This window comes from Photorhabdus sp. S10-54 (assembly GCF_963878145.1).
GTDB lineage: Bacteria > Pseudomonadota > Gammaproteobacteria > Enterobacterales > Enterobacteriaceae > Photorhabdus > Photorhabdus kayaii.
The window spans coordinates 57672-113028 of the sequence record NZ_CAWNXG010000013.1 but is presented as its reverse complement, the minus strand read 5'-3'; the positions used below and the strand labels follow the sequence as shown (position 1 = coordinate 113028).

Below are 55357 nucleotides of genomic sequence, written 5' to 3'. Positions count from 1 at the left end.
TTAACGCCGGGAAATACAGATGATCGCCATCCGGTTAAGGAATGGGTAAAAGGATTAACAGGACATCTGTATGGCGACAAAGGGTATTTATCACAAGCTTTAAGTGATGAACTGGAGGCAGAAGGGATAACACTTATCACAAGTGTTCGTCGCAATATGAAAGCCAAGTTTTTATCGCTTTGGGATAAGATTATGTTAAGAAAGCGTTTTTTGATAGAGACCGTGAATGACCAATTGAAAAATATTTCTCAGATAGAATATTCACGACATCGGAGTATAGTCGGCTTTTTGTTGGAGGTAGTATCGGGCTTAATTGCATATACATTCCAACCGAAAAAACCGAGCTTAAATTTACGTGATTCTGAAATCGCTATCCTTAAGCAAAGCTGAGGTTAGTTAAAGTCCTTCTGAACTAAGTGTCTAGAGGATATGTACGAATGGATCTTAGCTAATATTTTGATTGTGAAAATTTTCTTCTTAAGAAAAGCTCGGTTTGAAGGATAGGATACCTAAAACGATAAGGTGGGAACACTACGTCTGATTCAGGTTATACTATACGTAAGGATTACTTAGTAAATAGGAGCTATATGTGGGAAGATAGTAAAAGTAATCCCACCTTATGCTCGATCTGAAATTTCTTTCTCCTTTACTATTTTCATTCCTGTTTTCGTATAGTATTGCTATCCATAAATTTTGCAGAACATATATTTGCTAATTAAATGATTTACATGGATGCTTCTTAACCTCTTGTAGGAGTATGTATGATAGGTATTTTTAATAGCTGTTGAATGAATGCTTGCTGATCATTCTTTTGTAGCCATATGGCATATAATGGGCGTTCAATTAGTTCAGTATTTGGATAGGAGACCAGCTCTGGATATTCATTTTGCCAGTGTATTGGTAAGAAGGCGGCTCCTCTTACGCTATTGAGTAGTTGGCGGGCTATATGTGCTGAAGTGGTTGTGATGGTAGGTAACTGCTCACTTTTTAAAATCCGTTGTTCTTGATGATGGAAATCAGCTCCCCATTCTAGCTTGATGTAATTTTTAATTTGGTATTTCAGATTTTCTTCTGTTGTTAATAACTTTAAGCAAATATTTCCTAATAATAGGCTTTGGAACTCATCCATTTTGGGTGGTTCGGTAGTGATCAACAGATCTAACTCACGTGAATGAAGCTGTTTAACAAGGGATTGCCGTGTAGAAACCCGGGATTCCAATCTTAATTCCTGATGTTTTTTATAGAAGCCTTGTAACCAGGAAGTTAAATATGCTTCCCATAGTGATGCAGTGGCACCAATTGTTAATTCAATATGTTGAGAAGCATGCATTATCTCTTTTTTAGCCAATAGCCAGGTGCTCATCAGTGATTCTGCATAGGGAATAAGGCGCTCTCCTGCTGCTGTAAGACGGATGTTATTACGGTGGCGAGTGAAAAGATGAGTACCTAATTGATTTTCTAGTTGGCGTATGCGAAAGCTAACTGCTGATTGCGTCAGGTACAGTGATTCGGCTGCCCTCCCAAAGTGACGAGTTTTACTGACTTCCAAGAAGGTTTTCAGTAATTCAGTGTCCACATATATCTCCAATAATATTTATCGTTAAGATTTAAATTTTTTGTTTTACAGAACGCCAGGCCTATCTAATACTCCGCGCCATAATTGGCATGATAGTAACAGTACTAGAATTAGGAGTGTGTCAGATGGCCGAAAGCTTCATCACGACTAATCGTTTTTTTGATAACAAAAATTATCCTCGCGGGTTCTCCCGCCATGGCGATTTCACCATTAAAGAGGCGCAATTGCTAGAGCGCCATGGTTATGCGTTCAATGAGTTAGATCTTGGTAAACGCGAGCCTCAAACAGAAGTAGAAGAGCTGTTTGTTGCTGTTTGCCGGGGTGAACGGCAGCCTGTGACAATAGAAGAAAAAGTATGGACCAAATATCTTGCAAAGATTAGTCGTCCAAAGCGTTTTCATACTCTTTCAGGCGGTAAGCCCCAGATCGATGCTTCTGATGACTATACCGACACCGATGATTAATATTATCACAAGTTATGAATATTAGGGGCTTTGCCCCTTTTTCATTGCTAACCTGATTGTTTTTGTAATTGTATTAATAATCTGTCCATACTGCGATAGCTTAAGGCTTCCATGATATGTGGTTTTTCTATCTCTTTTTTTTCTTCTAAGTCGGCAAGTGTCCGGGATGTTTTCAGAATTCGGTGCCATGCTCGGATTGAAAGCCCTAGTTTTATTAGAGTTTGTTCTAGAAATACAGCATCGTCAGGTTTGAGCTTACAAAATGTCTCTGTCTCTTTACTATTCAGATGAGCATTAATTTTTCCACAACGTTTTAGTTGTATTTCTCGTGCTGCTAGTACTCTTAATCTTACATCTTTGCTGCTTTCGCTTGGTCTAACAGGGCTACTCAATGTTCCAATGGGTAACAGGGGAACTTCAATTGAGAGATCAAAACGATCCAAGAAAGGACCAGAAAGTTTCGCTAGGTATCGAAGTATTTGCTGAGGACTACTTCGATTTTTAATGCCCTGATGATAGCCTGTAGGGCTAGGATTCATTGCTGCTATCAATTGAACTTGGGCAGGAAAACAAACTTTTGCTCTGGCTCGGGAGATAATTATTTCCCCTGATTCCAGCGGTTCTCTGAGAGCATCAAGGACTCTGCGTTCAAATTCAGGTAGTTCATCTAGAAATAGCACGCCGTTGTGAGCAAGTGAAATTTCACCAGGTTTTGGAAGTCCTCCGCCGCCGACTAGAGCTGCCATTGAAGAACTGTGATGAGGCGCTCTAAATGGGCGTGTATGCCATTGTTCAGGTGGAAGGTAGGTATCCATCAAGCTATTGATAGCGGCAATCTCAAGGGCCTCTTTGTTTGTTAATGGTGGTAATAGACTACATAGCCGGCTTGCCAACATTGTTTTTCCTGTCCCTGGTGGGCCAAGTAGCAAAAGATTATGTCCGCCTGCGGCTGTGATTTCTAGGGCGCGTTTTGCTTGTTCTTGGCCAATAATATCCTGCAGATCCGGTTGTGATGGTTCTGTTAAGGATTCATGTTGGATTGGTGCTGTCAGCAGTTGTTGTTCTCCCTGAAGAAAGTGACAGATATGCAAGAGATGTTCTGTCATTAACGTTTCATTCTGAGATAAAATTGCCAGCTCCATTGCGTTTTCTGTTGGTAGAATAAGTTGTCTTCCTGCTTCTCCTGCGCTGAGTGCGGCTGGAATTGCGCCGTTAACTTTCCGTAAACCCCCGGATAGAGCGAGTTCACCAAGAAATTCGTAATGACTTAGTTTATTGGTAGGTATTTGTTCTGAAGCGGCTAAAATAGCGATAGCGATTGGCAAATCATAACGGCCACCTTCTTTGGGAAGATCTGCGGGTGCAAGATTGACGGTGATTCTTTTAGGCGGATAGGTAAACCCGCTGTTGATCAACGCGCTTCTGACACGATCTCTTGCTTCTTTTACGGCTGTTTCAGGCAAACCAACTAGGGTTAATCCAGGTAAACCATTACTAATATGCGCTTCAACGGTAACAATAGGGGCGTGAATACCTATAGTCGCTCGGGTATAAATAACAGCGAGGGCCATCCTATTCTCCTTAGTAAGAAAGCGTATATGATGGACTGAAATTAGATAATAAATAGTTTTCTATTATTTTTTTGCGAAGCGGCTCTAATAAATATTTTTCGAAGCAACTATAAAAATTTTATTTTGGAATTCAAATCAAATGATTTTTATTTTATTGATTTAAATGGTTTAATTTTTATTATTTTAATGTTTAAATCATTTTATCTATTATTTTTATATTCTTATTTTGAGGTTTTTTTATTATTTTAGTTATGTTTTAAGATTGATTTTTCATTGGTTGAATTTAATTTAAATTCAAATTTATATATATTTTTACAGTGGATGAATTTAGTATGTTATATCATCATGCTTTATTTTTAATGAGAAGTTTTTGTTACTCAAGTGATTAATAACAAGCTCTTTATTTTTGATTATAGTCGGATGATTTGTTTTTTATGTTATCTATTAATGTGTTGTTTTGTTTATATCTAATCAGTTAGTTTTTATCACTTAAATCGGTCTATTTACTGGATAAATAATCCATATAACAAGTATTTAATTGAAAATAAATAGTATTTTTTTATATCGAGTAATAAAACAAAATAAATGTTGTCAAGCTATGAAGAACGTGATAACTCTTAAATATAGATTAAACAAACGAATTAAACGACCAAGATTATGAACACATTTGTCCTAGTGATTAGCCTAATTATTGTCAGCGTGGTGGTGATTATTATCCCACCGTGCGGGGCTGCACTTGGACGAAGAAAGGCTTAGAATAACAGCCAGATCTCTCGAAGACCCCCGCACCGAAAGGCGCGGGGGTTTTTTTTCGACAAGCAAAATCCGGTAGAGACGGAAACATACAACAGAACAAAATCTTGTCTCACAGGGTAAACACAGGGGATATGAAAAATGAACGGGGCGCAGTGGGTTGTAAAGGCATTACGAACGCAAGGGGTTGATAAGGTTTTTGGCTACCCTGGTGGTACGATCATGCCGGTTTATGATGCTTTGTACGATGGTGGGGTGGAGCATTTGCTTTGTCGGCATGAACAGGGGGCAGCTATGGCTGCAATTGGTTATGCGAGAGCTAGTGGTAAGCCGGGAGTTTGTATCGCTACATCGGGACCGGGAGCAACAAACTTAATCACTGGATTAGCCGATGCATTGTTAGATTCTGTTCCTATTGTTGCTATCACTGGTCAGGTTGGTTCTGAATTGATTGGAACTGATGCCTTCCAAGAAGTCGATGTTTTAGGCCTCTCCCTTGCTTGTACTAAACACAGTTTCTTAGTGGACTCACTGGAAGATTTACCTCAAATTATGGCGGAAGCCTTTTCTATTGCCACTAGTGGTCGACCTGGCCCAGTTTTGATTGATATTCCTAAAGATATTCAGTTGAAAGAGGGGAATTTGGTACCACATTTGGTACCCGTTGAGCAAAAGGAGCCCTGCTCGGAAAGTGAATTAGAACAAGCTCGGAAAATGATTGCGGCTGCGGCAAAGCCAGTGTTGTATGTCGGTGGTGGAGTAGGGATGTCTCAAGCAGTTTCTATTCTGCGAGATTTTGTTGTGGAAACAGGTATGCCGGTTGCTTCTACGTTGAAAGGCTTGGGGGCTGCCGATTCAGAACATCCATGTTATCTGGGAATGCTTGGGATGCATGGTTCGAAAGCGGCCAATCTTGCCGTTCAGTCATGTGATTTGTTGATTGCTGTAGGTGCTCGTTTTGATGATCGTGTGACTGGCAAACTCAATACTTTTGCTCCGTGTGCAAAAATCATTCATCTGGATATCGATCCGGCAGAGTTGGGTAAATTACGTCAGGCTCATGTGTCGTTACTGGGGGATGTGAAGGTATTATTGCCCCGTTTGCAACAGCCGTTGTCAATTATGCCCTGGCAACAGGAAGTTAAGTATCTGAAAGCTGAATATCCTTGGTGTTATGACCATCAGGGAGAGAGTATCTATGCGCCTTGGTTATTGAAGCAGGTTTCAGATCGTAAAACATTTAATACGGTTATTACTACCGATGTTGGACAGCATCAAATGTGGACAGCTCAGCATATGACTTTTGATGGGCCTGAAAATTTCATTACATCTAGTGGATTGGGCTCAATGGGATTTGGTATCCCTGCTGCAATTGGTGCTCAGATTGCTCGACCGGAAGATATGGTGATTTGTGTATCTGGAGATGGCTCTTTCATGATGAATGTTCAAGAATTGGGGACAATTAAACGCAAGCAATTACCAGTAAAAATTTTATTGTTGGATAACCAGCGATTGGGAATGGTGCGGCAATGGCAGGAGCTGTTTTTTGATAAGCGATATAGTGAAACGACATTAACAGATAACCCCGATTTTGTCACATTAGCGAAAGCTTTTGGTATTCCTGGGCAACATATCACAGATAAATCACAGATTGATGAAGCGCTGAATGCATTATTCAGCAGTAAGGGTCCTTATTTATTACAGGTATCTATTGAGGAATTAGAGAACGTTTGGCCGTTAGTTCCTCCCGGTGCAAGCAATGAAACTATGTTGGAGAAATCATTATGATGCAGCATCAACTTGCAATCCATGCTCGTTTCCGTCCTGAAATATTAGAGCGTATCTTACGGGTAACGCGTCATCGTGGATTTCAGATATGTTCCATGAATATGGATCAAACAATGGATGGCGATAATGTTAATATCGAATTAATTGTTGCCAGCCAAAAACCGGTTAATTTGTTGTCTTCACAACTGACTAAATTAGTGGATGTCGCTGGCGTCAAGATCCTGCAACAAAAATCACAACTCATACGTGCATAACGTAGAAATAAAGGAATAAGAGAATGACGAAGCAATCCGATTACATTTGGTTCAATGGTGAGATGGTTCCTTGGGCAGATGCTAAAGTTCACGTGATGTCCCATGCTTTACATTACGGTACATCTGTTTTTGAGGGAATTCGCTGCTATGACTCTCATAAAGGGCCAGTGGTTTTCCGCCATCGTGAGCATATGCAGCGTTTACATGACTCTGCAAAGATTTATCGTATGCCGTTGAACCAGAGTGTCGATGAATTAATGGAGGCGTGTCGGGCAACTCTTCGTAAAAATAATTTAGTCAGTGCTTATATACGTCCATTGGTCTTTATCGGTGATGTTGGCATGGGGGTTAATCCACCTGCCGGTTATAAAACTGATGTCATTATTGCCGCCTTTCCGTGGGGAGCTTATTTGGGAGAAGGCGCATTAGATCAAGGAATTGATGCGATGGTTTCTTCATGGAATCGTGCGGCACCAAACACAATGCCAACTGCGGCTAAAGCCGGTGGTAACTACCTGTCTTCGCTTTTAGTGGGTAGTGAAGCTCGTCGTCGTGGGTATCAGGAAGGTATTGCACTGGATGTTTCTGGTTATATCTCTGAGGGTGCGGGTGAAAATCTATTTGAAGTAAAAGATGGCATATTATTTACCCCACCATTTACCTCCGCTGCATTACCAGGAATTACTCGCGATGCCATTATCAAACTGGCGAAAGATTTAGGGCTGGAAGTGCGTGAGCAGGTATTGTCGCGCGAGTCACTGTACCTGGCTGATGAAGTTTTTATGTCTGGCACAGCGGCTGAAATCACACCCGTTCGCAGTGTTGATGATATTCAGGTTGGTATCGGTAGATGTGGACCTATTACCAAAAAAATTCAACAAGCTTTCTTTGGCTTGTTTGATGGTACGACAGATGATAAATGGGGTTGGTTAGATACAGTCAATCCTTAATAGAACTATAAATAATTTAACGGGCGGTTCGTTCCCCGCCTGTTTTGATAACACGGGAGTGAAGATAATGCCTAAGTACCGTTCTGCCACTACGACTCATGGCCGCAATATGGCAGGAGCTCGCGCTTTATGGCGCGCGACAGGGATGACCGATGCAGATTTCGGTAAACCGATTATTGCAGTAGTTAACTCATTTACTCAGTTTGTTCCAGGGCATGTTCATTTGCGGGACTTAGGTAAACTGGTTGCGGAACAGATTGAAGCATCAGGCGGTGTTGCAAAAGAGTTCAATACTATAGCGGTGGATGACGGTATCGCAATGGGGCATGGTGGTATGCTCTATTCTCTGCCGTCACGTGAATTGATCGCTGATTCTGTTGAATATATGGTGAATGCACATTGTGCGGACGCTATGGTGTGTATTTCCAATTGTGACAAAATTACACCAGGAATGCTGATGGCAGCACTACGTCTGAACATTCCGGCGATTTTTGTTTCTGGTGGCCCTATGGAGGCGGGTAAAACTAAATTGTCAGATCAGATTATTAAATTGGATCTGATCGATGCAATGATCCAAGGCGCGAACCCGAAAGTCAGTGATGAGGATAGCAATCAGATTGAGCGCTCAGCTTGCCCAACTTGCGGTTCCTGCTCAGGTATGTTTACTGCTAACTCTATGAATTGTCTTACAGAAGCACTGGGTTTGTCTCAACCGGGGAATGGCTCATTACTGGCTACTCATGCAGATCGTAAGATGCTGTTTCTGAATGCAGGCAAACGCATTGTTGAGTTGACTAAGCGTTATTATGAACAAAATGATGACAGTGCTCTGCCGCGTAGTATTGCAACGAAAGCCGCATTTGAAAATGCAATGATGTTGGATATTGCAATGGGTGGTTCAACAAATACTGTGCTTCACTTACTGGCTGCGGCGCAGGAAGGGGAGGTTGATTTCACTATGGCGGATATTGATCGTTTGTCTCGTCAGATCCCTCATCTATGTAAAGTTGCACCAAGTACACAAAAATACCATATGGAAGATGTTCATCGTGCTGGTGGTGTGATCGGTATTTTAGGTGAGCTGGATAGAGCGGGTTTGCTGAATCGTCAGGTTAAAAATGTTTTGGGTCTGGATTTGTTACAAACGCTTAATCAGTACGATGTGATGCAGATGGTAGATGAGTCAGTGAAGGAGATGTATTCGGCAGGCCCTGCGGGTATCCGTACTACTCAGGCATTTTCACAAGATTGTCGCTGGCCTTCGTTGGATACTGACCGTGTAGAAGGGTGTATTCGCGACATTGAACATGCCTATAGTCGGGATGGTGGTCTTGCTGTTCTATTTGGTAATTTGGCTATAGATGGTTGTATTGTAAAAACCGCCGGGGTTGATGAGGGCAGTCTGACGTTCCGTGGGCCAGCCAAAGTTTACGAAAGTCAGGAAGATGCGGTTGATGCGATCTTGGGTGGAAAAGTCGTTGCTGGTGATGTAGTGGTCATTCGTTATGAAGGGCCAAAAGGTGGGCCTGGCATGCAGGAAATGTTGTATCCGACGACTTATCTAAAATCTATGGGGCTAGGCAAAAGCTGTGCATTGATTACCGATGGGCGTTTTTCTGGTGGTACCTCGGGTTTGTCGATCGGTCATGTTTCTCCGGAAGCGGCTAATGGGGGGCTAATCGGTTTGGTTCAAGATGGCGATATTATTGATATTGATATTCCACGGCGGAAAATTCGACTTGATGTAGATGAAAGGGTACTTGCTACCCGTAAAGAAGTGGAATTTGCCCGCGGTGATAAATTGTGGACGCCGAAAGCTCGTGAACGTCAGGTATCGTTTGCCCTGAGAGCTTATGCTTCATTGGCGACCAGTGCGGATAAAGGGGCCGTCCGTGATAAATCTAAGTTAGGGGGATAATCTCATGGCTGCATTTCTTCCCTTAACTTCCGCACCAAATGGTGCAGAGTATTTGAAAGCGGCATTAAGTACGCCGGTTTATGAAGTTGCTCAGGTGACGCCCTTGCAGGAAATGGAGAAAATTTCTGCCCGCTTAGGAAATACTATTTTGGTAAAGCGGGAAGATCGGCAACCTGTTCACAGTTTCAAGCTCCGTGGTGCGTATGCCATGATTGCAGGTTTGACTGAGGAACAAAAAAACCGGGGAGTGATTACTGCGTCAGCCGGTAACCATGCTCAGGGGGTTGCACTTTCTGCCAATCGTTTGGGAATAAAATCTCTGATTGTTATGCCGGTTACTACTGCGGATATTAAAGTCGATGCAGTCCGTAGTTTCGGTGGTAAGGCTCTGTTGTATGGTGCTAATTTTGATGAGGCTAAAGCTAAAGCAATAGAAATGGCACAACAGGAGGGCTATACCTTTATTCCTCCGTTTGATCATCCCGCTGTAATCGCAGGTCAGGCAACACTGGCGATGGAACTTTTGCAACAGGATGTGCGCTTGGATCGCATCTTTGTACCTGTTGGTGGTGGTGGCTTGATTGCTGGAGTGGCAGTGTTGATTAAGCAACTGATGCCAGAAATTAAAATCATTGGGGTGGAAGCGGAAGATTCAGCTTGCCTGAAAGCGGCGATGGAAGCTGGACATCCGGTAGATTTACCACGAGTTGGCTTATTTGCTGAGGGTGTTGCTGTTAAGCGTATCGGTGATGAAACATTTCGTTTGTGTCAGCAATATGTGGATGATGTTATCACGGTAGACAGTGATGCTATTTGTGCGGCGGTAAAAGATCTATTTGAAGATGTACGTGCGATTGCTGAGCCATCCGGTGCATTGGCGCTAGCTGGATTGAAAAAGTATGTTCAGCAGCATCAACTTAAAGGTGAACGACTGGCACATATTCTTTCTGGCGCTAACGTGAGCTTCCACGGGTTACGCTATGTTTCTGAGCGTTGTGAATTGGGCGAGCAGCGGGAAGCATTGCTGGCAGTGACTATTCCTGAACAGAAAGGGGGTTTCCTGAGTTTTTGCCAGAAATTGGGCGATCGGGTGGTAACAGAGTTTAATTATCGTTATACGAATGCAGATCCTGATCAGGCTTGTCTTTTCGTTGGTGTTCGCCTGAGCCGTGGTGAGGTAGAACGGCGGGAAATTATCGAGGAATTACGTACCGCAGGATATCAGGTTGCTGATCTTTCAGATGATGAAATGGCGAAATTACATGTTCGTTATATGATCGGCGGTCGTCCATCTAAGCCATTGAAAGAGCGCTTGTTTAGTTTTGAATTTCCTGAATCGCCAGGGGCTTTGCTCAAGTTCCTACAAACTTTGGGAACTCACTGGAATATTACGTTATTCCATTATCGCAATTATGGTACAGATTATGGCCGGGTATTAGCGGCATTTGAATTGTCAGGAGCGGAAGTGCGTTTTAAGCGTCATCTTGATGCATTAGGCTATGCGTATCACGATGAGACGGATACCCCCGCGTTTAAATTCTTTTTAATGTGCCAGGCGTCTGAAGCAGCCGGCGGTTGATCGGTGTCTTGGTAATGAAAAAATATGTTCTATAAAACGACAAAATAGCGCCTGGATAAGGTGCTATTTTGACAAGATTTAATATTCGCCTAGGTTCCACTGGAAAGAGCTCTATAATAAATTCTTTGATTATTGTGCTATTTCTTTTCTCCAACAGTGGGTTTTGCCAACCAGATAAAGATCAGCAAGATCAGAAAAATAAAGCCAAATAGCCAATAAATCTCGTTAGCAGCAATAATCAATCCCTGATTGGTGATTTCACGTGCCAGAGAGTGACTGACTTGGGCGTGTGACATCCCTAGTTGTTCCATTTTTTCATAGGCTTGTTGGGCAATAGGATTATGGGGAGTTATCGATTCAGTTAACTGAACGTGGTGGACAGCTTCGCGACGGGACCACATGGTGGTGGTAATTGAAGTACCTACGGATGTTGCCAGCGTGCGTAAAAAGTTGAACAAGCTACCGGCAGAGGCAATTTTAGCGGGTTCAACGTCAGATAATATAATGGCTGTTAGTGGCATAATTAAACAGGCGATAGCAAAGCCCTGAATAAATTGTGGCCAGGCAGCGGTGGCAAAGTCCATTGATAGCTCAAAGGTATTCGTTCTCCAAAAGAAACAGAGTGCAAAAATGATAAAGCTAAACATAACCAAATAACGCATATCAATTTTTGAACTAAAACGACCAATGAGTGGAACGAGCATTATCGGCACTATTCCTAATGGAGCCATTACCAATCCTGCCCAAGTGGCTGTATAACCAAATACCATTTGCAATAGTTGAGGCTGCAAAACCAGAGTGCCTATATGGAGTAGGAAAGCCAAACTGATACATAAAGTACCGATAGTAAAATTACGTGATTTAAATAGTGATAAATCAATGATCGGATCATCATCGGTGAATTCCCAGATGATCAGGAAAGTTATGGCAATAACTGCGATAATGGCTAATGCAATAATTTCTGTTGAGTTGAACCAATCAAGCTCTTTTCCTCTATCAAGCAATAGCTGAAAACAACCAACACCGATGACCAATAAAATTAGTCCTACGATATCAATTGACCTAGCTGTTGTTTCAGTTTCCCGGTCTTTTAACAGCATCCAGGTGATAGCAATGGCAACAAAGCCAACAGGAACATTGATGAGAAAGATCCATCCCCAATGGTAATTGTCGCTGATCCAACCGCCGAGTATCGGACCACAAACCGGAGCGATAACGATAGTCATTGACCACAGTGCCAATGCCATATTGCGTTTTAGCGGAGGATAGTTGTTGAGTAGTAAACTTTGCGAAAGGGGCATAATTGGCCCGGCTGAGATACCTTGCAGAACACGGGAAATAATCAACATTTCTAGGTTATTGGCAATACCGCACAACCAGGAAGTGATAACAAACAAGATCATTGAAATTAAGAAAACCCGGACTTCCCCGAACCGTTTTGCTAACCAGCCTGTTAATGGGATAGAGATCGCGTTAGCAACAGCAAATGAAGTAATTACCCAAGTACCTTGTGATACTGATGAACCCAGATCTCCAGCAATTGTTGATATTGCAACGTTAGCAATAGTCAGATCCAATATTTGTAAAAAAGCGGCTAATGCTAAAGCCAGGGTTAGCCAGCCAAGTTTGGCTCCTGATAATGGCTCTTTTAGCATGTTAACCTCACTTATTTTGACTGGTATTAACTTGAATGATTTCGTTAATTAGCTGATCAATTTCTCCGGTGTTGTAAGTTAAGACGTTGGTTTCATAAACAATGCCATTACGAGGCGTGTCGGCAAGCACCAGACCATCCCGATTTCGGGTATCAACCGTGGCGTGCATGGATAAACCGATGCGTAAAGGATGATCGATAAGTTGTTGTGCTTCTAGTTCAACACGGACAGGTAAACGTTGAACCACTTTGATCCAGTTACCGGTGGCATTTTGTGCTGGTAATAAAGAAAATGCACTGCCAGTTCCCATATCAAGACCAACGATCTGACCTTTATAAATGACATCATTGCCATAGAAATCGCTAATCAGTGTTACGGGTTGACCAATACGGACATTGGCGAGTTGAACTTCTTTAAAGTTAGCTTCGACCCAAAGTTGGTCAGCGGGTACGATAACCATCAATGGAGCGCCACTTTTTATTTGTGAGCCTACTTGAACACTGCGGCGTGAAACGTATCCTGTTACCGGCGCTACAATCTGGGTGCGCTGTAAGGTTAACCATGCATCGCGGAGTTGGGAAGCGGCCAGTTTAATGGCAGGTTGTTGATTTAATGGGGTGTCTATAACTAGTGCTTTGTTAGCATAATATTGTTGTCGGGCAACATTTAGCTCAGATTTTGCCATTTGCACGCTATTGCGGGAATGAATCAGATTTTCTTTGGCGATAGCACCTGTGAGTCCCAAATGTTCACGTCGTTTTAAATCATCTTGAGCCTGTTGTAATGCCGTTTGTTTGAGCGCAATATTAGCTAATAGTTTTTCATTATCAATAATGGTTTGGTGAGTTTGTCTGACATTATTAGCCAATATATTTTTCGCTCGCTCAAAAGCATGTTCCGCATCAATAGAGTCTAAACGTAGCAAAATATCGCCTTGCTGAACGAAGTCGGTATTATCAGCATAAATAGCGGTTACGCTGCCGGTGATCTGGGCCATTACTTGTACCTGATTACCAACAACGTAAGCATCATCAGTTGCTTGATAATGACGTAATGAAATAAGCCAATAGGCGAAGTAACCTAACCCGGCAAAAATAAATAAGAGAGTTGCGAGGATCAGTGTTAACTTACGTTTTGACTTTTTCTCATTAAGCGGAGGTGATTGTATTTCTCCGTCCATGTGTTCTCTCCCATCACAGTGATTAAAAATAAATTCGTCTTAATTAATGTGCTTATATTTGATTAAACACCTTGGAGTCGACTACAAGGTCAAGCCCTTCTCATCTGATAAAATGAAAATTGCTAATATTTAGCACTTAACGCCAAAAGCATGATTTAATATTAAAATTGTTTATTATCGTTATTAACATTTATCAGAGAGGCTGAATTGTCTATCTGGCAATGATTAACAGTATTTTGTGTCAGTACCCAGAACATTTATCTGGGTACAAATAATCACATAATAAGGATACGAAGCTATTGATGTTAATTATTTAACTGACTCAGGCAGTCATTCCTCCATCAATAACGAATGTTTGCCCGGTGATGTAGCGTCCTCCGGGGCTGAGCAGGAAATTGATTGCCAGAGCAATATCTTCCACTGAACCTAAACGGCCCAATGGAATGGTAGATAACAGTTTTTTCCTGTGTGATGCAGGGATATGATCCAACATTTCAGTATCAATCAAGCCAGGCGCAACGGTATTGACTCGAACATTAAATCGGCCAACTTCAACCGCTAACGAGCGGGTAATACCGATCATAGCGGCTTTGGTTGCAGCGTAGTTAACTTGCCCTGAGTTGGCTTTAAACGCAGTGACTGAGCTTATGTGGATAATGCAGCCTTCTCCCGCAGTAATCATTTCAGGGAGAAAAGCGTGATTGACTAAATAAACAGAAGAAAGATTGGTAGAAATGACATTGTGCCACTCTTCTTCTTTCATATTTATCAGTAATGCATCTTGTGTAATTCCGGCGTTATTGATGATGGCATAGGGAGAGCCATATCGTGAGATAAGCTCTGTTGACAATGTTTTGACTTCTTCGGCGTTTGAGACATCACATTGATAGCCCTCACAGCGATAACCTTGCTGTTCAATTTCCTGACATAATGTTTGAGCTTCATTTGTGCTTGATTTATAGGTAAAAACCACGTGATAGTTCTGAGCAGCCAGCATTTTTACTATGCCTTTGCCGATACCACGTGATCCTCCTGAAATAAAAACCCAAGGGGTGCTGATACTCATTAAGTTATTCCTCTAAATTTTTGCCATCCGTCTGCCAATACCGCATTCATCAAATCTTAGTTGGCAATCTGCTTTCTTTTTGTTGTTCCCATCAGACTCATCTCAACAACTAAAGAGATTTTGCCATTCAGCCAGATCGGGATTTCCAACGTACCGTATAACGAACCATCAACGTCGAATGTATCTTTTGGTAGGATCATATATTCGATCTTTGGCATTTCATCTGGGATTTGGTGATTAAGCAGCGCTGGAGAGAAACTCACAGTGTGCATAACATGCAAAACAATGAGGTCTTTGAGGCATGTTTCATCATGTTCTTGTTTGCCAAAATAGGTTTTAAATTCTGTTGCTAGTGCAGTTTTGGCACTTTGCTGCATAAAAAGATAAAACATCAGAGCATCAAGAAAGATCCAGAATTCATTGACTTCTGGAAAGGTATGTTTAAATTCGATGGATTTTTTTATTGTCTCTTGTATGGGAACTTGGCAACGTGGTTTTTCGGGAAAGCTAGTTTTTTGTGAAAAATCGAAACAACTATAGTGACCAACTAGAGGTTTCAGGTTGGTTGTTTCGTCTTGCAGATTAAAGGTCGTTTTCCCATTTTGGTCAGTGTGCTTAGTTTTGACGCAATAGCAGGCATCCAGAGGTACGGGATTGCGTAAATTAACGTGCCACTGTCTGCCCATTTCCCCATTTGGTTGTGACAGATAATCATATCCGCTTTTGAGCGGGATCATTGCCAGCATGCCGTGTACTGCAATACCACCCAACCCGACTTCTCTAGCGATTTTTTCATCAAAATGGATAGGATTGTAGTCGCCAGAGAATTTAGCCCATTGACTGAGATCTTCTTTACGAAATTGAACGTTCATCTGTCGGCTTTCCTGAAAATAAGTGCACAGTTTGTGCCACCGAATCCGTAGTTAACATTTAAAGCAGTGTCAACAACTTGGTGAGTTCGGTGGGTATTGGGGACATAATCCAGATCGCATAGCGGATCAGGGTTATTCAAGTGCATCGTTGCGGGAATCGTTGCTGTCTCTATCGCTTTGAGACAGAAAATGGATTCAATTGCTCCGGCTCCGGCAATAAGATGGCCTGTATAGGATTTTGTACTGGAAATAGGGATACGATAAGCGTGCTCGCCCAGGCTTATTTTTAGAACATCGGTTTCGTTAATGTCGTTTAATGGGGTTGATGTCCCATGAGCATTAATATAGTGAATATCTGAGGTGGAGAGCTTGGCCTGTTCCAGCGCCATCTGAATCGCCATGACCCGTCCTTTGCAATCTGGTGCCGGGGCTGTCATATCTGACGCATCAGAGTTATTGCCATAGCCAATCACTTCCGCCAGTATTTTGGCTCCCCTGGCAACAGCGCTGTCATAGTCTTCAAGGCATAATATTGCAGCGCCTTCCGACATAACAAAACCACTACGATCTTTACTGAATGGGCAGCAGGCCTTTTCGACAGATTCCTGTTCTTTACTCAATGCTCCAAGAATGTCGATACTCCAGACAATGAATGGATCTCTGATGCTTTCACCGCCCCCTGCTAGCATCATTTTAGTGCGTCCACTGCGGATAAGTTCAAACGCATCACCTATCGCCATACTGCCAGTTGCACAAGCTGCAACCGGGGTATTTTGATATCCCCGTAAATTCCAGTTCATTGAAATTGCCGCTGTCCCTACGCTGTGCATAGACATAATATTGGTCATAGGTGAAGCAATGCCTTGGTCAGCATAGGAATGGCTGTTTTCAACGGTTGCATCTTCTCCACCCCAGCCAGTGCCAAAAATGACGCCGCGTTCAAAAGGAGAATAATTTTCGTCAAGAGCGGCTTTATCGTGACCAAATGCCATCTTGATTGCTTCATCCGCAGCAATCAGCCCAAGTTTGCTGAATTTGGGCAGGTTCTTTAATAACTTTTTGGAAAACCGAGATACATCAGGAGAAAAAGGGATATTGCCGAAAAACTTTGCTACGACAGAAACGTCTGGGTGGTCTTCCTTTTTGTAGCCTACACGATAGTTTAGAATTGCGTCCCAAATTTCTTGGGTATTTTGCCCAAGTGAACAGATAGAACCATAGCCTGTGACGGCAACGCGGTGATAGCCTGTTTGAATATTCATGAAACATTATTTCCAAAATTTATTTCCTGGTGACATGCTTTATTTTTAATACAACCAAATAATAGGATTGGCAGATAAAAGCATCATAAAAATGAATGTTAGCTGCATTGTGATATCGTCATAGACAGCTAACATCCAAGTGCATTGGTGATGATTATTTTGTTAATTCACTGACATAATTGACGAAATCACCGATTGTCGTCGTGTTATCTCGTTGGAACTTATCGAAATTCAGTTGAATTCCCATTTCTCTTTTTAAAGCAACCTGAATAGAAACAAAATCCAGACTCACCAGATGAATATCATCAAGCAGGGTGTCAAGAGTAATATCTTCTGGTTCGATATCAGTTAATTCAGTAATTTGAGATTGAAGTAATTCAAATAGTTTCATATTAATATCCCCTAAAAATTTGAAAAATATTGGCGGAGCTTAGGTGCAGGAATATATACCCGTTATCTTTCAAGTTGCCTCTTTGTTGGCTGCACTTGCTCATCCCGGTCACACAGTTAGCTGTGCTCCCGGGGATTCGCTCCGTTGCCGTCGTGATGCATCTTGAAATCCATAGGGTGTAGGTACCAATTAATAAATGCGTTATTCCTGCCACACCGTTTTTTAAATATCGTTTTGCTATTATTCCTGGGTGATTAAAGATTTCCCTGAAATTTTAAGTAAGTTATATGTTTCTTGTTTGATAGCGCTAGCCAATATCTCAATATCATCTTGGCTTGTGGTATATCCGAAACTGATGCGTACCGCACTATCAATACGATCATCGGGGAGCCTCATAGCAGCCAGAACATGAGAACGTTGTGTTGATTTGTTATTGCTACAGGCTGATCCTAAGGATAAAGAGATGCCGTAACGTAAATCTAGCCTGCTGGCTAGCGATTCAGCACGAATACCAGGGAAACTTAAATTGAGAGTCCAAGGTGCCTGAAACGCTGGATTGGTATTACCATTAATCAGGTAGTTAACATGATATTGATCTAACAGAGATAGCAAGGTTGTTCTGAGCGCTTTGTAAGTATTGAAGCGTCCTTGCAAGCCGTTCAGTGATTCTTTAGCTGCCGCTGCCAGTCCAGCAAGTCCTAAGGTGTTCTCAGTGCCGCTGCGTACTCCTTGTTCTTGCCCTCCACCATGTAGCAAGGGATTTAATTGAATACCTGGTGCATGGTAGAGTCCACCAATACCTTTCGGGCCGTTAAACTTATGGCCGGAGAAAGATACGGTCGTTACGCCGGAAAGTGTGTCACAGCTAAAAGGAAGCTTACCAATAGCCTGTACTGCATCGATATGTAGATAAACACCGGCCTCTTTTGCTAAAGAGGCGACCGCTTCATAGGGCTGGATCACGCCGGTTTCGTTGTTAATCGCCATCAATGTGATCAGACGTGTTTGTGGTCGTAGGTTTTCCTGGATACTTTGTACACTGATCCGTCCTTGATTATCGGGATTGATCAGCGTTAGCTGGAGCCCGTGTTGCTGATACCAGAGTAACGGTGCCAGAACAGACGGATGCTCAATGGAAGAGCTAATAACATGATGAGCAGACAGATCCGAACCGGAAAGTGTTGCTAACAAGCTGGATAAGGCTTGGTTATTACTTTCGGTTCCCCCTGATGTAAATAGGATTTGCTCAGGGACTGTGCCCATCAATGCAGCCATCGATCTTCTAGCGTCAGTGAGCAACTTTTTCGCCGTGCCACTTAAGCTGTAGTGGCTAGACGGGTTAGCAAAAATAGACATTGCGTCTTTAATCGCCAACTGCGCTTTAACACTTAGCGGTGTTGTGGCGTTGTAGTCGAAATATAGACTTGTCATATTTTTCCCTTTAGCTGCTCAAATAGCTTATGCAGCATATCAAGGCAGTGTTGCTGTGCGGGTTCTAACTCGCCTAATAATGCATCTATTCCCTCAGGCGATAATGCATTCAATTCTTCGAGAGTCTTACCTTTAGCATGACGACAAAATTGGTTAGACATTGCCAGAGAGGCGGTACATCCCCATGCACGAAAACAGGCATTATTTACCCGCCCTTGGTTATCCAGTGTCAGGTCGATATCAACCTTGTCACCGCATACAGGGTTACCTAATGCCAGTTTAATGGTGGGGGCAGATAACATCCCTTGGCAGTCAGGATTGCAAAAGTTGTCAATAATGATGTTGTTAAACATAATTCCACCTTGCTATTTATACAGCGGGTGTAGCTGAAGTACCTTCATCGTCTGACATTTTTCTCTCAAGGTTGACTGCACAGCAACCAAACTCTTTAGCAGCAGCGGTACGCATAACAAACTGAACTCGCTGAGAATTACGCCAGGATTTATTAGGATCGGTACGCAAATAGACCAAATCTTCTGTCAGTAACATGCCGGGAGTGGAAACAGAGAGTGGATCTAGGATCACTAATTGCCCGGTTTCACCCTCAGGTAGCTCACGTGTTAAATCATTAGGATCACGGACGGAGAAATGAATATAAGGTGGAACATGCTTATGGTTATATTCATCTTCGATGGCAAGAACGTTTGCTTCAACCAGACCATACATATCACGTATCCGGGAAACTGGAATGCCCATCCATTCTTCGATATCTGCATTTAATTCGCCGCGGGAGATCATATCCCCGGTAAAACGTTTCCAGCCGCCCATGGTGATTACCATACTATCGCGATCTAAAGTGAGCTTGGTATTATTCTCTTTTAGGAACGTGATAAAACGATGGATCATGAATGGAGGGCCAATTAAATGACGAGTGAACTTACCTTTCCACTGGATTAATTGATTCAGTGCATCTTCTGGAGAAAAGCGGTCCTGATTAATCATATAGCGTCGGGTATCTAACAAACCTGTCAGGAAATTAAAGATTTTGACCAGTGCCATTTCTGGAATATCTTCTGTTGACGGGCATAAACATAGGCCGGCACCGCCAGATACTTTGAACATACTGCGATAATTGGAATAGACAGCCAATACTGTATGATCCATCGTATCGTGGCAACGACGATAAACGCTAGGAATTCCACTGGTACCCGTTGAGCGCATTTCATGTTCGATTTCAGATAATGGCTTGCTTAATAAACGGTGACTTTCGGCTGATTTATAAGTTGCAACGGGTATTAGTGGGATGCGAACTAAGTCATTATAATTCTGGATATCTTCTGGTTTAATACCTTGTTTTTCACAAATATCTTTATAGTAAGGGTTATTATGATAATGGAAATTAAAAGCGTCCTTAAGCAAACAGGTTTTTAATTCTTGTTGCTCTTCTTTAGACAGCTTATAGAGAAGGTCAACATCGGCTATTAACCACTTCAACGGATTTCCGCCACGAGATTTTATATCGTCATATATATTTTTGATATTTTCCATTTTTTCATCTCCGGTAGGGTAAAGAGTAGATAAATTAGTCTTTGCTTATTATAAGTTATAGCGATAAAGCATAAGTTACGTAGGCAAAAATGATAGTCATTAATAATTTATTTTTATTGAATAAATTGGCTATATTATTGCTTTGATCATTATATGGATTTGTCAATATTGTTAAAATTATGCTAAAAATAGCTGGTTTATTCAAAATATTCACTTTAGTGCGAATATGACCAGTTAATTCAAGTAAATTTTTTAATTGTCTTTTATATTTTTGTGAAGTTCGTTGTTTTTTGATCTATTGAATGTTCTTTTTGTAAATTTTTTCATTGTCCTAAGATTGGGATAATGATAGAAATAAAATATAAATAAATGCCAAATTAAAAAACGAGTACGCATGATGAAAATGGATTGCTTAATTGTGGGTGCCGGTCAAGCCGGGTTAAGTTTAGCTGCTATCCTTGCGGCTAAGAATATTAATGTCTGCATATTAGAGCGGGAGGCACGTATTGGTGATGTGTGGCGCAGGCGCCCAGATAATATGCTATTATTCACTTCACGCGGTATGACTCAACTTCATGGCTTACCGTTTCCTGGAATTAAAGAAGGTTATCCAGATAAAAATGAAGTTGCTGATTACCTTGAGCGCTATGCTTCACATCATAACCTTGCGATACATACTCAAACCGAAGTGATTGAGGTGAAGCATGATACAGATGGCTATCGTGTTAAAACAAAAGATGGGAAAGTATTTCATGCGCCTTGTTTGGTTAATGCAACAGGGGCTAATCAATTAGTTGATATTCCGGCGCTTGCTGAACGGTTTTCTACAGATATACAACAAATTGCAGCAGATCAATACCGGGAACCTAAGCAAATTAAAACGGGCAGCCGAGTTGCTGTCGTTGGTGATGGTGCGAGTGGTCGTCAGATTGCTAAAGATTTGGCAGCAACTGCGAAGGTGACATTATTTTGCGGTTCCTCCCGTCCTCTATTACCTAATAGAATATTGGGCAAAGATATATTTTGGTGGTTAAGTAAAAGCGGTCTGTTATTTGCCAATTATTACAGTTTAGTAGGGAAAATTATGCGGCGGCGTAATCCTATTCCTTGTGGTGACCTGAAAAACCATCGGCTAGCTGCTTGGGGTATAAAAATAGCGAATAGGCTAGTTGATATAAAAGACAATAAATTATGTGATTCGTCCGGCAATCAATATGAGGTGGATACGGTTATCTGGTGTTTGGGGTATAAAGATGATACGGCATGGTTAACGCTTCCCGGTGCTGCGGATGCTAATGGATTCGTTTGTAAAAATGGTCATGCAGAAGGTGGGAAAACGCCTTATCCTGGGTTATTTATCGTTGGGCGGAAATGGTTGAGTAGCCGTGGTTCTGAACTGATGTTAGGGGCTTATAAAGACACTTGTCGGGTCGCTAAATGGGTGGAAAATTATCTGAAAGAGCATGTATCATTAAAATGAATGATTAATTCATAATAGTGATATTTTACTCTGTATGTTTTATTTGTCGTGGATTGATGGTTTATTAGGTAGTATTGTTATGGTGTTATTCTGAATTCTGTATCATTACTAAGAGTGCATAATATAGTAAATGTGCTATTAGGAATAAAATGATACAGAATCTCTAACATATTGGCTTTGATAATAACGGTTATAAATAGAAATTATTTATTTTAGGTAATGTATCAAAAATATTATTTATTCATAACACAGATATTTTTCTTTGTAAAATTTAGACCTGTTAATGTTGATGATAAATTGAAATATTTTTGTTGTGCTTGCTGAATTCTGTTCTTACTGGCATGTTTTAATTCAGAGGGCCTTAATCCATATAGCGTCATACAGGTACGACTGAAGTGTGCGCCATCTGAAAATCCACTATTACAAGCTAATAAAGTCAGTGAATCTGATGAATGTATCTCATCAATAGCATGATGCAGACGTTTCCATAATAGATAACTACGGAAATTAGTTCCCATCTTTTCTCTAAATAGATGTAAGAATCGGCTTTCGGATAAATAGAGTTGGTTTGATATTTCACGAGAAGATATACATTTAACCGGTAATTCAGTAATAAGAGAGGCTGCTTTCATGATTCGTTTGTCCTGATAACAATGGCAATCTTCTATTTTACCTAAAAGGTTATTTAAGATGAAAATATCTGGAGAGGTTTCTGACTGTAAACAATTAATAAAGTAATTTGCTATTAAACTGGATGATTCTTGATTTAAGTATACTATATCTGAGCCTCTCATTTGATGTAGTAATAAATGACATAGTGGATTGGCTAGGTCTATCAGTAGATTAAAGCAGAGTTGCCCTTCCGAGTGTAATCTATGTTTAATATTAGAAGAAATAATGAATCCATGTACTTGTCTCGATTCATTTTCGGTATCAACCCTCATGAGTGAATTATGTGGTGATACACTTAATTGGATGCAAGGATGATGATGCCATTCTGTTTGCATATTATAAGAGAAGACGAGATCTTGTAGATGAAATTTATAGAATTTAATAAAATACGGTGATTTGTCTATTTTGTGTAACATGATGGTGTCCTTTATTAAATTGTTTTGTGTATTTGAATTAATTATTTTATTTAATTATTATGAATCCTTGATGTTATTTTTTAATTAAATTATATTAACTCATTAAATAATTATTATTAGTTACTATATCGTCACAATACCATTAAATAATTATTATTAAGCCGCCTCCTTTGGTATCTGGAAAAAATAATTTCACTATTGGAATATATCGTTATGACATGGCGAAAAGAATTATTTTCCACTCTGTTTTTTGCTGGTGGAATATTCGGTTTTTGCTGGTCAATCTTAACAATATCTAAATTGTTTAACGTTAAATAGCTACTATCTACTTGATATAATTAAAAGTATTTTCTTTAGTGACATAATTAATGACCAAAAATTTAATGAGGAGCCAATATTTTCATATAATTATTTTGATTGGTTATAACTTATATTAAACATATTATCATGAGAACAATATGGTTATATTTTTATGTTCTTTGTGAATTAGGCCACATAAATTATAAGTGTATTGGTATAATACCGAAAATAAGTTGTATCAGGCTTGTAATGAATAAAAAGACCTGTTAGGGCAGTTTGTTATAACAATCCCCAAAATGCTTTAATCAGGGGTTCATTAAGCCGTTTTCTCTGTACACATATACCCAATTCGAACGGTTCTACTAGAGAGATGTTGTCCAATAAAGATATGCGACTGCGTACCGGTTCAGGGCTGTTTTCTACAACGACATTGGGAATTAATGCCACTCCACAACCCAATGCAACCATAGAAACAATGGCTTCATGACCGGACACGGTAGCGTAAATCGATGGGTTGGTAATTTTATGGTGACGGAACCAGTGCTCAATGCGCTTACGTGAAGGGCCATGTTCCGGCAAAATGAAGGGAATGCTATTCCAGTCAGGGGACTTTTGTATTACAAGTGCTCGTACAGAGCAAGGGAGGGAAGGCGCAATCAGTACCAGTGGGACTTCACCGATTTTGGTGAAGCTGACATTGTCTGGTAGTTTTTCCGGCTTACCGGCGATGCCTAAATCGGCATCATTAGACTGTATCTTATTGACCGCATCTGCGGCATCACCTGTGGTGAGTTTGATTTCAACCATAGGATGTTCCGCACGAAAACGGTCTAGGATCTGTGGTAAGTGACTGTAGGCCGCAGTGACTGAACAAAACAGACGTAACTCGCCGCTTAGAGATGGGCTTTGTTGATTCAATGAGTGTTTTAGTTGCTGGTATTGCAACAGTGTCTGTTGGGCGAATTGTTTAAATTGCTCACCGGCAAAGGTCAATTTTACAGTGCGATTATCCCGTAAAAATAATGGATGCCCCAAAATATCTTCAATACGCTGAATCTGGCGAGATAATGTGGATGGACTGACATGCATTGCTTTTGCTGTACGACCAAAATGACAGCTTTCAGCCAGATGTAGAAACAGTTTGAGGTCGCGTATATCCATAGCCTATTCTCCTTTTCCTGTCCAATAATCTGTATTGCATAAAGTGCAATGTAGTATTGTTAATATATCAATTTAAGCAATGGCTTTCATGTCATATATTGAAAATATATAAACACCCCACAGGGTGGGGAAATCTAAAAAACAGTCACAGCATTTCATTGCTGAGCGCTGAGCACAACATGATAACGGAGTCACTAATGGCGAATTATTTTAATACGCTGAATTTGCGTCAGCAGTTGGCGCAGTTAGGTAAATGTCGTTTTATGGCGCGGGAAGAGTTTGTTGATGAGACAGGATTCTTAAAAGGTAAAAAAGTGGTTATCGTCGGTTGCGGAGCGCAGGGACTGAATCAGGGCCTGAATATGCGTGACTCAGGTCTGGATATCACTTATGCCCTGCGTAAAGAGGCCATTGAAGAAAAACGTGCTTCATGGCGTAAAGCAACGGAAAATGGTTTTCAAGCCGGCACTTATGAAGAGTTAATACCGAAGGCTGATTTGGTAATTAACTTGACGCCAGATAAGCAACACTCTTCTGTTGTTCGCGCAGTTCAACCATTGATGAAAGAAGGCGCTGCACTGGGTTATTCTCACGGTTTAAATATTGTTGAAGTAGGTGAACAAATCCGTAAAGACATCACTGTGGTGATGGTAGCGCCTAAGTGTCCTGGTACGGAAGTACGTGAAGAATACAAACGGGGTTTTGGTGTTCCTACTTTGATTGCAGTTCACCCGGAAAACGATCCGAAAGGTGAAGGTATGGCAATCGCTAAGGCATGGGCAGCGGCAACAGGTGCGCATCGCGCCGGTGTTCTGGAATCTTCTTTCGTGGCTGAAGTGAAATCTGATCTGATGGGTGAGCAAACTATTCTGTGCGGTATGTTACAGGCGGGTTCACTGTTGTGTTATGACAAACTGGTGGCAGATGGCGTTGAACCCGGTTATGCAGGAAAGCTGATCCAGTTTGGCTGGGAGACCATCACAGAAGCACTGAAACAAGGTGGCATTACCCTGATGATGGATCGCCTGTCTAACCCGGCAAAACTGCGAGCGTATGCTTTGTCTGAGCAGTTGAAAGAAATGATGACGCCGCTGTTCCAGAAACATATGGATGATATCATTTCTGGTGAATTTTCCTCCGGTATGATGGCTGATTGGGCCAATGATGATAAGAAACTGTTAGGTTGGCGTGAGGAAACCGGTAACACTCCGTTTGAGAATTCACCTGAATATGATGGCAAAATCAGTGAGCAGGAATACTTTGATCATGGCGTTTTAATGGTTGCTATGGTGAAAGCTGGAGTTGAACTGGCATTCGAAATTATGGTTGATACCGGTATTATTGCTGAATCTGCCTATTATGAATCTCTGCATGAATTACCGCTGATTGCGAATACTATCTCTCGTAAGCGCCTGTACGAAATGAATGTTGTTATTTCTGATACAGCAGAATATGGTAACTATTTGTTCTCTCATGTTGCGGTCCCACTGCTGAAAGAGAAGTTTATGGGTTCGCTACAGGCGGGTGATTTAGGTAAACTCGTTGTTGATAACGGTATCGATAACGCCCAGTTACGCGATGTAAATGAGGCTATTCGTAACCACCCAATTGAAGTTGTTGGCCGTGTATTACGTGGTTACATGACAGATATGAAACGTATTGCTGTTGGTGGTTGATATTGATAAAGATAAGGGGGAGAAATTCTCCCTCTTTGCATTTAATATTTATCAACCAGTAGAGTCCTTTTTCTTCACAAAGAAAACCGCGTTTCCTTTCTCCCCTTTCTGCTACAATTCTATCCCCTGAGATACTGTCCTGATATAACTTATTAAACATCATGCGATTAAATCCTAGCCAACAACAAGCTGTCGAATTTGTTACCGGTCCTTGTCTGGTCCTGGCTGGGGCAGGTTCCGGCAAAACTAGAGTGATTACCAATAAAATTGCTCATCTTATCCGCATTTGTGGCTATCAGCCTCGTCATATCGCCGCTGTGACGTTTACTAATAAAGCCGCACGGGAAATGAAAGAGCGTATGGCACAAACTCTGGAGCGCAAAGAGGCTAAGGGGCTGATGATTTCTACTTTCCACACGTTGGGGTTGGAAATCATTAAGCGCGAGTACAAAGCGTTAGGAATGAAAAGCAATTTCTCGTTGTTTGATGATCAGGATCAGATGGCCCTGTTGAAAGATTTAACAGCTGATTTACTGGAGGAAGATAAAGATCTATTACAAAAATTGATCTCTGCCATTTCAAACTGGAAAAATGATCTGCTTTCTCCACAGCAAGTTTTGGCATTGGCCCGTTCTGCTCAGGAGCATCAGTTTGCTGAATGTTATCGCCGTTATGATTTACATCTGGCGAGCTGTAATGTATTGGATTTTGACGATCTGATTACCAAACCGACTTTGCTGATGCAGCATGATGATGAAGTCAGAGAGCGTTGGCAAAACCGTATCCGTTATCTGTTGGTAGATGAATATCAGGACACCAATACCAGTCAATATCAACTGGTTAAATTGTTGGTGGGGCAAAGGGCTCGTTTTACGGTGGTGGGTGATGATGACCAGTCGATCTATTCATGGCGCGGCGCAAGACCACAAAATTTGGTGTTACTGAAAGAGGATTTCCCAAAGCTTAATGTGATTAAACTGGAACAGAATTATCGTTCCTCTGGCTGTATTCTGAAAGCAGCTAATATTTTGATCGCCAATAACCCTCACGTGTTTGAAAAACGGCTTTTTTCTGAACTGGGGTATGGTGATCCATTGAAAGTGATTACAGCTAATAATGAAGAACATGAGGCGGAAAGGGTTATTGGGGAGCTGATGGCACATCACTTTATCAATAAGACCCAATATAAAGATTACGCTATTCTCTACCGAGGAAATCATCAATCCCGCGTGTTTGAAAAGATGCTGATGCAAAACCGCATTCCTTACCGGATTTCTGGTGGTACTTCTTTCTTTGCCCGCCCTGAAATTAAGGATTTGCTAGCTTATCTGCGGGTGCTGACTAATCCCGAAGATGACAGTGCGTTCCTAAGAATTGTCAATACACCAAGACGTGAAATTGGTGCGGCTACCATTCAAAAACTGGGTGAGTGGGCGAATCAGCGCAATAAAAGTCTCTATCAGGCTAGTTTCGATCTTGGTTTGGAACAAAGTCTAACTGGCCGCGGTTTGGCGGCATTACAGCGTTTTACTCACTGGATGGATGAGATAACTCGTCAGGTTGAACGAGATCCTTTGCTAGCTGTGCGTGATCTACTACATGGTATGGATTATGAAAGCTGGCTGTACGAAACATCCCCGGGTCCGAAAGCGGCTGAAATGCGGATGAAAAATATTAATCAGTTATTCACTTGGATGAGTGAAATGCTGGAAGGTGATGAACTGAACGAAGCAATGACTTTATCTCAGGTGGTCGCGCGTTTCACATTACGGGATATGCTGGAGCGAGGCGAAGATGGTGAGGAGTTTGATCAGGTGCAATTGATGACTCTACATGCTTCTAAAGGATTGGAGTTTCCCTATGTATTTCTGGTCGGCATGGAAGAAGGGCTGTTGCCTCATCAGAGCAGTATTGATGAAGAAAATATTGATGAAGAGCGACGACTGGCTTATGTAGGGATCACCCGTGCTCAACGGGAGTTATTTTTTACTTTATGTAAAGAGCGTCGTCAATATGGCGAATTAATCCGTCCAGAACCAAGCCGTTTTTTGCATGAGTTGCCACAGGATGACTTACATTGGTCACAAGATAAAAAAATAGTGACAGCAGAAGAAAGAATGCAAAAAGGGCAATCGCGTATCGCGGATATCAAATCGCGTTTAGGGCTTGGACAAAAAAATAAGTCGTAAATATGTTGGAGATTCCCTGTATCACAGAGATACAGGGAAAGTGATTTTATTCAGGTTTGAGTATCCTGCTCGCCTAAAACAAGTGACCATTGAGCATGGCTTTGCCACTGGATTTCCTGCTGTAAAGACTCTGCCCTCAGAGGGTGTTGCATTAGCCAGCCATGAGGTAACGTTATTGTTAACGCTTCATCATTCACTTTTAAATGTAGAGCAGGGAGCGTGTCATCTCGACGACGGTTGGCAAAGATGATAGCTAACCGCAACAGACGACATAAACGTTGAGCTTGTATCAGAGGTAAGGCGTTTTGTTGATTAAAGGAAAACAAATCAATAGGGCCACTCTGGTTCTTTAGCAATGTGGCTAAGAGTTTTTTCTGCGCAGGCGTATAGCCGGGGAGAGCGAGATAATTGATCAGATAGGCTGCATGTGACGGAGCATGATGGAAATCAATACTTAGGCCAATTTCATGTATCAGACAGGCGCTTTGTAATAATTCATGACATCGGCTATCAAGCTCCCAAGGTTTAGCAATCTGTTGTAGGAAGTGTTCAGCCAATTGTTTGACCCGTTGAGACTGTTCAACGTCTAACTGAAAACGTCGCTGTATATTTCGTAGTGTTCTGGTACGAATATCTGGTTCTATTGGTAAATCCAGCATGCCGTAAACAAGACCTTCCCGTAAAGCGCCGCCCGCAAGGATCATACTGTCAATATTTAATGCCTGGAAAATCGCTATCAGGATAGCAAGGCCACTTGGGAAAACCAAAGCCCGTTCCAGCGTCAATCCTTCTATTTCCAGCTCTTCCAGCTTACCGCATTCAATCGCTTTATGTTTGAGCTCCTGAAGTTTCGGCAAAGTGATCAGCTCATCCATACCTTGAGCAATCATGATTTCTTGCAGAGCCTGAACGGTACCGGAAGCACCTACACAAATCTGCCAGCCTTGTTCGATCAGTTTTGGGGCAATGGGTTTCAACGTTTCATGTGCGGCAGCTTCGGCTCTGGCGAAATTTTCTTCCGTCAGGCTACGGTCATTAAAGTAGCCTTCAAGCCAGGTAACACAACCCATACTTAGGCTGGATAACTGAGAGGCTTTTGCCCCATTCCCCGTAACCAGTTCTGTACTTGCACCACCAATATCGACAACCAGACGTTTTTCAGGGCCGCCAGTTGTATGAGCAACGCCTTGATAAATAAGCCGAGCTTCATCTTCGCCACTGATTACCTTAACCGGACAATCAAGGATTTCTGATGCTTTTTTCACAAATGCGTCTGAATTTTCAGCGATGCGTAAAGTTGCCGTAGCAACAACGCGGATTTGTGATGGAGGTATATCCTGTAAGCGTTCAGAAAAAATCCTGAGACATTGCCAGCCTCTCTCCATTGCCTGTTGAGATAAGCGGTTATTTTTATCTAATCCAGCGGCCAGCCTGACTTTACGTTTGATTCGTGCCAGTATCTGCATACTGCCGGATACTTCACGCACAACCAGCATGTGAAAACTGTTTGAACCTAGGTCGATAGCCGCATAGAGCGAAGAAGAACTCAGCATCATTTTCAGCCTGAACGTTTACGGTTATTACGTGGTGTATTATTACGATGCGACAAGTTGTTACGACGCTGATGGTTTCCTGAACGCGGACGGTGTCGGCGTTTAGGTACCGGTAAATCTTTCAGCAAGGCTTGACTGTCATATTTGCTGACCGGGATAGGGTGTTGAATATAATCTTCAATCGCTGGCAGGTTTAGTGCATATTCTTCACAGGCTAGGCTGATCGAATAGCCACTTTCACCTGCACGACCAGTACGGCCAATGCGGTGAACATAATCCTCGCAGTCGTCTGGTAGGTCATAATTAAAAACATGAGTGACTGAAGGAATGTGCAATCCACGGGCTGCGACATCAGTTGCAACTAGAATATCAATATTGCCGTTGCTGAATTCTTCCAGAATGCGTAACCGTTTTTTTTGTGCTACATCACCGGTTAGTAACCCAACTCGATGTCCGTCAGCAGCCAGATGCGCCCAGATATCTTCACAACGATGTTTTGTATTGGCGAAAATAATGCATCGATCAGGCCACTCTTCTTCCAATAACGTTTGAAGCAGGCGCATCTTTTCTTCATTAGAAGGATAAAACAGCTCTTCGCGGATACGGTGTCCCGTTTTCTGTAACGGTTCTACCTCGACATACTCTGCATGATTCATTTGCTCAAATGCCAGTTCTCGGACTCGGTAAGAGAGTGTGGCAGAAAACAATAGGTTCATACGTTCGTTTGCTGATGGCATTCGACGGAATAGCCAGCGGATATCTTTGATAAAACCGAGATCATACATGCGATCAGCTTCATCAAGAACCACAACTTGGACCGCATTCAGATTAATGTGCCCCTGTTTGGTATAGTCGATTAGACGTCCGGTAGTGCCGATAAGGATGTCAACACCGGATCCTAGTATTTTCAGCTGTTTGTCGTAACCATCACCGCCGTAGGCAAGACCCATCTTTAGACCTGTTGCCTGTGCCAGATCTTCTGCATCAGAGTAAATCTGTACAGCGAGCTCGCGGGTAGGAGCCATAATCAGCGCTCTTGGCTGATTGGTTTGACGCTCCTCCGCTGCGGGATGAGTCAGTAAATAATGAAAAGCAGACGCTAAAAATGCTAGCGTCTTCCCCGTACCGGTTTGCGCTTGCCCCGCGACATCACGACCTTCGACAGTGAAAGGCAATGTCAGTGCTTGTATCGGTGTACAATTAGAAAAGCCCTTATTATCAAGAGCTTCTATAACCTTGGGGTGCAAGGCGAAGTCGGAAAACTTCTTTTCTGTCAAGTGTGTTTTACTCATAGTGTGGTAGAATATCAGTTAACCATTGTCTTACGAAAGTGTATCCGCTGAAATAAAGGCAACCTTATATCAGTAATGTTACACTAGCATGGTAAAAAATTATTCTTTGGAGTAAAAAATGAGCGATAAAATTATTCGTTTGAGTGATGCTAGCTTTGATACTGACGTTCTTAAAGCAACAGGTCCGGTTCTTGTTGATTTTTGGGCTGAGTGGTGTGGACCATGTAAAATGATTGCACCTATTTTAGATGAAATTGCCCCAGAATATTCCGGCAAACTGACTATTACTAAACTGAACATTGATGAAAACCCGGCAACTGCTCCTAAATATGGTATCCGTGGTATTCCAACACTGTTGCTATTTAAAGATGGTCAAGTTGCTGCTACAAAAGTGGGAGCACTGTCAAAAACTCAATTGAAAGAATTTTTGGACGCTAATCTCTGATTGAAGAGAGCTCACATTAATACCGGACGTTTAGCGTATACTATTATTTATTTCATTGACCGCTAGACGTCCGTAAAGAAGCGTGATAAGTTAGCGCTACTGCTTGTATCACATACATCATGTTAGAAGTATGTTGCATACTGAATAATCTGTAGTGTCTGATAAGTCTGTTATCTCTGGATAGTCTAAAATATCCAATGGGTTATACGGGAATAATCTGGCGTATAGCTCGTTACGTTGAGATAGTTTTTATAGAAATCAGTAATGTTTCAGCATTATCTCAACAGCGTTTTTGACAGCCTGTCAGTCTTATTTGAGCTCAATCTTAGTACTTCAAATTATTACCTTTTTATATGAATAATGTATTAAAGGTCTGATTTGTTTTTGTACAAAATAAACAGGCACCGATCGATGACGCTGCCATACTATTCACGTTCATAGTTCGAGATATACCCCGAGTTTAAGAACCCACCATTATGAATCTTACCGAATTAAAGAATACGCCGGTATCTGAACTGATTACACTCGGCGAAAATATGGGGCTGGAAAATCTAGCCCGTATGCGTAAACAAGATATTATCTTCTCTATCCTTAAGCAGCATGCGAAAAGTGGGGAAGATATCTTCGGTGATGGCGTGTTGGAGATATTGCAGGATGGCTTTGGATTCCTCCGTTCAGCAGACAGCTCTTACCTTGCCGGCCCCGATGATATCTACGTTTCTCCCAGCCAAATCCGTCGTTTTAACCTCCGCACCGGTGACACAATTTCAGGTAAAATTCGTCCACCTAAAGAAGGTGAACGCTATTTTGCCCTGTTGAAGGTTAACGAAGTTAATTTTGACAAACCAGAAAATGCTCGCAGTAAAATTCTTTTTGAAAACTTAACCCCGCTGCATGCTAATAGCCGACTGCGTATGGAACGTGGTAATGGTTCCACTGAGGATCTGACTGCCCGTGTTCTGGATCTGGCTGCCCCGATTGGCCGTGGACAACGTGGTCTGATCGTCGCGCCACCAAAAGCGGGTAAAACGATGTTGCTGCAAAATATTGCTGCTAACATTGCCCACAATCATCCAGATTGTGTATTGATGGTACTTCTGATTGATGAACGTCCAGAAGAAGTCACTGAAATGCAACGCCTGGTAAAAGGTGAGGTTATTGCTTCTACTTTTGATGAACCTGCTTCTCGTCACGTTCAGGTGGCAGAGATGGTTATTGAGAAAGCAAAACGTCTGGTTGAACACAAAAAAGATGTGATTATTCTGCTTGACTCTATTACTCGCTTAGCTCGTGCCTATAACACTGTTGTTCCCGCATCCGGTAAGGTATTGACTGGTGGTGTGGATGCTAACGCGTTACATCGTCCGAAACGTTTCTTCGGGGCTGCGCGTAATGTGGAAGAGGGCGGAAGCTTGACCATTATTGCGACTGCGTTGGTGGATACGGGTTCTAAGATGGATGAAGTGATTTACGAAGAGTTCAAAGGCACTGGTAACATGGAGCTGCATCTCTCCCGCAAAATTGCTGAAAAACGCGTCTTCCCAGCTATCGATTACAACCGTTCTGGTACACGTAAAGAAGAGCTACTCACCACCTCTGAAGAGCTACAGAAAATGTGGATTCTGCGTAAAATTATTCATCCGATGGGCGAAATTGATGCGATGGAATTCCTTATCAACAAACTGGCTATGAGCAAAACGAATGACGATTTCTTTGACATGATGAAACGTTCATAGTTTTTAACTCAGTTCATGATCATTTTAATTAGCGCCACAGTTTCGTGGCGTTTTTTGTATTCACCGCACTGTTATAGCTATATATGGCATGTATTTTGCAAGCTGTATCTGCTGCCATATATTTGAAATAAATATTAAAAGAATGATGTAAGAGCATAAGGGCCATTAATTTTTTCATATAAGCAGTGTTTTCGTAAGCTAGGCGCTCGTGAGGGTAGATTCTGGCTAGAAAATCATATGTTTTCGGTTGATAAATGACCAGGGTGTGTTTACTTTTTACAGAGAGTTATCATCGTGAATATTCTCAGCATGAATATTGAAATTTTTTATGTTTTTCTATTTTCTTTTGCGTTTTTGTTTATGGCTCGCAAAATAGCAAAGAAAGTTGGTCTTGTTGATAAGCCCAATTATCGTAAGTGTCATCAGGGGTTAGTGCCTCTGGTTGGAGGAATATCAATATTTGTTGGCATCTGTTTTGCTTTTGTTATCACAAAAGAATTTATTCCTCACAAGTGGTTATATTTGGTTTGTGCCGGTGTATTGGTATTTGTCGGCGCATTGGATGACCGTTTTGATATCAGCGTTAAGGTCCGGGCAGCCATCCAAGCTCTGGTTGGTATTGCGATGATGTATTTTGCTGGACTGAAATTAGATAGTCTTGGTTATGCTTTTGGCCCTTGGGACATGACACTTGGACCGTTTAGTTATGTTGTGACACTATTTGCTGTCTGGGCTGCTATCAATGCATTCAATATGGTTGATGGGATAGATGGATTATTAGGCGGATTATCCTGTGTCTCCTTCGGTGCTTTGGGGATCTTACTGTATCAAAGTGGTAATACGGCACTAGCATTATGGTGTTTTGCATTTATTGCTGCCATTTTCCCTTATATTGTCCTTAATCTTGGTTTATTAAGCCAACGTTTCAAAGTATTTATGGGGGATGCGGGCAGTACACTGATTGGTTTTACCATTATCTGGCTGCTCATTGAATCTACTCAGGGGAATGAGCATCCTGTTAATCCAGTTACTGCGTTGTGGATTGTTGCCATTCCATTAATGGATATGGTTGCTATTATGTACCGCCGGTTACGGAAAGGAATGAGCCCATTTTCTCCTGACAGGCAACATATTCACCACCTAGTTATGCGGTCTGGATTCTCATCACGTCAGGCTTTTATTTTAATCACTGTTGTTGCCGCTTTATTAGCCGCTGTCGGCATTACTGGAGAATGGTTGGAATTTGTGCCTGAGTGGATAATGTTGGCACTGTTCTTGCTTGCATTTGTGTTGTATGGCTATTGCCTCAAGCGTGTATGGAAGGTAGCTCGTTTCATTAAACGGCAAAAGCGTCGTATGCGCCGTTCAGCTAACCATTAAACATCTATTATCAGCGGAGGTTCTGTGCAGTGATAAAATCAGAAACGAAATCTATTCAGGATGAACAAGCTCTGGAGCATGAGCTAGATATCAGAGCCTTGTGCAGGGCGTTATGGCATGGAAAGGTATGGATCGTTGCACTGGCAATAATTTTCGCAACCGCGGCGTTAGGAGCATCTTATCTGATGCAACAAAAATGGAGTGCCACCGCAATCACTGATCTGCCTACGACTAATCAGTTGGGAAGTTATTACTCTCAGCAGCAGTTTTTGCGCAATCTGGATACTCACATTAACATTTCACTGGAAACTCAGTTACCGTCTATTCCAGAAGAAGCCTATAAGGAGTTTATCACTCAGGTTGCTGCATATGATACTCGCCGTGAATTTTGGTTGAAATCTGATTATTACAAACAGCAGCAGGAGGGCGATGCCAGAGCTGATGCGGCCTTATTAGATGAATTAATCAATAATATTCAGTTTATTCCTCATGATGATAAAAAAGTGCTGAATGACAGCATTAAACTGACCGCTGAGTCTTCTAGACAAGCAAATCAACTCCTGCGCCAGTACATTTCTTTTGCCAATAGTCGTGCCAGTACTCATTTAAATGATGAAGTAAAAGGTGCATGGGTTACCCGTGCCCAATCTATGGATGCACTGGTTAAGCGCCAAGAAATGGTCGCTAAAGCGGTTTATAACCGCGAAATGAATGTATTACAGCAGTCCCTGAAAATTGCGGAAAAACAAGGGATTCAGCGCAATCAAACGGATACACCGGTGGATCAGTTGCCCGATTCAAAAATGTTTATGTTAGGGGCTCCGTTGTTACAGGCTCAACTTGAGACTTTGGAAGCAATAGGGCCTAAGTATGATGTGGACTATGACCAAAATATTGCAATGTTAGCAGCATTGAATGTTCACCCGACATTACAGGATCAATTCCAGGCTTACCGCTATTTGAGAACACCAGAGGAGCCTGTTACCAGAGACAGCCCTCGCAGAATGTTTTTGATGATCATGTGGGGTGCAGTTGGCGCTTTAGTGGGAGCTGGCGTGGCATTGGTTAGATGTTCGCGTAAATAATCAGATAATTATTAGGAATAACTGTTTCTGAAGGATATTTTCTGCGACTCCAGCAGGAGTAAATGGCATTCAGAGTATTGTTTGCAGGAAAATCTGCAAGTTACTGACTATAAGAGAGTCACTGTGAAAGTGTTGACTGTGTTTGGTACTCGGCCGGAGGCTATCAAGATGGCTCCGCTAGTACACGCATTGGCAGAGGATGAAGCCTTCGAAGCGAAAGTATGTGTCACCGCCCAACATCGGGAAATGTTGGATCAGGTGTTACACCTTTTCGAGATTACTCCTGATTTTGATCTCAATATTATGAAATCAGGGCAAGATCTAACGGATATTACCTGTCGTATTTTGGAAGGATTGAAGCCTGTTTTAGCAGAATTTAAGCCTGATGTTGTATTGGTTCACGGAGATACGACAACAACGATGGCAACCAGTTTGGCTGCGTTCTACCAACGTATCCCTGTTGGTCACATTGAAGCTGGATTAAGAACGGGTGATCTTTATTCCCCTTGGCCGGAAGAGGCAAACCGTAAGATTGCTGGGCATCTGGCAATGTATCATTTCGCTCCGACAAAAAATTCTCACAATAATTTATTGAAAGAATCAATTGCAGATAATCGGGTTTTTGTTACCGGAAATACAGTAATTGATGCGTTGTTGTGGGTACGCGATCGAATAATGAATGACGAGGCTATGCGGAGTAAGCTGGCGAAGCACTACCCGTTTATTGATACTAATAAGAAAATGATTCTGGTGACAGGGCATCGTCGTGAAAGTTTTGGTGGCGGATTTGAGCGAATTTGTGAAGCTTTGGCACAGATAGCCCGTGTTCATCCAGATGTGCAAGTAGTCTATCCGGTTCATCTAAACCCGAATGTCAGTGAGCCAGTAAAGCGCATTTTGCATGATATTGATAACATTATTCTTATTGAACCTCAGGATTATTTGCCATTTGTTTATCTAATGAACCATGCCTATATGCTCCTGACAGATTCCGGTGGTATTCAGGAAGAAGCCCCTTCTTTAGGAAAGCCGGTATTGGTAATGCGTAATACTACTGAACGGCCAGAGGCGGTTGATGCTGGAACGGTACGTTTGGTAGGGACGGAAACAAGAACTATCGTGGAAGAGGTGACTCGATTGTTGACAGACGATGCTGCCTATCAGCGAATGAGCCGCGCTCATAATCCTTACGGGGATGGCGATGCCTGTCAACGTATTCTCGACGCTTTGAAAAAAATCAGGTGACACTATGAGCTTTGAAACTATTTCTGTTATTGGTCTTGGTTATATTGGTTTGCCAACGGCGGCAGCGTTTGCATCCCGTAATAAGAAAGTCATTGGCGTGGATGTCAATCAGCATGCGGTAGAAACCATCAACCGTGGTGCAATTCATATTGTAGAACCGGATCTAGACAAAGTGGTGAAAGTTGCCGTAGAAGGCGGTTACCTGAAAGCAGTGATTGCTCCGTTACCCGCAGATGCTTTTCTGATAGCTGTTCCGACGCCTTTTAAAGCCGATCATGAGCCGGATATGACGTATGTCCGTTCCGCAGCCGAATCTGTGGCGCCAGTTCTGAAAAAAGGTGATTTGGTTATTTTAGAATCTACCTCACCAGTAGGCGCGACGGAGCAGATGGCAGAATGGTTGGCAGCAGTGCGCCCTGATTTAACGTTCCCACAACAGATGGGAGAGGAGTCTGATATTGATATCGCTTACTGTCCTGAACGTGTGTTGCCAGGGCAAGTTATGGTTGAATTAATTAAGAATGACCGTGTTGTTGGTGGTATGACGTCAAAATCTTCAACCAGAGCTAGTGAGCTGTATAAAATTTTCCTTGAAGGTGAATGTGTTATCACTAATTCAAGAACGGCAGAAATGTGTAAGCTGACAGAAAACAGTTTCCGAGATGTAAACATTGCATTTGCCAACGAACTTTCCCTGATTTGTGCTGATCAAGGTATCAACGTGTGGGAATTGATCAATTTGGCAAATCGCCATCCGCGTGTAAATATTCTCCAACCAGGTCCTGGCGTGGGTGGTCATTGTATTGCTGTTGATCCGTGGTTCATTGTTTCTCAAAACCCGAAACAATCACGTCTTATTCATACAGCACGTATGATTAATGATGACAAGCCATTGTGGGTTGTGGATCAAGTAAAAGCGGCTGTTGCGGATTGTTTGGCTGAAAGTGGAAAACGTGCAAGCGAAGTGAAAATTGCCTGTTTTGGTTTGGCATTTAAACCAAATATTGACGATTTGCGTGAGAGTCCAGCAGCCCATATCACCGGTATGATTGCGCAATGGCATGCAGGTGAAACGCTGGCTGTAGAACCTCATATTCATGAATTACCCGCTCCCTTGAAGGAAATAACTCTATTAGTTAATCTGGAAAAAGCGCTGGAAGAAGCAGATATTCTGTTGATGCTGGTAGATCATAATCAGTTTAAAGCTGTAAATAGTCATGAAATTAAACAGAAGTGGATTGTGGATACAAAAGGAGTCTGGCGTTGAGACGTATTCTAATCACAGGTGGTGCAGGTTTTATTGGCTCCGCTGTTGTACGGCATGTTATTGATAATACAGAAGACAGTGTGGTTGTAGTTGATAGCCTGACTTATGCCGGTAACCTGGCGTCTCTTGCCCCGATTGCGGATAGCCCTCGTTATGTGTTTGAGCAGGTTGATATCTGTCAACGCGGAGCGCTGGATCGGGTCTTTGAACAATATCAGCCGGATTGTGTGATGCATTTGGCGGCAGAAAGCCATGTGGATCGTTCTATTGATGGCCCTGCGGCATTTATCGAAACCAACATTGTGGGTACTTATACTTTGTTGGAAGCTGCGCGTGCTTTCTGGCAGAAACTCAATGAAGAGAAACAAGCTGCTTTCCGTTTTCACCACATTTCAACAGATGAAGTGTATGGTGATTTACATGGTGAAGAGGGCCTCTTTACTGAAACAACACCTTATGCGCCAAGTAGCCCATATTCGGCGTCCAAAGCATCCAGCGATCATCTGGTAAGAGCATGGCACCGGACTTATGGTTTACCGGTCGTTATCACCAATTGTTCAAATAACTATGGTCCTTACCATTTCCCGGAAAAACTGATCCCACTGGTGATCTTAAATGCATTAGCAGGAAAATCTTTACCGGTATATGGTGAAGGGAAACAAATTCGCGATTGGCTGTATGTGGAAGACCATGCCAGAGCGCTCTATTTGGTTGTGACAGAAGCTGAACCGGGCAAAACCTACAATATTGGAGGTCATAATGAACGCAAAAATATTGATGTGGTTTGTGCGATTTGTGAGCTTCTGGAAGAGTTTTGTCCTGAGAAACCAGCGGGTATTGCTTATTATCGAGATTTGATTACTTATGTTGCAGATCGCCCAGGCCATGATATGCGTTATGCTATTGATGCGGCGAAAGTTGAACGAGATCTAGGCTGGAGACCACAAGAAACATTTGAATCAGGTATTCGCAAAACAGTTCAATGGTATTTAGAAAATGAAAACTGGTGGCGTAAAGTTCAAGACGGCTCTTATGCCGGTGAACGCCTTGGATTAGGTAAAAACTGAATGACGATGGGGGCAGTAAATATGAAAGGGATCATTCTGGCAGGTGGATCAGGAACCCGGTTGCATCCGATAACACAGGGTGTTTCCAAACAATTACTGCCAATTTATGATAAGCCAATGATCTACTATCCTTTGTCAGTACTCATGCTAGCAGGGATACGTGATATTCTGATTATCTCTACACCAGAAGATTTACCTTCTTTCCGCCGGCTGTTAGGTGATGGTGACAGATTTGGTATTCACTTAAGCTATAAAGAACAGCCATCACCGGATGGTTTAGCTCAGGCATTTTTGATTGGTGAGGAGTTCATCAACGGCGGGCTTTGCTGCTTGGTATTGGGAGACAATATCTACTTTGGACAAGGGTTCAGCCCAAAACTGAGGAATGTTGTTTCCCGTGGAACAGGGGCGACTGTTTTTGGTTATCAAGTGATGGATCCTGAGCGGTTTGGGGTGGTGGAATTTGATGACGCATTCCGCGTTCTTTCCATTGAGGAAAAACCAGAAAAGCCAAAATCCAACTGGGCGGTGACGGGTCTCTATTTCTACGATAATCAAGTAGTAGATTTTGCTAAGCAGGTCAAGCCTTCTGCCAGAGGTGAACTGGAAATTACCAGTATTAACCAGATGTATTTGGAACGTGGTGAACTAAACATCGAGTTGTTAGGGCGTGGTTTTGCCTGGCTGGATACTGGCACTCATGACAGCCTGATTGAGGCCAGTACTTTTGTGCAGACCGTAGAGAAGCGTCAAGGTTTTAAGATCGCCTGTCTTGAAGAGATCGCTTGGCGTAATGGTTGGCTGGATGATATACAGTTAAGAGAAACAGTAAAATCTTTGTCAAAAACTGGCTACGGCCAATATCTGCTGGATCTGCTCCATGTTCGTGCGCGCCAATATTGAACCGTTAGAGTGGGATAGTCACTATTTTGGGCTATCCACCGCTCGCCTTGATTTCACACCTGATGCTGGTCTGCTAACCTCATCTCAGTTAGAACAGTATGCTTTAGTGCAAGCTAAAGTACCTGCGCAGCGATTGGATCTTATTGATGGATTATCCGCGTTGGGCTTTTCGTTAGTGGAAGGGGAAGTAGACCTTTCCTTAATGATTGGCATAGAAAATGCTAATAATGACAACTCTGAGAGTAAGTTGCTTTCGGCTGAGCGGCGAGATATCCCGATGTTGAAGGAGGTAGCTTCCAACGTATTTCCTTTGAGTCGTTTCCGAACTCCGTGGTATCAACCGCAGGATAGTGGTCGTTTCTACGCGACTTGGGTGGAAAAAGCGGTATTGGGGACATTTGATCATCAATGTTTGCTGGTAAATGGGGGTAATGGGCAACCTGCAGGGTTTGTTACCTTACGAGATATAGGAGCAGGAGAGGCTCGTGTAGGTTTACTGGCTGTATTCCCAGGAAATATTGGCCGTGGGATTGGCTCAAAATTGATGTTGGCGGCGCAGCAGTGGTGTCAACGCCACCAAATACGGCAGTTAAGGATTGCGACACAAACCAGCAACATTGCTGCTTTGCGCCTTTATACACGCAGTGGTGCGTTTGTTGAAAGCACCGCGTATTGGTTATATAGGGGATGAAATGATTCCATTTAACAGACCACCAGTCGTTGGCACTGAATTAGATTACATGAAGCAAGCAATGGAGAGCGGTAAGCTTTGCGGGGATGGTGGTTTCACCAAGCGTTGTGAAGAGTGGATGGAACAACATTTCAATTGCCCGAAAGTTTTATTGACGCCATCCTGTACAGCTTCACTGGAAATGGCGGCTATTTTGCTGAATGTTCAACCCGGTGATGAAGTTATTATGCCGAGCTTCACTTTCGTTTCTAGTTCTAACGCGTTTGTGCTGCGTGGAGCAACCATTGTATTCGTGGATATTCGTCCGGATACCATGAATATTGATGAAACCAAAATCGAAGCAGCAATTACAGCTAAAACACGCGTGATTGTTCCAGTGCATTACGCCGGCGTAGCCTGTGAAATGGATACCATCATGGCCTTGGCAGAGAAATATAATCTGTTTGTCGTGGAAGATGCTGCACAGGGGGTAATGTCTACTTATAAAGGACGCGCACTGGGAACTATCGGACACATTGGTTGCTACAGTTTTCACGAAACCAAAAACTACTCTTCTGGTGGTGAAGGTGGTGCAGCGCTTATCAATGATCAATCACTGATTTCCCGTGCGGAAATTGTTCGCGAAAAAGGGACTAATCGTAGTCAGTTTTTCCGTGGTCAAGTTGATAAATATACTTGGCGCGATATCGGTTCGAGTTATCTGATGTCGGAGCTTCAGGCTGCTTATTTGTGGGCGCAATTAGCGAAAGCTGAGACAATCAATGAACGTCGCCTTGCCTTGTGGAATACCTATTATCAAACATTAAAACCGCTGGCTGATGATGGTCTCCTGACATTGCCCGTCATACCGGAAGGGTTGGAGCATAATGCTCATATGTTCTATATCAAGCTGAAAGATGTTGAAGAACGCTCGGCATTCAATAGCTATATGAAGGACGCGGGTGTATTAACGGTATTCCATTATGTTTCTCTGCACACTAGCCCCGGCGGTGAAAAATTTGGCCGTTTTCACGGAGAAGACTGTTTTACTACCTGTGAAAGTGATCGTCTGGTGCGCTTGCCGATGTTTTACAACATAACAGACGCTGAACAGCAGATCGTCATTAAACATATTCGAGAATACTTCGCCTGATATGTCGTTGGCTAAAGCATCAATATGGACTGCGGGCTCCACACTGATAAAAATCGGTGTGGGGCTTTTAATCGTTAAATTACTGGCAGTTGCTTTTGGCCCCAGCGGGGTTGGGCAGGCGGGTAATTTTCGTCAGCTTATCACTGTGCTTGGGGTGTTGGCTGGTGCCGGTATTTTTAATGGTGTGACTAAATATGTTGCTGAATATCAGCAACAGCCGGAAAGGTTGCGGGCGGTACTGGGAACATCTTCTACCATTATTCTTGGGTTTTCCACGCTGTTGGCAGTGATTTTTTTGCTGTTTAGCGGGTCTATCAGTATAGGGTTATTTGGCCATCAAGATTATAAGCCAGTTGTGCAGGCTCTCGCTTTTATTCAAATGGGGATTGCTTTTGCCAACTATTTTTTGGCTATTTTGAAGGGATACCGAGATGCACAGAGGAATGCGCTGGCGATTATTTTTGGTAGCGTGATAGGTGTGATTGCCTATTATCTCTGTTTTATCCTTGGTGGGTATGGAGGTGCTTTGGCGGGTTTGGCTTTAGTGCCAGCATTAATCATATTTCCCGCGGGATTGATGGTTTGGCGTCTCAAAGCGGTATCGATTTCAAGTTTTAAACCCATGTGGGATAAGGTATTGGTTGGTCAGCTTGGCAAGTTTACCCTTATGGCCCTGTTGACTTCCATTACTTTACCAGTTGCCTACATTTTGATGCGAAATTTGCTGGCAGCGCATTATAGTTGGTACGAAGTGGGTATCTGGCAAGGTGTAAGCAGTATTTCCGATGCTTACCTGCAATTTATCACAGCATCTTTTAGTGTTTATCTGTTGCCAACACTTTCACGATTGCAGGGTAAGAGCGAAATATCAAATGAGATAATTAAGGCGCTGAAATTTGTTTTGCCTGCTGTGGCCGTTGCAAGTTTTACTGTATGGCTGCTGCGTGATTTTGCCATTTGGTTACTATTTTCTGACAAATTTACTGCTATGCGTGATCTATTTGCCTGGCAGTTGGTGGGTGATGTTCTGAAAGTAGGTGCTTATGTTTTTGGTTATCTGGTGATTGCCAAGGCTGCGTTACGTTTTTATGTGTTGACAGAAGTTAGTCAGTTTTTATTGCTTACTGGTTTTGCCCACTGGCTTATTCCTGTAAATGGAGCGTTAGGTGCAGCACAAGCCTATATGGCAACTTACATTATTTATTTCACCCTTTGTTGTGGTGCATTTCTTATTTATCGTAGGCGAGCATGACAACCCTCATTCACGTTTTGGGATCTGATATCCCACATCACAATCGAACGGTATTGCGCTTTTTTAATGATGTCTTAGCGCACGAAATTGGTTTTTTAGCCAAACCGAAGTTTATGGTAGTGACCAGAAATCGCGCTTTATTGGATGATTGCCCGGCATTGGATATGGCATTCTTTGATAGTAAAAAATCTCTGGCACAGGCTGTTATTGCTCAAGCACGTTCAGATAGAGATTGTCGGTTTTTTTTTCACGGCCAATTTAATGTGAGTTTGTGGTTGGCGCTGTTGTCAGGAAAAATCAAACGTAATCAGTTTTGGTGGCATGTTTGGGGAGCGGATCTGTATGAAGACTCCTGTCAGTTAAAATTTCGTCTATTCTATTTCTTGCGTCGTCTGGCACAGCGCCGGGTAGGGCATGTGTTTGCGGTTCGTGGAGATCTCTATTTTTATTCTCAACATCATCCGGACGTACCAACATCATTGCTCTATTTTCCAACCAGAATGGAACCTGCTTTGACAATTGCGGAAAGAATACCTGTTGAAGATGGTAAAATGACAATTTTGTTGGGGAATTCCGGTGATCGATCGAACCGCCATATTACGGCATTGAAAGCAATTCATAAGCAGTTTGGCGATAAGGTGCGAATCATTATCCCAATGGGTTATCCTGAAAACAATCAGGTTTATATTAATCAGGTTGAACAGGCTGCTTTATCATTGTTCCGGCCAGAAAATTTGAACATTATTAAGCAGAATATGGCGTTTGGTGATTATCTGGCATTGTTGCGCCGTTGTAATTTAGGGTATTTCATGTTTAATCGCCAGCAGGGGATTGGAACAATTTGTTTGTTGATACAATTTGGTGTGCCATCTGTACTCAGTCGTCAGAATCTTTTTTGGCGAGATTTAATAGAACAACAGGTGCCGGTATTTTTCTCCGGTGATCCTTTAGATAATCAACTGATTGCAGAAGCGCAACGTCAGATGCTCTCCCTAGACAGAAATGCGATAGCTTTCTTTAGTCCGAACTTTATTGATGGCTGGCGACAGGCGCTGGCGAAAGCGGCGGGAGAGCAGCAATAATGAATTTAACGCAGTTTGGCGGATTATTTGCTGTTTATTTAATATCGCTGGTTTTCATCCTGACGTTGACTTATCAGGAATTCCGGCGTGTACGTTTTAATTTTAATATATTCTTCTCATTGCTTTATTTGCTGACATTCTATTTTGGCTTTCCACTGACGTGTTTGTTGGTTTTCCAATTTGATGTTGAAGTGGTGCCTGTAGACGCCTTACTACACGCTCTACTGGCTTCGACCTGTTTTTATGGTATTTATTACGTCAGTTATAAAACACGGCTAAGAAAGCCGTCTATACAGCCTAAAGCACCTGTATTCACCATGAACCGGGTAGAAACTAACTTTACATGGTTACTACTGGCATTGGTTGCGGTGGTGACAGTGGGTCTGTTCTTTATGCAAAACGGTTTTCTACTGTTTAAGTTACAGTCGTACAGTCAAATTTTTTCCAGTCAGGTTTCTGGTGTTGCCCTAAAGCGATTCTTTTACTTCTTTATTCCTGCCATGTTGGTGGTTTATTTCTTGAAGCCGACACAGTTACGCTGGTTGTTTTTTCTGATGAGCACAGTTGCTTTTGGGATACTGACTTATGTCATTGTTGGCGGAACACGCGCTAATATTATCATTGCGTTCGCGTTGTTTCTGTTTATTGGCATTGTGCGTGGCTGGATAACCTTGTGGATGTTGGTAACGGCGGGCGCAATAGGGATTGTTGGCATGTTTTGGTTGGCACTCAAACGTTATAGTTTGGATGTCAGTGGTGCGGAAGCGTTTTATACTTTTCTCTATCTTACAAGGGACACTTTTTCTCCGTGGGAAAATCTTGCGTTACTGCTGAATAATTACGACAAAATTGATTTTCAGGGATTAGCGCCTATTGTCCGTGATTTCTATGTCTTTATTCCAAGCTGGCTTTGGCCAGGACGCCCTGATGCTGTGTTGAATTCTGCGAATTATTTTACCTGGGAAGTACTGGATAATCACTCTGGTCTGGCAATTTCTCCAACTCTGATAGGTTCTCTGGTTGTGATGGGGGGCGTGCTGTTTATTCCGGTTGGTGCGATTGTTGTTGGATTGATAATTAAGTGGTTTGACTGGATTTATGAATTAGGAAAACAGGAGACTAATCGTTATAAGGCCGCTATTTTGCAGGCATTTTGCTTTGGCGCGATCTTCAACATGATAGTATTGGCCCGTGAAGGTGTGGATTCATTTGTTTCTCGTGTGGTATTTTTCTGTATTATTTTTGGCTTATGTCTGGTAATTGCTAAGTTGTTGTATTGGCTATTTGAGAGTGCAGGGCTTATTAGAAAGCAACCTGGTTGTATCACAAAAACGTCTGTTGCAATGTAAGGGAAGAAAATGGAGCTAAGCAATATTCCTAAATACAGTATTCGTGGCCTGAATATTTGGGGCTTCCGCGATATGGCGCACTTTCTTGACCATATTTTTCAACGCGGACAGGTAAAGACGGGTACTATGGTAGCGATTAATGCGGAAAAAGTTCTGACGGCAGAAGAAGATACAGCTTTAAGCACACTGCTGAGTGACGCAGAATATCTGTATGCTGATGGTATCAGTATTGTACGTGCTATTCGCCGTAAATACCCTGATGCTGAAGTTTCTCGTGTAGCGGGTGCTGATTTATGGGAAGCCATCATGGAACGTGCCGGCAAAGAAGGTACACCTATTTTTCTGGTTGGAGGTAAACCAGAGATATTGAAACAGACTGAAAGCAAGCTACGGGCTCAGTGGAACGTCAATATTGTTGGCAGCCAGAACGGTTATTTCACGCCAGAAGAACGTAATGCTGTTTTTGAACGGATTCATGCCAGCGGTGCGGTGATTGTGACAGTTGCAATGGGATCGCCTAAACAGGAGGTCTTTATGCGTGACTGTCGAAAAATTCATTCGGATGCGTTGTATATGGGCGTTGGCGGTACTTATGACGTATTTACCGGCCATGTGAAACGTGCGCCAAAAGCATGGCAGAATTTGGGGCTTGAATGGCTTTATCGCTTGTTATCACAACCAAGCCGTATTCGTCGCCAGTTTAACTTACTGAAATTTCTTGGATATTATTATAGTGGTCGTCTGTAAACCCGCTTCTTGCCTGTCGTGTAAATTTTCGTCAGGTGATGCTTTCGTCAGGCGATACAATGAATTTATTCCACAATATTTATCTAACAGTTTTATCCTGCCAGATTTTCACTATTTATAGTTAATTATTAGATAATTTTTTATTCCACTCAGTGGAAAAACATGTTTTGATCCCTGACCTTTTTATGGCTGATCAACATCAGTCTTGTATGTTTTTATTATTGCATATTACAACATATAACAATGGACAGGGAATTTATGGCAGATCAACAACATAGCTTGCAACGGGGTTTAGAAGCCCGTCATATAGAGCTGATCGCACTAGGCGGCACAATTGGTGTCGGTCTGTTTATGGGCTCGGCCAGCACACTGAAATGGGCTGGTCCTTCCGTTTTGCTGGCTTATATTATTGCCGGAATTTTTGTTTTTTTCATTATGCGATCGATGGGAGAAATGCTGTTTCTTGAACCTGTCACGGGTTCTTTCGCCTCTTTTGGACATAAATATCTCAGCCCATACTGGGGATGCCTCACCGCTTGGGGCTATTGGTTTATGTGGGTGGCGGTAGGAATATCAGAAATAACGGCTATCGGGGTTTATGCCGAGTTTTGGTTCCCTGAACTTCCTCAGTGGGTATCGGCATTGATTGCGGTGGCATTGGTCGCTTTGGCTAACCTTGCGGCGGTACGTCTTTATGGTGAGCTGGAATTTTGGTTTGCCATGATTAAGGTGACCACAATTATTGTCATGATCCTGATTGGCTTGGGATTGATATTTTTCGGTATTGGTAATCAATGGCAGCCTATTGGATTGGGTAATCTGACTGCGCATGGTGGTTTCTTTGCGGGTAATTGGCAAGGGTTTCTGTTTGCGCTCTGTATTGTGGTTGCATCTTATCAGGGTGTGGAGTTGGTTGGTATCACTGCGGGGGAAGCGAAGAACCCTCAGGTGACATTGAAAAAAGCGATTAACAATATTCTCTGGCGTATCCTGATTTTCTACGTGGGTGCGATTTTCATTGTAGTTACATTATTTCCATGGACAGAAGTGGGTTCACAGGGTAGCCCGTTTGTAATGACATTTACCAAAGTGGGGATCACCTCTGCGGCAGCCGTGATTAACTTTGTTGTATTGACGGCTGCGCTTTCCGGCTGTAACAGCGGCATGTACAGTGGTGGGCGGATGCTTTATGCGTTGGCGCAAAACCATCAGCTACCTTCATCACTGACTAAATTGTCAAAGAATGGGGTGCCGGTAATCTGTATTGCCATCACTATCTTGTGTTTGATTGTGGGCTCTAGTTTGAATTACTTGATCCCAAATCCGCAGGCGGTTTTTGTTTATGTTTATAGCGCCAGTGTGTTACCAGGAATGGTACCGTGGTTTGTTATTCTGATAAGCCAATTGCGTTTTCGTCAGTATCATCAGCAGGCAATGAAACAACATGGTTTTAAATCCATTTTGTTCCCTTATGTAAATTACCTGACATTAGCATTTTTATGTTGTGTGTTGATAGGGATGGCAATTAACCCGGATACTCGTTTCTCATTGCTGGTCGGTGGGGGATTTTTATTAATGGTGTCGCTGATTTATTGGTTGGTGAAGCTTTTTAACGGTAAAAAACCAAAAGCCTGATAGATTGATTTACTGTCACGGTGGTAGTGAATAGGGAAGTTAAGAGCTGGCTTTATCTACGAAATGAGTAAGGTGTAATCAAACGCATCATTTCTTTAAAAAAGCACTGGACAGTATATCATTAAATCCGTACTATCCCCACCCGAAACGGCGTTAAGCGCCCGTAGCTCAGCTGGATAGAGCGCTGCCCTCCGGAGGCAGAGGTCTCAGGTTCGAATCCTGTCGGGTGCGCCATTATTTGCGTGCAAGAGCTGCGGTGATGTATTGCGCCGTTGGTAATAAGTATTTAGCAGTAAATAGCTGTTATGGTGGCTATAGCTCAGTTGGTAGAGCCCTGGATTGTGATTCCAGTTGTCGTGGGTTCGAGTCCCATTAGCCACCCCATCTTTTTTGTGACATGCGAGGGTGGCGGAATTGGTAGACGCGCTAGCTTCAGGTGTTAGTGTCCTTATGGACGTGGGGGTTCAAGTCCCCCCTTTCGCACCATAAAAAAGAGAAAAGAAAGAGTAGAAAATTTCGGCGAGTAGCGCAGCTTGGTAGCGCAACTGGTTTGGGACCAGTGGGTCGGAGGTTCGAATCCTCTCTCGCCGACCAAATTCCAAAAGAACCCTGCATTGCAGGGTTTTTTGCGTTTTATCCCTTTTTGTCCCCCTGATTTTTTGTTCCCTTTCCTGATCCATATACCTTTAAGTTGTGCTCTGTTGATTCAAATTTAGTGGATTATTTTTTAAAAATAACTATTTGTTTTATATGGTAATTTTTTATTTTTTGTATTTTGAAGACAATCGATATACTAGCTGTCTCAAATAAGAGACTTATAACAAATTGAATTATAATGAAAATAATAAATACCTTATGTTTTGTCTCAAATAAGAGACAGTGCATGAGATGGATTTTGTGATGATTCGATTTCTTGTTGTAATAAATAGAGAAATAGCTGATGAAGCGAGGCAGTTTTCATTTAAATAAAAGCTGGCACATTAAATGCATTGTTACAAACGTAGATGCTCATCCTATTTCTTATGATTGCATATGCTTCATAAACCCAGGGATGATGCAGAGCCGATTATCGGTGCCTATTGTCCATGTCACAGATGAGTAATTTTCATCGCCGACCGGACTCAACGTTGAGTGAGGCACTATCCGTCTGTAGACCTGATTGTATTTGTACACCTATCTTTTGTTTTTAAGGTAGGTGTTTTTTTTATTTTTAAAAGATATATCTGGTAGGTTTATATACTGTTTAGATATTACTATCTAATATAAACAGAACTGAAAATATGATGGTTAGTTTTTTTAATATAAAATTAATCTAGCTACTTCATTCCTAAACTTATCTTAAGGGGAATATTGATGTCAAAAATGATTGGATGCTTTGGTTGTGGTCGAATGTTGCATGAGTCTGCACAATCGTGCCCACATTGTGGCGCGATGATAAGGGCCTATTCTTCTGGTAGTCAAAGCCGCATTGTTGCTGCACTGTTGGCGTTTTTTCTTGGTTCCTTTGGCGCTCATAAATTTTATCTGGGCAAAATCGGTATGGGGATTTTATATCTGTTATTTTGCTGGACATTTATCCCTGCACTTATCTCATTTATTGAATTTATTATTTATCTTTGCACTTCCGATGAAGATTTTGCTAAGAAATATGGTTAGAAAAATGCCCCGTGTGGGGCATTCAGATTATTGACAAAGTGCTGGTTTTTTATCCGGCACTTTGTTTTAATTAAATCCCATTCACCAAACGGAGCTTACTGCTATGTTAAGAACACCTCTTCCTCAGACTTTCCCACCAGAAACGCTCTCACTTGACGAGCGGTCGTTTTTGATATTACTGATGTGGTGATAAAAAATTGGCCTCGGCCACTTCCGCTAATAGGTCAGAAAAATTTATCTGAAATATCAATAGATGTGACATAAGTCTCAATTTTTCCCATTAAAAATTGATCCTCATTTGATGTAATATTACAGACAATTTCTTCAATAATGGATTGTGTTATGTTATTAATTGCTTTTCTTTTGTCGATATTTGTGATTTTTTTTATGCTATCTATGGTAGCTAATTATTCTATATTAGGAAGAAATTTAAAAAAACCATATTAGTGTCGTTATTAATGACTATTATTGCAATATTCAGCCATGTTTCTCCTATGATTATGTATCAATGGTTTTTTTAATTGTTTTTTGTATAAGGTCACGCATTTAATGTGCGACCTTTGATGATGGATATTAATGCTATTGCTTTTCAATCAATGGCTTGACTTTGTTTTCATAAACATCTTTATCGACCTGGAAATTTACATTTTTTTCCACTCCCCTGTGATATCAAACGGAGTTCCATTAGGATTCCACTCTTTACCAATTAAATCTTTCATATCGTATGGGTCTGTAAATTCGTCATAAAATCTATAATTTATTACGCCAGATATATTATATTTATCGCCAATATTTTCAGCCTTGGTATCTTTCAAAGTTCCGCTTACTGTTGCACCTACAATAGCCCACAGAGGATCGACAACTTGTATTTTTGCTTCCTTAGCGAAATCATAATTATTTTCAAAATAAATTCGTTCGCCACTTTGAATTTGTGAAATATAACTTTGATATAAAAAAGTTCTTCATGCGTTATACTCATAAAATTTCTGCTAGCTGCTTGAAGATCTTCGTCAGCTAGTTTTTTTGTTCATTAATAATGTGTTCTAGTTTATCTTTTTGTTCCTGATTTAAACTAGAAATACCATGACTCACGCCATGCGTTATCCGGGAGATGAGATGGTAGATCTTTACAGCCACCGGTGGGAAATAGAGCTGGGTTATCGCGAAATCAAACAGACTATGTTATATGTTACTGAACAAATTAACCCCTGAGGAGTAAAAAGCCGGAACTGGTGGAGCAGGAGCTATGGGGCGCGTTATTGGCCGAATCAACTGAGCTTCTCAGAATCGTGCGGCATGGTAATGAGAATGCTGATGATGTTACAGGGTGCTTCGCCGGGCAGAATCCCAGAACTGATGCGAGGCCTGGAAAGTATAGCGTAGTCACTGAAGTTGCCGACAAGGAGGGAAAGGGCCTTCCCGATAGTGGTAAAGGAAAGGCCATATAAGTACAGAAAGGCTCAGAAAAACAGCCAGTCAGTTGCTTAACTGACTGACATTACCCCGTGCGGGGCATTTTTAATCATCGGCATGAAGACTTGCTAATAATGGATGAGAGATCACGACATTACAGCACTATTGCTATTAACGAGATCACTCTTCACGACATTACTCTCGCGCTTCAAAGTGAGCATTAATCCTTCACGACGAACCTGTGCGGCCTCTTCTGGTTTACGCAGTTTATCCAATGCGTCTGCTAACCATGCATAATCATGTGCATCAGGACGTTGGGCTAATGCGGTTTTAAAGTCTTTTACTGCTTTTTCCCATTCTCCGTGACGCAAAGCAACTTGTCCGAGCGTACTGTTTAGCAAGGGAGTTGAACCATGTTGTTTTAACTGATGATCCAATGCGTTTTGTATCGGCTTTGGATCTTCGCTTTTTAAGCGTGGGATCAATAAGAGTAAACGTTCGTCGTATTGACGTTTTAAACTTTCCAGGATGATCTTTTGTGCAGTTTCATGGTCATCACATTCAATTAAGTGTTCAGATATTGCAACTTGTAAAGCCACATCATGGCGAATTTTTCGGCTTTGATCGTGCCACCAACGTTTTAAGCCTTCGCTGCCTTGTTCTGCCATGTACTGATTCATCAGACCGATATAGGCTTGCTGGCGCAATTTGTGAATTTGTAACTCATCATGTAGATGGATTTTTTCCATTACCGGTAGTATATCAATCAGTGACTGGTAAGCTCCTGACTTCATATAAGCCTGTTCAGCCAAGCGTAAGACTTCTGGATGACGTGAAGCTTGATTTAATAGCTTGTCTACACCATGACGGGCTGCGTGAATTTCACCTTGCGTGAGTTGAATACGTACACGGGTAATATCCACAGGCAACTGGTTATTATCTGCGACTTCTGCCGCGCGTTGTAAATATTGATTGGTACGAAATTCATCTCCGCGTTGTTGGGCTGCTTCAGCCGCCAGTAAGTAGTTGACCACAGGTTGTTCTGCATGGTCAGCGTTACGGGTCAGTAATTGCTCAACTTGTTTGAAATCGCCTTCTGCCAGTTTGATCAGCGCTGCTTTTGTTTGAGCATGGGCACGGCTGCGTTTGCGTCCAAGGAACCAGCCACGGGTACGTGAGCCTGTGCGTATAACTCTGCGGTAGCACCAGCCAAGGAGGCAGAGTGCCAGTTGTAAAAGAACAAATATAATAAACAGGCCGGTAACACTGGTTTCAATGTTGTAATTGTCAGTTTGAATCAGAACATATCCCTGATGGCCGGCAACGATTGGGCCAAGCACAATACCAACAATGAGTACCACAAACAGTAATAGAACTTTCAGCATAACTTAACCCTCCTGATTGGTTTCAGAAGATTGGGAAAGTAGGCTGCGAACCCGGGTTTGCATCAGTTTTTCCAGTAAAGGCTGGCTTGAAAGGTGGTCTGGCGCAGTGATGGAAACAGGTTGCTGGCTTAATGAATCAATTTCTTCCAAGAATGCTTTGGTATTGGGATCATTGATATCAAAGTAAGCTCTAACCCAAGTTGAAACCGTTTCTAATGATTGTTTAAAAACTTCACCTTGATGACGCGGTATTGCTTGGGCGGCAATCAACAGACGGGCTCGGATATTCTCTCGTAGATAGATATCTTGATTTGGTGCCAGTAATGGCTCTGCTGCGGTATCCCGGCGACGGATGGTAATGAAATTATCCATGAAACTCTTCCAGCTTTTGCTCAGATTCTGGCGCCATTCAGATAATGTACCGGTTAATTCATCATTATCTTCGTCCATTGGCGAACCATCGGTTGTATTGTCAGCCAGACGCAGGTTATCTACTTGGTTAGAAAGCTGATTAACTCGCAGGATAATGCCGTCAAAATCAATCTGACTAATGGCAGATAATGTACTGATGTCTTGTGTAATTGCACGACGGATTTCAATCAGGCTTGGATCATTCATTTCAGAGAGACTGGTATCTGCATTTTTCAGCAGAGCAGCGGCGGTGACTACATCTTGATCATTCCATAATTTCCGGCCTGCCATTTTGACCAGAAAATCAGCTTGTGCCAGTAGCCAGCTTTTTACATCAGAGCTGGATAACGCAGAGATTTTGGCTTGTAACTCTTGTAGGCTATTATCTAGCTGATCATTTTGTGCGGCGAAATGGCTTAAAGTCTGTGATTGTTCTTTAAACAGCGCTTCAATATGCTGTTTATCCTGTGATTGCTGTTGTTTCAGTGATTCCAGTTGTTGGCGTAGCTCATGGTTCTCTGCTCTCAATAAATGGCTTTGTTGCTGTCCGTAATAATAAAGACCGCCACCGATTGCCAGCATGATTGCAATAGCAATAATGTTTTTTAGCGTACCAGAACGTTCTTGCTTTTGAGGCGCGGTTTCGAGCTGTTGCAAGTTTTCAACCGTAGTTTTTGTTTGTTCAACTGTCTCGGCGGACTGTTTTTGCTCCGTCATAGTGGGCATCCCATGTCAGTTTATTCTAGTGCCTGAATTAAGGCATCGTTATCTGCACTTTTTGCAACTTTAACATCCTGCCAGCCCAAGTTCCGGGCGGTATGTGCAAGACGCTCGCTTACCACAATCAGGTGGCAATGCAATAACCACCTGTTTCGATCACTTTCAGGTATTAAGTTATATAATAGTTGCAGTATTTCGCCACTGGTTACAACTAAAGTTTGTACTCCATACTTTTGCCAGTGGGCACTGAATTCTGCTGCCGGGTAGCCTACTGGCTCGCGGAAATAACATTCACAATAATTAACTGTGACGCCTCTTTCTGTCAGCGTCCGGGCAATAAGTTCACGTCCGCCATTTCCTCTGAGCAGCAAAGCTTGTTTATTTTCAACCTGATGTAGTGATGGTAATTTTAGCAAGATTTCGCTGGTCTCACCCTCTGATGACCAGATAACATTCATATCCGTTAGTTGATGAAAAGCCAGAGCGGTTGATCTGCCGATAGCATAATAAATCAGCTTGTTGGGCCATAAAAGATTAATTTTATTTAACTGAGAGTTTGCATAATAAACTGCATTTTTTGACAATAGAAATACCATATCACAGGTATTTAGATGGTTAAGCTTCTCAGCTAGCTGTGGCAGCTCTGAACCTGGGTGAATATTGATTAAAGGTGCGCTGAAAGCTGTTTTTCCCGCAGCCTGTAACTTTCTGACTAGTTCCTCTCCGGCAGGAGCAGGGCGAGTCACCAGAATACTCATGTGGAGGGATTTCCTCGATAAACTTTGGTTAGAATTTCCCGTGCTCCCCGTTCCAACAACTCTTCTGCCAATTCAACCCCTGCCTGGCAGGCATCTTTTGGGAAAGCCGTTCTCTCACCGCGAATAATAACGCTACCATCAGGTGCGCCAACTAATGCCCGTAACCAGATTTTCCCGTCCTGCCAGATAGCATAGCTACCTATTGGTACTTGGCAGCCTCCTTCCAGCCGGGTATTCATCGCACGTTCGGCAAGAACACAAGCTTCTGTATCATAGTGGTTTAATGGTGCTAACAGAGTTTGTGTTTGTTGGTCGTCGAGGCGGCATTCAATTCCTACCGCGCCTTGACCAACGGCAGGTAATGATTGTTCCGCCGTCAATGGCGTACGGATACGCTCATGCAGTTTTAACCTTTTCAATCCTGCGACGGCGAGGATAATTGCATCATAGTGACCATTATCCAACTTGTTCAGACGGGTTCCAACATTGCCCCGAAGGTCACGGACAATCAGATCAGGACGGAATACACGGAGTTGACACTGGCGGCGTAAACTTGATGTGCCAACGATGCTGCCTGTTGGCAATTCATCAAGAGAGTGATATTTCACAGAGACGAAAGCATCACGTGGATCATCACGTTCACAAATAGTGACCAGACCTAGCCCCTCAGGAAAAGAGATCGGGACGTCTTTCATTGAATGGACGGCGATATCGGCTCGGCCTTCAAGTAGAGCTAATTCTAACTCTTTGACAAATAGCCCTTTTCCTCCAATTTTTGCTAGAGGCGTGTCCAGAATAACATCGCCCTGGGTTACCATCGGAACCAGTTGAACTTCCAAATCTGGGTGACATTGTTGTAGTTTTTGTTGAACATACAGCGCCTGCCACATGGCTAGAGGGCTTTGCCGGGTTGCGATACGGATGGTTTTAGTTGACATAGATGTTTGTATTTCTCAGGCTTTTCAGCCGTCATATAAATGAAAAACATAGCACTCGTTTTA

Annotated in this window: 47 protein-coding genes, 4 tRNA genes and 1 pseudogene; 32 read left to right on the top strand and 20 right to left on the bottom strand. The window is 42.3% G+C overall.

Annotation, left to right across the window (positions count from 1 at the left end; genetic code table 11):
- Positions 1-390, top strand: a 390-nt coding sequence (locus AACQ83_RS09945) for a transposase (protein ID WP_146747890.1), incomplete at its 5' end; no start/stop codon positions are given.
- Positions 391-739: 349 nt separating this feature from the next.
- Here AACQ83_RS09945 and hdfR read toward each other — a convergent pair.
- Positions 740-1576, bottom strand: a complete 837-nt coding sequence (gene hdfR / locus AACQ83_RS09940) for an HTH-type transcriptional regulator HdfR (protein ID WP_112877338.1) — start codon at positions 1574-1576, stop codon at positions 740-742.
- A gap of 125 nt (positions 1577-1701) precedes the next feature.
- On the opposite strand from hdfR, the gene AACQ83_RS09935 reads away from it, so the two are divergent.
- Positions 1702-2040, top strand: a complete 339-nt coding sequence (locus AACQ83_RS09935) for a DUF413 domain-containing protein (RefSeq protein WP_112877337.1) — start codon at positions 1702-1704, stop codon at positions 2038-2040.
- A 47-nt stretch (positions 2041-2087) separates the two neighbouring features.
- Here the strand turns inward: AACQ83_RS09935 and AACQ83_RS09930 are convergent, their stop codons facing one another.
- Complete coding sequence (locus AACQ83_RS09930) at positions 2088-3611, bottom strand: YifB family Mg chelatase-like AAA ATPase (RefSeq protein ID WP_112877335.1); 1524 nt, start codon at positions 3609-3611, stop codon at positions 2088-2090.
- Between the two features lie 657 nt (positions 3612-4268).
- Here AACQ83_RS09930 and ilvL point away from each other — a divergent pair.
- From ilvL to ilvA, 6 genes are all read left to right on the top strand, one after another.
- Positions 4269-4367: an ilv operon leader peptide gene (gene ilvL / locus AACQ83_RS09925; RefSeq protein ID WP_071647081.1), complete on the top strand. Its 99-nt coding sequence runs from the start codon at positions 4269-4271 to the stop codon at positions 4365-4367.
- 138 nt (positions 4368-4505) lie between these two features.
- Positions 4506-6152, top strand: coding sequence for an acetolactate synthase 2 catalytic subunit (gene ilvG / locus AACQ83_RS09920; protein ID WP_112877334.1), 1647 nt, complete (start codon positions 4506-4508; stop codon positions 6150-6152).
- Complete coding sequence (gene ilvM, locus AACQ83_RS09915) at positions 6149-6406, top strand: acetolactate synthase 2 small subunit (protein WP_011148754.1); 258 nt, start codon at positions 6149-6151, stop codon at positions 6404-6406. Before ilvG ends, ilvM begins: the two co-directional genes overlap by 4 nt.
- 23 nt (positions 6407-6429) lie before the next feature.
- Positions 6430-7356, top strand: coding sequence for a branched-chain amino acid transaminase (locus tag AACQ83_RS09910; RefSeq protein ID WP_112877332.1), 927 nt, complete (start codon positions 6430-6432; stop codon positions 7354-7356).
- A gap of 67 nt (positions 7357-7423) precedes the next feature.
- On the top strand, positions 7424-9274 hold the full coding sequence (gene ilvD, locus AACQ83_RS09905; RefSeq protein ID WP_112877331.1) for a dihydroxy-acid dehydratase: 1851 nt from the start codon (positions 7424-7426) through the stop codon (positions 9272-9274).
- Positions 9275-9278: 4 nt separating this feature from the next.
- Positions 9279-10853 (top strand): threonine ammonia-lyase, biosynthetic, encoded by a 1575-nt coding sequence (gene ilvA / locus AACQ83_RS09900; RefSeq protein ID WP_112877329.1) that lies wholly within the window; start codon positions 9279-9281, stop codon positions 10851-10853.
- 137 nt (positions 10854-10990) lie between these two features.
- Here the strand turns inward: ilvA and AACQ83_RS09895 are convergent, their stop codons facing one another.
- The 9 genes from AACQ83_RS09895 to AACQ83_RS09855 all read right to left on the bottom strand — a co-directional run bounded on the left by AACQ83_RS09895 (position 10991) and on the right by AACQ83_RS09855 (position 20258).
- Entirely contained in the window at positions 10991-12508 is a 1518-nt protein-coding gene (locus AACQ83_RS09895) for a DHA2 family efflux MFS transporter permease subunit (protein ID WP_112877328.1), read from the bottom strand.
- Positions 12509-12515: 7 nt separating this feature from the next.
- Entirely contained in the window at positions 12516-13688 is a 1173-nt protein-coding gene (gene emrA / locus AACQ83_RS09890) for a multidrug efflux MFS transporter periplasmic adaptor subunit EmrA (RefSeq protein WP_112877327.1), read from the bottom strand.
- 322 nt (positions 13689-14010) lie between these two features.
- Positions 14011-14754 carry a 3-oxoacyl-ACP reductase FabG gene (fabG, locus tag AACQ83_RS09885; protein ID WP_112877325.1) on the bottom strand — a complete coding sequence of 248 codons (744 nt, stop codon included), beginning with the start codon at positions 14752-14754 and terminating at the stop codon, positions 14011-14013.
- Between the two features lie 56 nt (positions 14755-14810).
- Positions 14811-15626: a MaoC/PaaZ C-terminal domain-containing protein gene (locus tag AACQ83_RS09880; protein WP_112877323.1), complete on the bottom strand. Its 816-nt coding sequence runs from the start codon at positions 15624-15626 to the stop codon at positions 14811-14813.
- A complete protein-coding gene (locus AACQ83_RS09875; protein WP_112877321.1) occupies positions 15623-16888 on the bottom strand; it encodes a beta-ketoacyl-[acyl-carrier-protein] synthase family protein in 1266 nt (421 codons plus the stop codon). The genes AACQ83_RS09880 and AACQ83_RS09875 overlap by 4 nt, the downstream gene beginning before the upstream one ends.
- A gap of 154 nt (positions 16889-17042) precedes the next feature.
- Positions 17043-17279: an acyl carrier protein gene (locus AACQ83_RS09870; protein WP_112877319.1), complete on the bottom strand. Its 237-nt coding sequence runs from the start codon at positions 17277-17279 to the stop codon at positions 17043-17045.
- A 240-nt stretch (positions 17280-17519) separates the two neighbouring features.
- The gene (locus AACQ83_RS09865) at positions 17520-18710 is read right to left on the bottom strand and encodes a cysteine desulfurase family protein (protein WP_112877318.1); all 1191 of its coding nucleotides are present in this window, start codon (positions 18708-18710) and stop codon (positions 17520-17522) included.
- The gene (locus AACQ83_RS09860; RefSeq protein WP_112877317.1) at positions 18707-19063 is read right to left on the bottom strand and encodes an iron-sulfur cluster assembly scaffold protein; all 357 of its coding nucleotides are present in this window, start codon (positions 19061-19063) and stop codon (positions 18707-18709) included. Before AACQ83_RS09860 ends, AACQ83_RS09865 begins: the two co-directional genes overlap by 4 nt.
- A 16-nt stretch (positions 19064-19079) precedes the next feature.
- Positions 19080-20258, bottom strand: a complete 1179-nt coding sequence (locus AACQ83_RS09855) for a LuxE/PaaK family acyltransferase (protein WP_112877316.1) — start codon at positions 20256-20258, stop codon at positions 19080-19082.
- A gap of 361 nt (positions 20259-20619) precedes the next feature.
- Between AACQ83_RS09855 and AACQ83_RS09850 the strand changes: the two genes are divergently transcribed.
- Positions 20620-21738 carry a flavin-containing monooxygenase gene (locus tag AACQ83_RS09850; protein ID WP_315903380.1) on the top strand — a complete coding sequence of 373 codons (1119 nt, stop codon included), beginning with the start codon at positions 20620-20622 and terminating at the stop codon, positions 21736-21738.
- A 233-nt stretch (positions 21739-21971) separates the two neighbouring features.
- Here AACQ83_RS09850 and AACQ83_RS09845 read toward each other — a convergent pair whose 3' ends face one another.
- Positions 21972-22370, bottom strand: coding sequence for a helix-turn-helix domain-containing protein (locus AACQ83_RS09845; RefSeq protein ID WP_240000763.1), 399 nt, complete (start codon positions 22368-22370; stop codon positions 21972-21974).
- 1035 nt (positions 22371-23405) lie between these two features.
- Entirely contained in the window at positions 23406-24287 is an 882-nt protein-coding gene (ilvY, locus tag AACQ83_RS09840; RefSeq protein WP_112877313.1) for an HTH-type transcriptional activator IlvY, read from the bottom strand.
- A 197-nt stretch (positions 24288-24484) separates the two neighbouring features.
- Here ilvY and ilvC point away from each other — a divergent pair, with 197 nt between their 5' ends.
- A complete protein-coding gene (gene ilvC, locus AACQ83_RS09835) occupies positions 24485-25963 on the top strand; it encodes a ketol-acid reductoisomerase (protein ID WP_112877312.1) in 1479 nt (492 codons plus the stop codon).
- 161 nt (positions 25964-26124) lie between these two features.
- Positions 26125-28152 carry a DNA helicase Rep gene (gene rep / locus AACQ83_RS09830; protein WP_112877311.1) on the top strand — a complete coding sequence of 676 codons (2028 nt, stop codon included), beginning with the start codon at positions 26125-26127 and terminating at the stop codon, positions 28150-28152.
- Between the two features lie 50 nt (positions 28153-28202).
- On the opposite strand, the gene gppA is transcribed toward rep, so the two are convergent.
- Positions 28203-29705, bottom strand: a complete 1503-nt coding sequence (gppA, locus tag AACQ83_RS09825; protein WP_112877346.1) for a guanosine-5'-triphosphate,3'-diphosphate diphosphatase — start codon at positions 29703-29705, stop codon at positions 28203-28205.
- Between the two features lie 5 nt (positions 29706-29710).
- Complete coding sequence (gene rhlB, locus AACQ83_RS09820; protein ID WP_112877310.1) at positions 29711-30997, bottom strand: ATP-dependent RNA helicase RhlB; 1287 nt, start codon at positions 30995-30997, stop codon at positions 29711-29713.
- A 118-nt stretch (positions 30998-31115) separates the two neighbouring features.
- Between rhlB and trxA the strand changes: the two genes are divergently transcribed.
- The 20 genes from trxA to AACQ83_RS09720 all read left to right on the top strand — a co-directional run bounded on the left by trxA (position 31116) and on the right by AACQ83_RS09720 (position 49669).
- Positions 31116-31442, top strand: coding sequence for a thioredoxin TrxA (gene trxA, locus AACQ83_RS09815; protein ID WP_112877309.1), 327 nt, complete (start codon positions 31116-31118; stop codon positions 31440-31442).
- Positions 31443-31918: 476 nt separating this feature from the next.
- Positions 31919-33178, top strand: a complete 1260-nt coding sequence (gene rho / locus AACQ83_RS09810) for a transcription termination factor Rho (protein WP_011148733.1) — start codon at positions 31919-31921, stop codon at positions 33176-33178.
- Positions 33179-33472: 294 nt separating this feature from the next.
- Positions 33473-34558 carry a UDP-N-acetylglucosamine--undecaprenyl-phosphate N-acetylglucosaminephosphotransferase gene (wecA, locus tag AACQ83_RS09805; RefSeq protein WP_112877308.1) on the top strand — a complete coding sequence of 362 codons (1086 nt, stop codon included), beginning with the start codon at positions 33473-33475 and terminating at the stop codon, positions 34556-34558.
- Between the two features lie 29 nt (positions 34559-34587).
- Entirely contained in the window at positions 34588-35643 is a 1056-nt protein-coding gene (gene wzzE / locus AACQ83_RS09800; protein ID WP_112877307.1) for an ECA polysaccharide chain length modulation protein, read from the top strand.
- Positions 35644-35766: 123 nt separating this feature from the next.
- A complete protein-coding gene (wecB, locus tag AACQ83_RS09795; RefSeq protein ID WP_112877342.1) occupies positions 35767-36888 on the top strand; it encodes a non-hydrolyzing UDP-N-acetylglucosamine 2-epimerase in 1122 nt (373 codons plus the stop codon).
- 4 nt (positions 36889-36892) lie between these two features.
- Positions 36893-38155 (top strand): UDP-N-acetyl-D-mannosamine dehydrogenase, encoded by a 1263-nt coding sequence (gene wecC, locus AACQ83_RS09790; protein ID WP_112877306.1) that lies wholly within the window; start codon positions 36893-36895, stop codon positions 38153-38155.
- On the top strand, positions 38152-39222 hold the full coding sequence (rffG, locus tag AACQ83_RS09785) for a dTDP-glucose 4,6-dehydratase (protein WP_112877305.1): 1071 nt from the start codon (positions 38152-38154) through the stop codon (positions 39220-39222). The genes wecC and rffG overlap by 4 nt, the downstream gene beginning before the upstream one ends.
- 21 nt (positions 39223-39243) lie before the next feature.
- Complete coding sequence (gene rfbA / locus AACQ83_RS09780; RefSeq protein WP_112877340.1) at positions 39244-40125, top strand: glucose-1-phosphate thymidylyltransferase RfbA; 882 nt, start codon at positions 39244-39246, stop codon at positions 40123-40125.
- Entirely contained in the window at positions 40103-40816 is a 714-nt protein-coding gene (rffC, locus tag AACQ83_RS09775) for a dTDP-4-amino-4,6-dideoxy-D-galactose acyltransferase (RefSeq protein WP_112877304.1), read from the top strand. The genes rfbA and rffC overlap by 23 nt, the downstream gene beginning before the upstream one ends.
- 1 nt (position 40817) lies before the next feature.
- Positions 40818-41948, top strand: a complete 1131-nt coding sequence (rffA, locus tag AACQ83_RS09770; protein WP_112877303.1) for a dTDP-4-amino-4,6-dideoxygalactose transaminase — start codon at positions 40818-40820, stop codon at positions 41946-41948.
- A 1-nt stretch (position 41949) separates the two neighbouring features.
- Positions 41950-43200, top strand: a complete 1251-nt coding sequence (gene wzxE, locus AACQ83_RS09765) for a lipid III flippase WzxE (protein ID WP_112877302.1) — start codon at positions 41950-41952, stop codon at positions 43198-43200.
- A complete protein-coding gene (locus AACQ83_RS09760) occupies positions 43197-44282 on the top strand; it encodes a TDP-N-acetylfucosamine:lipid II N-acetylfucosaminyltransferase (protein ID WP_112877301.1) in 1086 nt (361 codons plus the stop codon). The genes wzxE and AACQ83_RS09760 overlap by 4 nt, the downstream gene beginning before the upstream one ends.
- The gene (gene wzyE / locus AACQ83_RS09755) at positions 44282-45631 is read left to right on the top strand and encodes an ECA oligosaccharide polymerase (protein ID WP_112877300.1); all 1350 of its coding nucleotides are present in this window, start codon (positions 44282-44284) and stop codon (positions 45629-45631) included. The genes AACQ83_RS09760 and wzyE overlap by 1 nt, the downstream gene beginning before the upstream one ends.
- Before the next feature lie 9 nt (positions 45632-45640).
- Positions 45641-46378 carry a lipopolysaccharide N-acetylmannosaminouronosyltransferase gene (gene wecG / locus AACQ83_RS09750; protein ID WP_112877299.1) on the top strand — a complete coding sequence of 246 codons (738 nt, stop codon included), beginning with the start codon at positions 45641-45643 and terminating at the stop codon, positions 46376-46378.
- Between the two features lie 258 nt (positions 46379-46636).
- Positions 46637-48013: a bifunctional threonine/serine APC transporter ThrP gene (thrP, locus tag AACQ83_RS09745; protein WP_112877298.1), complete on the top strand. Its 1377-nt coding sequence runs from the start codon at positions 46637-46639 to the stop codon at positions 48011-48013.
- 157 nt (positions 48014-48170) lie between these two features.
- Positions 48171-48247 (top strand) — tRNA-Arg (locus AACQ83_RS09740).
- Positions 48248-48321: 74 nt separating this feature from the next.
- Positions 48322-48397, top strand: a tRNA-His gene (locus AACQ83_RS09735).
- 15 nt (positions 48398-48412) lie between these two features.
- Positions 48413-48499, top strand: a tRNA-Leu gene (locus AACQ83_RS09730).
- Between the two features lie 31 nt (positions 48500-48530).
- Positions 48531-48607, top strand: a tRNA-Pro gene (locus AACQ83_RS09725).
- A 759-nt stretch (positions 48608-49366) separates the two neighbouring features.
- Positions 49367-49669, top strand: a complete 303-nt coding sequence (locus tag AACQ83_RS09720; RefSeq protein WP_112877297.1) for an NINE protein — start codon at positions 49367-49369, stop codon at positions 49667-49669.
- A 641-nt stretch (positions 49670-50310) separates the two neighbouring features.
- On the opposite strand, the gene AACQ83_RS09715 is transcribed toward AACQ83_RS09720, so the two are convergent.
- Complete coding sequence (locus AACQ83_RS09715; protein WP_158537765.1) at positions 50311-50484, bottom strand: hypothetical protein; 174 nt, start codon at positions 50482-50484, stop codon at positions 50311-50313.
- A gap of 265 nt (positions 50485-50749) precedes the next feature.
- On the opposite strand from AACQ83_RS09715, the pseudogene AACQ83_RS09710 reads away from it, so the two are divergent.
- Positions 50750-51157: pseudogene (locus AACQ83_RS09710) on the top strand (IS4 family transposase); the annotation flags it as partial.
- Between the two features lie 71 nt (positions 51158-51228).
- On the opposite strand, the gene hemY reads toward AACQ83_RS09710, so the two are convergent.
- The 4 genes from hemY to hemC are packed head-to-tail and all read right to left on the bottom strand — an operon-like array spanning position 51229 to position 55294.
- The gene (hemY, locus tag AACQ83_RS09705) at positions 51229-52467 is read right to left on the bottom strand and encodes a protoheme IX biogenesis protein HemY (protein ID WP_112877296.1); all 1239 of its coding nucleotides are present in this window, start codon (positions 52465-52467) and stop codon (positions 51229-51231) included.
- Between the two features lie 3 nt (positions 52468-52470).
- Positions 52471-53595, bottom strand: coding sequence for a uroporphyrinogen-III C-methyltransferase (gene hemX, locus AACQ83_RS09700; RefSeq protein WP_112877295.1), 1125 nt, complete (start codon positions 53593-53595; stop codon positions 52471-52473).
- Between the two features lie 20 nt (positions 53596-53615).
- Positions 53616-54356 (bottom strand): uroporphyrinogen-III synthase, encoded by a 741-nt coding sequence (hemD, locus tag AACQ83_RS09695; RefSeq protein WP_112877294.1) that lies wholly within the window; start codon positions 54354-54356, stop codon positions 53616-53618.
- Positions 54353-55294: a hydroxymethylbilane synthase gene (gene hemC / locus AACQ83_RS09690; protein WP_112877293.1), complete on the bottom strand. Its 942-nt coding sequence runs from the start codon at positions 55292-55294 to the stop codon at positions 54353-54355. The genes hemD and hemC overlap by 4 nt, the downstream gene beginning before the upstream one ends.
- Positions 55295-55357 lie beyond the last annotated feature (63 nt).

Bases quoted from the DNA above. Each gene is read 5' to 3' on its own strand.
- gppA (WP_112877346.1), bottom strand. From the start codon at position 29,705: ATGCTGAGTTCTTCTTCGCTCTATGCGGCTATCGACCTAGGTTCAAAC.
- ilvA (WP_112877329.1), top strand. From the start codon at position 9,279: ATGGCTGCATTTCTTCCCTTAACTTCCGCACCAAATGGTGCAGAGTAT.
- hemX (WP_112877295.1), bottom strand. From the start codon at position 53,595: ATGACGGAGCAAAAACAGTCCGCCGAGACAGTTGAACAAACAAAAACT.
- emrA (WP_112877327.1), bottom strand. From the start codon at position 13,688: ATGGACGGAGAAATACAATCACCTCCGCTTAATGAGAAAAAGTCAAAA.
- AACQ83_RS09875 (WP_112877321.1), bottom strand. From the start codon at position 16,888: ATGAATATTCAAACAGGCTATCACCGCGTTGCCGTCACAGGCTATGGT.
- fabG (WP_112877325.1), bottom strand. From the start codon at position 14,754: ATGAGTATCAGCACCCCTTGGGTTTTTATTTCAGGAGGATCACGTGGT.
- rffA (WP_112877303.1), top strand. From the start codon at position 40,818: ATGATTCCATTTAACAGACCACCAGTCGTTGGCACTGAATTAGATTAC.
- AACQ83_RS09855 (WP_112877316.1), bottom strand. From the start codon at position 20,258: ATGGAAAATATCAAAAATATATATGACGATATAAAATCTCGTGGCGGA.
- ilvG (WP_112877334.1), top strand. From the start codon at position 4,506: ATGAACGGGGCGCAGTGGGTTGTAAAGGCATTACGAACGCAAGGGGTT.
- AACQ83_RS09860 (WP_112877317.1), bottom strand. From the start codon at position 19,063: ATGTTTAACAACATCATTATTGACAACTTTTGCAATCCTGACTGCCAA.
- trxA (WP_112877309.1), top strand. From the start codon at position 31,116: ATGAGCGATAAAATTATTCGTTTGAGTGATGCTAGCTTTGATACTGAC.
- wzxE (WP_112877302.1), top strand. From the start codon at position 41,950: ATGTCGTTGGCTAAAGCATCAATATGGACTGCGGGCTCCACACTGATA.
- AACQ83_RS09880 (WP_112877323.1), bottom strand. From the start codon at position 15,626: ATGAACGTTCAATTTCGTAAAGAAGATCTCAGTCAATGGGCTAAATTC.
- wzyE (WP_112877300.1), top strand. From the start codon at position 44,282: ATGAATTTAACGCAGTTTGGCGGATTATTTGCTGTTTATTTAATATCG.
- ilvL (WP_071647081.1), top strand. From the start codon at position 4,269: ATGAACACATTTGTCCTAGTGATTAGCCTAATTATTGTCAGCGTGGTG.
- AACQ83_RS09930 (WP_112877335.1), bottom strand. From the start codon at position 3,611: ATGGCCCTCGCTGTTATTTATACCCGAGCGACTATAGGTATTCACGCC.
- rffC (WP_112877304.1), top strand. From the start codon at position 40,103: ATGTTCGTGCGCGCCAATATTGAACCGTTAGAGTGGGATAGTCACTAT.
- hemY (WP_112877296.1), bottom strand. From the start codon at position 52,467: ATGCTGAAAGTTCTATTACTGTTTGTGGTACTCATTGTTGGTATTGTG.
- rhlB (WP_112877310.1), bottom strand. From the start codon at position 30,997: ATGAGTAAAACACACTTGACAGAAAAGAAGTTTTCCGACTTCGCCTTG.
- AACQ83_RS09720 (WP_112877297.1), top strand. From the start codon at position 49,367: ATGTCAAAAATGATTGGATGCTTTGGTTGTGGTCGAATGTTGCATGAG.
- ilvM (WP_011148754.1), top strand. From the start codon at position 6,149: ATGATGCAGCATCAACTTGCAATCCATGCTCGTTTCCGTCCTGAAATA.
- AACQ83_RS09870 (WP_112877319.1), bottom strand. From the start codon at position 17,279: ATGAAACTATTTGAATTACTTCAATCTCAAATTACTGAATTAACTGAT.
- wecG (WP_112877299.1), top strand. From the start codon at position 45,641: ATGGAGCTAAGCAATATTCCTAAATACAGTATTCGTGGCCTGAATATT.
- rfbA (WP_112877340.1), top strand. From the start codon at position 39,244: ATGAAAGGGATCATTCTGGCAGGTGGATCAGGAACCCGGTTGCATCCG.
- ilvD (WP_112877331.1), top strand. From the start codon at position 7,424: ATGCCTAAGTACCGTTCTGCCACTACGACTCATGGCCGCAATATGGCA.
- AACQ83_RS09895 (WP_112877328.1), bottom strand. From the start codon at position 12,508: ATGCTAAAAGAGCCATTATCAGGAGCCAAACTTGGCTGGCTAACCCTG.
- AACQ83_RS09865 (WP_112877318.1), bottom strand. From the start codon at position 18,710: ATGACAAGTCTATATTTCGACTACAACGCCACAACACCGCTAAGTGTT.
- wecC (WP_112877306.1), top strand. From the start codon at position 36,893: ATGAGCTTTGAAACTATTTCTGTTATTGGTCTTGGTTATATTGGTTTG.
- AACQ83_RS09845 (WP_240000763.1), bottom strand. From the start codon at position 22,370: ATGAAAGCAGCCTCTCTTATTACTGAATTACCGGTTAAATGTATATCT.
- rep (WP_112877311.1), top strand. From the start codon at position 26,125: ATGCGATTAAATCCTAGCCAACAACAAGCTGTCGAATTTGTTACCGGT.
- rho (WP_011148733.1), top strand. From the start codon at position 31,919: ATGAATCTTACCGAATTAAAGAATACGCCGGTATCTGAACTGATTACA.
- hemC (WP_112877293.1), bottom strand. From the start codon at position 55,294: ATGTCAACTAAAACCATCCGTATCGCAACCCGGCAAAGCCCTCTAGCC.
- AACQ83_RS09760 (WP_112877301.1), top strand. From the start codon at position 43,197: ATGACAACCCTCATTCACGTTTTGGGATCTGATATCCCACATCACAAT.
- AACQ83_RS09935 (WP_112877337.1), top strand. From the start codon at position 1,702: ATGGCCGAAAGCTTCATCACGACTAATCGTTTTTTTGATAACAAAAAT.
- thrP (WP_112877298.1), top strand. From the start codon at position 46,637: ATGGCAGATCAACAACATAGCTTGCAACGGGGTTTAGAAGCCCGTCAT.
- ilvC (WP_112877312.1), top strand. From the start codon at position 24,485: ATGGCGAATTATTTTAATACGCTGAATTTGCGTCAGCAGTTGGCGCAG.
- hemD (WP_112877294.1), bottom strand. From the start codon at position 54,356: ATGAGTATTCTGGTGACTCGCCCTGCTCCTGCCGGAGAGGAACTAGTC.
- ilvY (WP_112877313.1), bottom strand. From the start codon at position 24,287: ATGGATATACGCGACCTCAAACTGTTTCTACATCTGGCTGAAAGCTGT.
- AACQ83_RS09910 (WP_112877332.1), top strand. From the start codon at position 6,430: ATGACGAAGCAATCCGATTACATTTGGTTCAATGGTGAGATGGTTCCT.